The sequence below is a fragment of the Paenibacillus sp. CF095 genome (assembly GCF_900101225.1).
Classification (GTDB): Bacteria; Bacillota; Bacilli; order Paenibacillales; family Paenibacillaceae; genus Paenibacillus.
Genome location: NZ_FMZN01000001.1, coordinates 3921660 through 3979330, shown reverse-complemented (window position 1 = coordinate 3979330; position 57671 = coordinate 3921660). Strand labels below are relative to the sequence as shown.

Genomic DNA, 57671 nt, shown 5'->3' with positions numbered 1-57671 from the left:
TGAACTAATGTGGTCAAAAATGATAACAGCGTTATAACGAGGACATGATTGTGCAAGCCAGCTTCAACAGAGAGGGGACAGTGTGGTGCAAGGTTCCTGTAGCTGCTTCATAAATTCCTACCTCGCGAGCTGCGGAAGAGAATGCCCATACAGGGTTGCAACCTCCGCCGGCAGGGCCCGTTATGCCCCGTAGGACTGCATGTTACAGATCGCATAGGTTGCGAACGGATTAATTTGCAGTTAAATAAGGGTGGTACCACGACACATTCGTCCCTTGACGGATGTGTCTTTTTGCTGTTTATGCGCCGTATTTGATAACAAAAAGGAAGATTAGGAGTGTGTTATGATGCGTCAAAGTGAAATGCTTGTCCCAACATTACGTGAAGCGCCAGCGGAGGCAGATGCGGCGGGACATCGCTGGTTACTGCGTTCCGGTATGATTCGCCAACTTGCTGCGGGAATTTACAGTTACCTGCCCCTTGGACGGCGTATATTGTTAAATGTTGAACGAATCGTTCGTGAAGAGATGGATCGTGCGGGATGTCAGGAAGTGTTGCTGCCAATTATGCAGCCTGCGGAGTTGTGGGAAGAATCCGGAAGATACACACAGTATGGTCCCGAATTGATGCGTCTGAAGGATCGTCATGCACGGGAATTTGCTCTTGGACCAACACATGAGGAAGTCGTAACCGCTTTAGCGCGGGACGAGGTGAGTTCGTATCGTAAGCTGCCATTCACCCTGTACCAGATCGGAACCAAGTTCCGGGATGAACGCCGTCCTCGATTTGGATTGCTGCGTGGACGTGAGTTCATCATGAAGGATGCGTACTCTTTTGCTTCGGACTGGGAAGAGCTTGATCGGACTTATCAGGCGATGAACACAGCGTACAGTCGCATTCTGGAGCGTTGTGGTCTGGACTATATCCGTGTTGAGGCTGACGCAGGAACGATTGGCGGTCAAGGAGAAACACACGAGTTCATGGCTCTTGCTGATGTGGGTGAGGACACAATTGTAACCTGCAAACATTGTGGATATGCTGCAAATCTGGAGAAAGCGGATTATCAGACTTCAGGAGATATGGAGAAAAAAGAAGGAAGCTTGGAAGTTCCAGCCGACTTTGCGAGTTCAGACTCCATTCAAACGGATGAACATTCAGGAGCGGAAAATGTAGTACGCATCTCCACACCTGGCGTTCGTACGATCGCAGAGTTAAGTTCCTTTGTGGGCAAAGGTGCTGAACATATGATCAAAACGCTGCTTTATGTGGCGGATGGTCAGCTCGTCGCTGCGCTTGTGCGTGGAGATCATGAATTGAATGACATCGCATTAAAGCAGGTGTTGGGGGCAGAGGAACTGATCCTTGCAGACGATGCAGCCATTGCCGCACATCCAAATCTGAAGGTAGGATTCCTGGGTCCGATTGGACTAAATCTGCCGATGGTAGTGGACGCTGACGTGGCAGTGATGAAGAGTGCAATTACAGGAGCCAATGAAGTGGATGTGCATGTTTCCGGCGTACGCCCAGGCATTGATTTTGCATTGGAGCGAGTAGAACGAATTCGCTTTGCTGCGGAAGGGGATGCTTGTCCAACATGTGGATCACCGCTTGTGTTTACCAAAGGTATTGAGGTTGGACACATTTTCAAATTGGGAACAAAATATAGTGATGCCATGGGCGCTTCATTCCTGGATCGTAATGGTCGGCAGTGTGCGCCAGTCATGGGATGTTACGGCATTGGCGTATCCCGCCTGATGGCCGCAATAGCTGAGCAGTATGCAGGAGATGATGGCATAAGATGGCCTGCCGCTGTTGCGCCTTATGATGTGCATCTGATTACAGTAAGCTGGAAGGATGAGCAGCAGCGTCAGCTCACCCTCGAACTGGAAAAACAATTGATCGATGGCGGTTTCACTGTGTTGGTTGATGACCGGGATGAACGTCCGGGTGTGAAATTCAAGGATGCGGAGCTGATCGGATTGCCTGTGCAGATCGTTATTGGCCGAGGAGCAGCAGAAGGACAGGTCGAACTGGGATCACACGCACTTGCAGCATCAGGTGAATCGAAACGAATCGCTTTGACGGCACAGGAGGCTGTGCTTTATGTGAAGGAACAACTCACTTCCTAAATTCAGGGGATTTTCTAATTATATGAGTTTATATAATAGTACCGAATATGATGCGGTAGATGATTTTGATTGCTGAAATTCCAATGAGAGCATGAAAAAGAGGGCTATAGGCATGCAATTTGGTAGGATTTTATGAGTGATATCATACGAAATAACTATATTTGGAGATATGTATTTAGTATACAAATGATTTTATGATTAAGGATTTGAAGATGATTATACGCAGGTGGATTTATGTGCAAGTATGCAATGTTGAGAAGACAGAGATGTCGAAATTAAATGTACAATAAGCGCATGAATACGGTAATTCCGGAGAGTTTTTATATAGTTCGGTGTCGAAGGCACATGATAAAGTTGGTCCGTTATGGCCAAGCTGGGATTTATTTTTGCCTCAGATGATTGTCAGGATCAGCAGGATATGTCCACAGGAAATGTTCAAGTATCTGATGTGGATTGATGTTTAAGAACGGAGATACAAAAGGGTGTCCTCTTAACCAGTAATCTGGCCTGAGGGACACCCTTTTTGTTGTGACAAGATAGATTCGTAATGTTGTTGCACCATATAAGCAATCATGCCTATATGCACTTTGCTTTGCTGAGCTTAAGAAGCTGCAGGCAATTTCAATTGTTGACCTGGATAAATCCAGTGTGGATTTTTGATATTGTTCAGCTTTTGCAATGCCTGCCAAGTTGTGCCGTATTGTTTGGAGATAGAGTACAGGGAATCTCCGGATTTCACAACATGCAGTTTGGCTGGAGCTGGTTTGCTTGGTGTTGGTTTAGACGGTTTTTCCGGTTTTGGTGTTTCTGGTTTTGGCTTGGTTGGAGCTGGTGTTTCTGTTGCAGGAGTTTCCGGCTCTACTGCAGGTTTTACCGCTTCACTGATCCGACCATCTGTTTTGATGTCTACAGCGCCAAGCTTCTGCATGTAATTGATCAATGCTTCGTCCAGCGCGCCATACATACCGGTAGTTGGATATTTGGCAAACATGGTGTATTCGTCACCACCAACAGCTGTGAAATCATTGGTTGCCAGTGTATACGTTGCTTCCGGATCAAGGGCTTTATCACCCACGGTTACGGAATGTACACGGCTACCTTCTGCAGCGGAAGTGTCAATTTTGAACTTGATACCAGATACTTGCGGGAATCCACCGCTTGGTTCGGGGTAGGAACCTACACCGACTTCAAGGGCAGCCAGAATATCGGACCCTTTCACTTCAAGGGTTACCACTTGATTACCAAAAGGAAGCACTGTGATGATATCACCTTTGGTTACAATACCTTTTTCGATGGAAGCACGGATACCACCACCGTTAGTCAATGCGATATCGGCTTTGCTGACATCACGAATGGCATCTGCAAGCAGGTCACCCAGATTAGTTTCTCCTGCACGTACCTGTTCACGTTTACCATCCAGCAGAATAGCTGTATTGGCTACTTCTTCTTTCAAAATAGGTTCTTGTTCTTTTTGAATGGAGTTCACGAGAGTCGCGACTTTCTCATTCGGTTTGATGTCTTTTGCTTCAGTTTCATCAATTAATGTTGCTTGTTTTTTCGTTACTTTACCACCGTCTACCCACAGATCGATGACACCTACGTAGTTAGTGTATTCTCCTGCACTTGCAATCAATGTTCCATTATCGGATACAAGGCCATCTTGCAGTACAGTGTGGCTGTGACCATCGATGAATACATCGATGCCAGGAACTTCTTTAACAACTTTAAAGCTAGTATCCGTGCTGGACGCATCTTGACCAAGGTGTCCCAATACCACAACAACATCTACTTTGCTGCGGATTTCGTTCACCAGAACTTTGGCTTCCGCAGATGGATCTGTAATATCAAGACCTTCTACGTTTTTTGGATTCGTTTTGTACAACGTTTCCGGTGTAGTCAAAGCGATGATACCAATCTTCACGCCATCGACTTCTTTAATGAGATAAGGATCGAAGAGACGTGTTCCGTCTTTTTTCTTCACATTGGCACTCAGCATGGGGAAGTTCATCATGTCCGCCAGTTCGATCAGACGATCCGAACCGTAGTTGAATTCGTGGTTACCCGGTACGATGGCTTGGTATCCCATTTCATTCATGACTTTCACGATGCTCTCACCATTCACAAGAGTGGCAAATGTTGTACCATGCACAGCATCTCCAGCATCGAGCAAGAGTGTGTTAGGGTTTTCGCTACGATATTTGTCAGCGATTCCAGCTACTTTGGCAAAACCCATAGCAGGTGAAGATTCAACTGCACGGGCATGCGTATCATTCGTATGTAGAATGGTAATGTGTTTACCTGTGCCCGGAGTGGTATCCGTTGCAGCTGAGGCAATACCTACACTGCCAAACAGCAAACAGACCGTTAGCAGAAGTGAAACGTAATTCTTCCAGATTTTCATATGAATCCGAAACCTCCCCAAATAATAATCTACTTGAGCGTTTACATAGCTCACGTAGTATTTTAACAGACTATTATTAGGAAATCTCGCGAATTACGTAAAAATACGTAACCTGAAAGTGACATGTAAATCTGCTGTTGGAAAATATAATCTTCTGAAAGAACGTATGTTCTTAAAGTGTGTAAAAAAAATGCTGCGCTTCACGCGGCAGTCCGGTACGTAAACAAAATTTCTCCAAAGATTCATCCGGTTCAGGCATCACTCCTGAGGTTAGCAATTGAATGGCAAAACGATTGGCCTGTCTTTCCAGCTTGCCTGGAGCAAAATAGGAATGTTCCTCCAGAAAGAATCGATTAATCCCTTTATGAAGCCGGTCGTGTCCAAGCTCATGGGCGCACACGAACCGTTGCCATTCCGGCGGCAAATCATTGTGTATGACGATAAACCTGCGCCGGAGCTTGCGAAAGTAGAGTCCCTTGGTGGACTTCCCCAAATTGGTGAAACGAATCTGTATTCCAACCGCGCGGGCAATGCTGAAAGGGCAGTTGGTCCGGTGTTTTCGAATCAGCTTTGTTACGATGTCATCCATATGATCTCACCTGCTGCCTCATTAAATTCAGTGGGTCTTGTCTCATGGGCGATTGTCCGATTCGTCTGTCTTTTTGCGTTTGTTCATCTGTTTGGCTTCCCAGAACAGACCTGTCAGCACATCCTTGATTCGTTTCTTGTCCTCTTCATCGAGTGGAATGCCGTCAAACATCAGATCATCATCGTCCTCCAGCATCTTTTTGAAATCACGACGGTCTTTGTATGTAGCCCACTCCGGTACGTCCTGAAGTTCAGCAGCACTCCCTGGTTCAATATAACCTGCCTGTTTCATCATCTCTGTATAGGGCACCGAGAGTGCATCTGAAATCTTGCGGATGGTCGCTGGTTTTGGCACACCCCGGACCCCATTCTCAATACGTGAAATCTGTGAGTTGCTTATTCCGGCTGCTTCGGCGAGCTGATTGATGCTGTATCCCTGTTGCTCGCGCAGTTGTTTCATATAAGGACCAAAAGCGTGCTCCACAATTATGCCAACTCCTTCGATTCGTACAAGTGCTTGAGTTATAAATTAAGAGAGCTCGTGCTGCACAGATCACTCCGATGACAGAACAACCTTCCGATCGCTGTTATCCCCGAATTTCCTGAATGTATATCTTCATAGGTGGAATTTCGGTGATAAAGGCGAACGCTTCGCTTCTTCAGGTTCTTTCTGTCCTCTCCGTTAACGTGCATATCTAATCCACATCTTAACTTATAAAAATCAAATGACTTATACGGAAGTTCATTAATTAAACAGTACTATAACGTATATATACCATTAGGTAAAGAGATATGAAACAATTATGCCAAAAGGCATAGGAAATGAGAGCGAAGGTTTTATTTTATCGTCAAAACGAACCAAAATGAAGGTTTACTCCGATCTCCAGAAAGTGGTATCCTCAAATAGAAATACGAACACTATACGAACAAAATGTAACAATGACACAGGTTGGATTTTAGAAGTGACTCTTTAAAAAATTGAATTCCCCGGATTATAGCAGTTTGGAGTGATTCCAAAAGGCAACAGGGGGAAATTAAAAAAATGTCGTTACTTTTTTGGAAAACTGGACAACTCTATGAATAAGAGCGTTTTGCCATCGTGCAAAGAACGATTGCAAAACAACATGACGTGAACGATAGAGTGAGTGATATGAAGAATACTAAAGGAGGAAGATAAATATGGAATTGATGCTGCCCGAATTGGACCGACGCAAAACGCAAACAGCTGTTGAGGCTGCGCTGGAAAAATACCGAATCTATAAAACGATTGCATTTGAAGAACGAGAGGTTATGGTGACGGCAAGTTATGCCGAGCGTTTCCACGGTGCAACCAATGTGACGGGTGATTCCACGGCGAGAACGGCGATCTACAATGTGGACGTGCAGCGCGCACGTCAGGCATACTGCGATACGATTGATTTTGTTGTATCCCGGCTGAGTGAAAAGGAACGTGTACTCGTCTGTGAACGATATCTGAAAGACGATGATGTGTTTGACTATAAAGTGTATAACCATGTGTTTGATCCACCTGTCAGCAAGGATACGTATACGAAGATTCGTACACGTGCTTTCTACAAAATGGCGCTGGCTCTGTCCGATCGAGGTCTGATTAATATGGAGCCTTTGTCTGTGTCCCGCAAAGAGCGACAGAAGCTGGGCTGAGTGAGCGATTGAAGAAGTTGATCCTTTAATATCCAGGGTCGATTGGTTACAATAGTTGAACAAACCACAGTTGGCACAGCCAAAGGAGAGAAGTCTGCGATGTCGGAAGAAGTCGGAATGCAGGAAATGATCACGTTGAAGACAATCGCGGAAACGCTCAATACGTCCAATGATCTGAACTTAATGCTGGATACCGTGGTCGGCAAATTACTGGAGTTGACCGGATTAACGGCAGGCTGGATGTTTCTGATTAATGAACGTGGAGACTATACCTGTGTTTCGGATTACAATCTGCCCCCGGCATTACTGCGTGAAGATAAAGAGCCCATGCGAACGGGTACCTGCTGGTGTGTGAACCGCTTTAAGGATGGTCAACTCAATCATGCGGTCAACATCATTAACTGTAAACGGCTGGAGGATGCCGTTGAATTCCAATGGGGAGATACCCATGATATTACCCACCATGCAACCGTCCCGTTAAGGTCAGGTGAGAAGATGCTCGGCCTGCTCAACGTGGCTGCGCCAGCCAAGGAACATTTCAGCGACAGTGAACTGGCACTGTTACAGGGCGTGGCATACCAGATTGGTAGTGCGATAGAACGGATGAGATTGTATCGTGCGGAGCAGCGACGGGCTGATCTGTATGCCAAGCTGGGGGAGTTCAGCACGGCCTTGGGTCTTGCAGTGAACGAATGCAGCAATTCTGAGGCTTTTTCTTTAAAAGTTGTACAGCTGCTTGGGCAGCATTATGATTGGCCTTTTGCTATAATTATTCAGCAGAAAAACGGAATGTTCGTTTTGCAGGCAGCCTATGCAGATGATAAGGTTCGAACGTTATCAATTACTCCGTTATCTTCAGAAGTGACGAGCCACATTAACCATGTAATCAATAGTCATCGTGCTACATCTCTGTCTGGGACAGAGATCGCTGAGATATTTACCTTGTGCAAGTCTGAACAGGTTATGAATTCCATTGTCTCGGGAATTGCTGCTCCCCTTCCCTACCATACGCCAGGGGAAACGGGGATTCTGGTGATCGGAATAGGAACATCAGGTCCTGCGCAGGCGGACCGTGAAGTGCTGGAGGCAGTGGCTGAACATATTGCTGCCTCATGGGAGAGTCTGAAGCTGGCGGAGAATCGCCGCGAACTGGCACGACTCGAAGAGAGGAACCGGTTGGCTCGCGATCTGCATGATTCGGTTAATCAGATTTTATTTTCACTGTCGTTAACGGCTAAAGGCGCGGAAAGTATGTTATCCGGCTCCGAGCAGCTGCACCCGGCAGCGGAAGCGATGAAGGATATTCGGGCTTTGTCTCAGGAGGCTCTCAAGGAAATGCGCGCATTGATTATGCAGCTCCGTCCCGCGGGACTGGAAGCAGGGCTGCTCCATGCGCTACAGGAATACGGCACCAGCCAGGGGCTTCAAGTGGTGATGAATCGCACGGGAACGCGGTCTTTACCGCGTAATATAGAAGAAGCATTGTGGCGAATCGGACAGGAAGCGCTGAATAATGTACGGAAACACGCTGATGTTTCTTCTGCTGAGGTCACCCTCGAGTTAAGTGATCATGAAGTGGTGTTCACCGTCACAGATCAGGGAAAAGGTGGTGCGAACAGGCCAAAAGTGTCGTCTGGAAGCTCGCTTGGTCTGTCCATTATGAAGGAACGGGCCCAATCGCTCGGGGGCAGCTTAGAAATAGTGAGTTCTCCCCGCAAGGGAACAACAGTAACGGCAGTCATTCCACTTCCGTTCGAATCTGTATAAAGTCAGGGGGAAGAAGAGATGCCGATTACGATTTTGCTCGCAGATGATCATGCGATGGTGAGACGAGGGTTGCACGTTTTTTTGACCACACAGCAAGACATGGAAGTTGTTGGTGAAGCATCGAACGGGCAGGAAGCTCTGGCGCAGGCGGAATTGTTAAAACCTGACGTGGTATTAATGGATCTGCATATGCCGGTCATGGACGGAATCGAAACAGCCAGACGGCTGCGTGCATTAATGCCAGGAACGCGAATTATTGTGCTCACATCGTTTTCGGATCAGGATCATGTCGTTCCTGCTGTGCGCGCAGGGGTGAAAGGATATCTACTCAAGGATATTGAACCGGAGGATCTGGCTGTGGCCATTCGCAATGTGCATGCAGGTCAGGTAGAATTGCATCCCGCCGCAGCAGGTCAATTGATGCATGTGATGGCTTCATCCGAGTGGTCTATAAATGAACAGCAACCACAGCATATACCGACAGATCAGACAGCAGACAGTCAAATTCAAGAGCTGAAGCAGGTTGGAAAATCAAATGAAACATCCTTTGGTGGTCCGGATATGCTTACTCGCCGTGAACAAGAGGTATTGGGGCTGATTGCTCAAGGATTGAGCAACAAGGAAATTGCAGTTCAATTGGTCATCACCGAAAAAACGGTCAAAACACATGTCAGTCATCTGCTCGACAAACTGGGTCTGGCGGATCGGACACAAGCGGCTCTTCATGCCGTAAGAAATGGCTGGGTCGTGTGACCAATTCCGACATATGTTCATACTTAAGTCGTATAAACTCAACCTAAAGGTTGAGTTTTTTGGTATTTCAAGTTAAGTCTATCTGCTGACGATTTGGATGCAAAAGAAAGGTAAGATAAGAGTAGAAATAACAGGTCGGTTGAAACATGAGAGTTTGAATTATTAAAAAACCAAGGAGAGTGACATGAATGAATATTGTTATTTTGGCAGGCAGCAATCGGAACAATGCAACCAGTACACGTCTGGGAGAGTATGCTGTGGAGATTATTCGAGGTCAGGGACATCAGGCCAGCCTGTTTGATCTGTATCAGACGCCACTTCCATTCTACGCACCAGATGAAAAACAAGCGGACCATGAACATCTGGCAGACCTGAATACACGTATGCTCGCGGCTGATGCAATCATCCTGTCTACACCAGAGTATCACGGCAGTATTAGCGGTGTGCTCAAAAATGCACTGGATCACCTGAGTCAGGCTCATTTCAGCGGCAAGCCCGTCCTGTCCATCAGCTCCTCTGGCGGAGCGGTGGGGGTAAGTTCGCTTTTACAACTGCAAGCGATTGTCCGGAATCTGCATGGTATCAATGCCCAAGAGTGGATCTCCATTGGTGGTACGCAGCGCAGACGATTCGAAGCGACATTTGACGGATACGAAGAGTACGAAGGCAGTCAGGATATAGAGGAACGGGTTCAGCGGGTTATTGGATTGTTTTTAAATCTGGCCCAGACGTTAACGAATGCGCGGAATTCTACCATGAGTTGAGAACCAAGGAAGATGAAAATGGGAAAGGAAAAGAGGTTGAGCATTATGATTACAGGCATATTTGAAACACATCTAAACGTGACGGATCTGGAGAGATCCCATCATTTCTATGAAACGGTCCTGGGTTTACCTTATGCCTACGGGCAGAAAGAACGTGGAAACTCCTTCTACTGGATTGGTGGAAAAGGCAATGCCATGCTTGGATTGTGGCAAAAGGAACCTTCCGAGGTGAAACGTCAGCACTTTGCTTTTCATGTATCTCTGGAGGATATGAAACATGCAGTGGCTCACTTGGAGAACAAAGGAATCAAGACAAGCAACTTCCTGGATGATGATATCGGTGAACTGTACGTCTTTGGCTGGATGCCTGCGGTATCTGTGTATTTTAACGATCCGGATGGTCACTCGCTTGAATTCATCGCCATGCTCCCGGATGAAGCGAAGCCTGAGCTTGGCATGGTGCCATGGAGTCAGTGGGAGGAGTTGCAGGAGAAGGCCGTATGATGATCGAAGAATTGCAGTTATATACAACACGGCTGGAGGACCTCAAGCATTTTTATCGTGATACGTTGGGAATGGAGGTGTCCAATGCGACAGATCAGGCCTTCAACCTGGAGGTTGGAAGGACGAAGATCATTTTTAAACCGTGTGAAAATGATCATGAGCCCTTTTATCACGTTGCCTGGATGATTCCAACGAATCGGTTCAAGCAAGCGAAGCAGTGGGCTGCATCACATGTTGTTTTAAGCAGGGAAGGAGATCGGGATGAAACGTACTCTACTAATTGGGACTCTCATTCTCTCTATTTTGAAGATCCGGCAGGCAATATTATTGAGCTGATTGCTCATCATCGTATTCAAAACGAGAGTGACCATGACTTCTCGACTCAAGATATATTACAGGTGTGTGAAGTTGGACTGGTGACGGAGGATGTTCTGTCTACGGTGAATGAGCTTCAGCAGATTGGACTCACGCGCTGGGGTGAGGTCAGTGATACCTTTGCTCCTGTAGGAGATGTGCACGGTCTGTTTATTGTGGTGAGGAAGGATCGGACATGGTTTTTCTCCAAACAAAAAGCACAGATCTATCCGTTGGAAGTATCCATCCTTGGCGTGGGCAAGCTTCGAATTGGCTAAACTTTGCATTCCGGGGCAAAACGGGCATATGTGGAGCATTTCCATCATGTTATAGAAGTAAACGCTTTATGTATTCATTAGGATATATAAGTTGAACTAAATTTACACGATAACGGAGAGGACAGATCTTAGTTCAACTTATATAGTTTCTCTGATGGACTTACATATGATGAAGGGTGGTGGCAAGCTTGGATCGACGTTTGTTGGAAGAGGGACTATCGATTATCGTTTCCAGTCGGGAACGTACAGGAGATCTGTGGCACGCCCATTATGGGGCGGGTGCGATTGCGGCATATTTTTGGGTACGGGAAAATCGTCTCACTGCCCTTGCCGCCGGCAGTGTTACCGCCGAAGCAAAAGCCATGCTTCGCCAGCATGGAATCAGCCCTGGTCAGACCTCTCCGATTGGTGAGATGATGCCTAGGGAAGATGCCGAAGCGCGTATTACGGACGCATTGGATCGAACGATTGGAGAGCTGCACTGGGTTGGACACCAGGCCATCTACGGGGCAATCAGTCTGAAAGCTATTCGCGAACTGGATGGATGGGGCACTGCGGAGGACATTGGTCGGCTGGTTGAACTGATCGATTCATTCGATCGAACCATCCCGGGAAGATCTTGGATGAACACAACGCTGAAAGAAATTCGCAGTCTGAAGCCGGAAAACAGCGATGGTTTCCCCGAGATTGAAGATCCAGTTCAGTTGTCACGCCTGATTCTGGATGAGCTTGGGGCGTTCCAGACCATATATCACGCGGAAGCGCATCATGACCTGATTGGTCATATGCTCACCTACGGACATGCGCTTAATATATTATATGAATTGGGTTATCCGGCATTATTCCACAAAGGCATCCCGCCTTTCCTTACCATGGTGAAGGCACTACGCTTAAGCCGAGATGTGGATATTGAACAGGAGATGCCGACATTGCAATCACCCGTAGACCTGCTGCCACTGGAACAAGCGGAACGATCAGTGGCGCTCCCTCATGAACTGGAATACTGGCTCACCGACAGACGTTCCCGTGACTGGAACGGAGGTCATATATTCAAATTCCCGTTCAGCTTCTATCATCATGCCAAGAACGGGGAGCCCGTACCTGAAACATGGGAGAACTTTCGTTATATCATCGCGTGAGATAAAACATACATTTCAGAAAGGGGTGTCCGACATGACGGACACCCCTTCTAGGCATTATTCTGGTCTACCGAATTGTGGGCATCCGGTACCTTTTTAACGGGGCCAAATTTCAAAAATAAAAAGAATCAGCATGACTCTGGACACCAGCATGTATGGTGATTTTCGTACGGGCTGACGTGCTGCCCATATTCCCCAGGAACTCATAAGTGCAATACTCCCCCAGAACATCCATAAGGAGATGCCTTCGGGCGTAAATAAAAAGGACAGCTTGGGCAGTCCCCTGTTGCCAGCCCCAAGAAGAACAGTGGTCATATAGACGAGGGTAAGGAAAAGTAACTCGAAAAGCAGGGTTTGCAGCCAGAAATAATAGATGTTGAACACTTGTAGCATGATGACTGTGATCAGGATAAACAGGATACCAACGGATAAGAATGTTGCCGCGGTCCATCCAATGAGAGATGTTGTTATAACATCTGTTTCCTGATATAAGATGTACATTCCCAACGCATACATAGCGGGGCCCGCCATATAACTGGTGACAGCAATCCAAAGATAGAAGAAATACCTCTTTTTCATCGTCATATCCATCCTTTATTGTTCGTAGGATTTGAAAGCTACTTATGTCATATAAACATCATCAGGATGGGTTTGGTTGGATTGTCGATAGGATTTTCTCGCGAGAAACCGACATTTAACCGCCACGGAGACGACCACATTCATGCGTAATTCATCCCGATTACCATCAGCGTAAGTGGGTAAAGGCGGTAAAATGGTATTATCGGATCAGCAGCAAGGAAGACACACTGACAGCTCATACGCTAAAGTACAGACCGGCCATGGGGCCGGTTTTTTAATTCGGTGATTGCATCCTTGCCCTGATCGGGTATTAAAGACTAAACAGATAACAGGAGGCTACGTGATATGAAAACAGTATTGTATGTTCCACTGGATGATCGTCCAGCGAATCTGTATGATGTGATTGTGCAAGGGAAAGCAGCCGGTATCCATATCGTTACACCGAACCTGAGTGATATTAAGAATCGTCTGGACTCGGAGAAAACCGTAGATGGCACAACGCTGCTCGGCACCTCCACGCCGGTTTATGGCAAACCGTCCAAGATTCACGACTTTATTCTGAAACATGCTGCCAAGGTCGACGGATTCATTATCTCATCCGATATGCTCGCCTATGGCGGTCTGATTGGCAGTCGTCAGCTCCGCGGAGATGGTGGAGACGTCTATCCGGAATACGATGAAGAAACCACGCGTTTGCTGGATGTGATCCGCGTGATCAAGCAGAAATATCCACGCAAACCCGTATTTGTAATGGACACCATCATGCGTTTGGCTACGACCTCGTTTGCAGATGGCTTGGCGCTCGATGCATATAATGAGTCTCGTGCGTTAATGCAGCAGCCACGTCAGACATACACCGAGTTTGAGGATATTATCGAAGGTTATAACCTGTCCCCAGATGGGGTGGAATATGGGACAACGACCTATTTTGATAAAGAACAGTATTACAACACAAGACAACATAAATTCAAAACAAATCTGTACATTCTGGATCAGCTGGCTCGCACAGGTTATATCGATTTCCTCGCGGTTGGCGTCGATGATGCCAACACGCAGGGTGTTCAGATCAATGAAATCAAATATGTAGAAGCGCGGATCAATGAATGGCTGGGTGGAACCAATGGACAAAATCCGGATCGTGCTATCATCCTGCCGGATGCAGATGGTCTGGGGCACGCTTTGGTCGCTCGCATGGCTAACCAGTTGTTCCGAGGTGGGGCGAGGACACGTTACGCAGTGAAATATTTTGGTCCTCACGGCAATACCATCATCAACACGTATGAATACATGGATGTACAAGAAAATGTGGTTCGTCATGTGGATATTGTAGGTGGTGTGCTTGTAGCGGATTCGGCATATCCTGAACCTGAGGTGGTGACGGATGTGGGTGCTGGCTTGGAAAATGAACAGCTGGTGGCTGTATCAGCCGATCAAGTTGTCCCGTTTGACATGGCCTCCGAACTGGATCGTATGACGAAGGGTCACCCGGGTAATTCCGGGGAGAACACGGGCATCGACATTGAGATTATTGCCATTACGGCTCTGGATCAGGTGCAGGCTGCGTTGGAGCAATTGACGCTAAATAGTGAGCAAGGTCTGCCTTCGGTATTGATTGATTTTGTGGGTAAAGGACCAGCCAATGTTGATGTTGCTGAAGCGTTGCTAAACAGTCCATATACCGGGCGGGTTCTGGGATACAGTGCCTGGAATACACCAGGTAACAAGATCGGTATTGCCGTAGGCATGGGACAGTCGAGGTACGCATTGATCACAACAGAGAAGCATGAGCATAAGTTGCGAGATGCTATGAATGCGCATGGCTCGCTGTTGTTTAAGCGTTTCCTGAAGGATTATTACTACAAAGCGGTAGCGATTGCGGACATCCGTACGTATTCCCGAGCCCATGCGCTGTATACCAACGTGGCTACACTTTCGGATCAAAATATGTTGCTGTTCAACTCAGAGGAAGACTATGCCCATTTGCAAACATTACTCCGTGATTTGATGCAGACTTATACCACGGCGCTTGCGAATAAAACAGCGTTCCAGACAGGCAATGTGGCGATAAAGCAGATCTGTAATGACGAATTGTCCTACGCGACGTATGCTAGTGCGCTGCTGGAATATGCGAATCCCGATTTCATCTGGGGCCGTGCATTTGAGATTACGTTGAACCCGCAGGTTACGCTGAACTAAACTTTTATCTCACCATGGGCTCCTCATGTTTGGGATCATCACTGGTATGACTGTACTGCTTAATCTCGCCGTTGTTAAAAATGATATATTGGTACTTCGCTTCGAGTTCATCCGCGAATGTTACTGAGGCACCGTAAGGTGCTTCAGAACTTTTTGAGGAGTAAGTACCTTGTACATCGATAAGCTGTTCGGGTGAGTAACCTTTCTGTTTAATCAGGTAAGTGGTTACCTGTTGTTCAGCATCATTTTTCTTGAGCGGATTACCAAGCAGTCCGAAGTAAGCCCAGCAGGATATCCCGAGTATAAATGCTAAGACAGCAAGTGAAGTAATCTTGAATTTTTTACTCATAGTTATTTCTCCTTCTTTTACTTAAGCCACAATGAATTTGATAATGAAATATTAATATATTTGGATAAATTTATCAATTTATTGAACTTAATGCTTAATGATTTGTTCGTTAAAATGATGATTCCAGAATCGTCTTTTTTCCACCCGAACAACACCCTTAATCGCACCGAAGTCGTACGGAACACCATCCGCGCTAGGAATGAAAGAGTGTAAGATTGTATTATCGGATCAATAACAAGGGACGCACCGAAAGCACATACGCTAATGTACAGACCGGCCAGGTGGCCGGTCTTTTTGATGCGGTGAATATAGTCCCGGTATTGGTTCGATAGCAATACAGACTCTGAGTTAAAAGGGGGAGTCTACTGCAGCTGCTTCATTGTCGCTGCACGGTGTGGGCAGATCTCAAACTTGCAGCCAAAGGGGGCGAAATGAATGTGTCTATGAGAAATGAAATTAGCACTACCGTGAGTACCAGTAAAATGAGTACGCTCATTAAAAAAACGCTGAAACAGAAACTCTCGGTACTTGTTCCAGATTGGGACGGTCATGTACTGGATGTACCTGCGTCAGGCGCAGTGTTAACCGGGCCTTGTGCAGTGGTTGCGTTTGCCGAAGAAGTGCCGAAGTCTGCTTGGGCGGGATATCGACGGATCATCAAAATCTCACCATACGCTCGTCCGGAAGATGGAGGCGCTGAACAAGTGGAAGCATGGTCAGCCCTTCTAATCGAAGGGTTACACCAGGTAAGGCTGGTGGATGAAGCAGATGGGGCATTCACCTGTATCTATCTGGGTTCTTCAGATATTGACCGGGTGGATGCCGGGTCTGGTATGCTTACGCGCAGTCTGCGGTTCGGGGTGTATGTTCCCAAAGACTCGGGAGCTGTCCTCGCTGAAACAGGTGACGCGTGGCTAGCTGCGCTTCAAGACTGGACACAGCAAGAGCTTGGCTCGAACTGGTCGGTATATGGTGAGGTCTGGCCTGGAGGATATGAGATGCCATCTGTGTTATGGCGATTGGCCGGATGCAGCACGTCTGTGGCGGGCACTTCGGCATTGGAGGTTCGACAACAGTGGATTGGGCATGTGCTCACCGATCATTCGGTGTTAACACGCCAGACCGTTACTCGGTTGGTAGAGCAACTTGCGGTCCAAGCTCGTCTCGCCGTCAATGAAACGGGTGGCGAAGAGCAGGAAGGTAACACGCGATATATAACAGTGGATGAAGTCACGGCAGATTTACAGGCAGATGCCTATCTGAACGGTCAGATTCGCCTGACGTTGCAACAGCGGATTCGTCGTCCGGGTACGAATGTACCTTTGATTCGTGAGATTCACCATAGCAAAGGCATGGAGTAAACGTTAATTGAGAGGAACCTTCTATTAGAGGTTGTTCAAAAAGCCCGCTTTTGATTACAAAGGATGCCTAACGGCATCATCAGCATCGAATATGGAATTCAGCCGAAAAAGCATATGCTTACGATGATTGTTTCCTTCTGAAACATGTAGTTGCTCACGTAGTTTTGCCTACGCTCTGCTACTCCATTTCTAACTTCATCCCATCTTCTCGGTACTGAAAACCGATCTTTTTGAACGTGCACTTTTAAGAGTGGTTCCAGATTATAGCTTTGAGATGATAGATGTAGCTTCAATATTATAGCTTCATATTCATAGGATCAAAAATTAATAGATCAAGCTTAAAGATCATCGATTCACGAAATTAGTAGTCCAACAAATGAGGTGAGATGGCAATGGCAAACTCAGTGAAAAAAAGCAAACAGACAGCCCCGCGGTATACACGGGCAGAACTGATGAATCATGCAGAAGCCCTCTTTGCCGTTAAGGCAGAGGTGCTGTACGGTGCGCTGTACGAAGCGGCGCAAGAGACGTTTTCCATAGAAGAAACGCAGGAACGAATTAACCAATTTATGAAAGCGAAGGTGAAGGGATAATGGCAGGTGGAACTTGGGAGCAAACGAATCGTCCGGTCCTTCCGGGCTTATATATGAATTTTCAGGCGGCAGCATCCTCGGCCATTCAAGCGGGTACGCGGGGAACGGTCGTTGTGCCAATCAAGGCCAACTGGGGTCCGGTGGGGACTTTTATTGAAGTAGGTAGCGAAGCGGCGATTGAACGCATTTATGCAGCGAATGTGCTGGACAACGGTACGGCTTATACGTCCTTGAAGCTTGCCCTGTTGGGTGGGCCGAAGAAGCTGCTCGCTTATCGGGTAGCAAGTGCTGCGGCCAAAGCAGCTACGCTTACTTTGAAGGACAGCAGTGATGCCAATGTGCTGCAACTGGATGCGAAGTATCCGGGGGATCGTGCGAACGGATTTTACGTCACCATCCAGCCAGGTGTGATTGATAATACGAAACATGAAGTGCGACTTTTTGAAGGTAACCGGATGTTGTATGCCCTCCTGACAGCGGATATTACAGCAGCTTCTCTGGCAAAAGCGATTAACGCGGATGAACAAAATGTCTGGGTAACGGCTCAGGCGATTGGCGATGGTACTGGCGTGGTTGCTACCGTTGCGGGTGCGGCATTCAAAGGCGGCGTAAGTGGCAACGATGACCTGACCAATGCGGAGTACATTGCAGTACAGGGTGCGCTGGAAGGGGAGCAATTCGACGTCTTGGCTTTGGATCAGACGGCAGATGCACCTCTGCTTGCAAGCTTTGCAGCATGGGTGAAACGTGTACGTAGTGAAGGCAAACCGGTGGTGGCTGTATTCGGCGGTTCCGCAGCGGATGATACCTCTGCTACAGCAGCACAAAAAGCGGCAGCACGTTCGCTTGCGCTGAACCATGAAGGTGTGATTAATGTCGGTACAGGCGTGCGCCTTGGGGATGCATTCTACAGCTCGGCAGAAACGTCCGCTTATGTTGCAGGACTGATTGCCGGACAACGTCTGAACCAATCCACAACCTATGCAGCTACTCCGTTCGATGATGTGACACGTCGCTGGACGCGTGCAGAACAGGAACAGGCGGTACAGAATGGCGTATTTATTTTCTTCCATGATGGTCGTCAGGTGAAGGCACTTCGCGGTGTAAACACACTGGTAACGCCAGTCGCTGGACAGAATAATGCGTGGAAAAAAATCCGTTCCATTCGTGTGTTGGACGCCATTAACACGGATTTGCAACGTTCTGCGGAAGATACGTATATCGGTAAAGTGAACAATACCGAAGAGGGTCGTCAGGCACTGATTAGTGCCATGAAGGCCTATTTGGCGCTGCTAGCACAGAGCAATGTGATTGAAGCCGACGGTTATGATGTCATTCTTGACCCGGCGTATTACGGTGCTGCACCAGTTCTCAAACCGGAAGCGGATCAGGTATTCCTGCAATGGAATGTAAAGCTGACGGATGTGATGGAGCAGTTGTTTGGTACATTTTACGTGCAATAAGGTTGTGTGGAAGGGAAGAACTGTTTTTCTAAAATAATTACTATACGTTGAACTGATGGTTTATACGATAACGTAGAGGGCAGAAAAAATCTGAAGAAGCGAAGCGCTCGCCTTTATCCACGGATTTTCCCTTTATGAAAAGGAATCAAAAAAATCTGGGGATAACAGCGATCGGAAGATTGTTCTGACTGCGGAGTTATACCGTGTAATATTTATTAGTTCAACGAACCCAAGGAGGAAAATATATGTTGGATGCGTCAAGAGTAATTCTAGGTACCCATGGTCAGTTGCATATCGATGGTGTGTGGCAGACAAACATTAACAAGTTGGAAGCGAGTGTGGAGATTGAAAAGCGTGAGCTGAACCTGGTCGGTAACGACTGGAAGGTGCACAAAAATGGCGCGAAAAAAGGAACAGGCACGATGACCGGCTACAAAGTCACTTCGGATATGATCCAGCGTGGCTTCACCAAATTCGAGATTATTTCCAAGCTGAACGACCCTGAATCGTATGGACATGAGAGTGTATTGCTGAGAGGTTGCATGGTGGACAAAATTCAGCTTGCCAACTGGACAGCGGGTGAGGAAGTACCGGAAGAAACGGGCTTTACGTTTGAAGGATTTGAATTGCTGAATCCGATTGTGGCGAACTAAGCTTTGAAATAGGCACGTGATTGAGCTGGTTGCTCAATGTGATTGCATAGTTACCTCATAATAATATGGACACCAATGCAGGCCGAGATGATCTCGGTCTCTTTGTTGTCTCTACAGGCTTGGAAGATGGCATAGATGAACCCATTTGTGAAATAAGAAGGAGATAACGTCCAATGAGTATGAATGAAAATATGTCCGAAGAACAGATTTTGGATCAGTTGTTTGAAGCAGCAGAACGTTTGCCAGAGGAGAATGTGCGGATTCAGCGTCTGGATCTGTTGTTGACCTTGCGTGGACTGACGTCTTCCAAAGTGGATCACATTCGCGAACGCTGTACGATTCGTAAAACGACCAAAGGCCGCACCGAGGAAAAGGTGGACACCGAAACGTTTAACGCGCTGCTCATTTCCGAAGCAACGGTGAAATTGAAAGTCCGCAGCCTGGAATTGTCCGGCTGGGGTGACACACGCATTACCGGCCGCATGAAGTTGTCCGGTGGCGAACAGGCAGTACGTCGTATGTTGCTGGCTGGTGAATTGGATGCTGTAGGTGATAAAGTGCTGGAGCTGTCCGGCTTTGGTGTGGAGATTGAAGACCTAAAAAACTGATTCACTCCGGCGGGATGACCACGTTCCTGTATCACATGTGGGTGCGTCATCATCTCCGGCCCGGAGAGTTCTGGTCTTTACCACGCGGGGAGCGCTCGCTGTTAATTGCGTTCTCGGAAGAGGAGATGTCAGCGATAACCTCGCAAATGAATCGATAACGATGTAGGGTAGGAGGTGAAAAAATGGCAGAAATGATTGTAGGTCTATCTAAATCCAATGCGGAAATGCGGACAACCCTTCGATACCTGGATCAGATCCAGCGCTCAACGGAACGTTTGGGCAGAGTTCGTTATCAGAGTCTGATTAAGGTGAACAATGAGCTGAGAACGACCGGACGCAGGTTGGAGCATATTTATAGCATGGCTGTGCGAATCAGCAGGCTGCGAATTACACCGACGATTGGGTTGATTGATAAGCTCAGTCCTGCACTGGATCGCGCATGGGCGAAACTGAATAGTTTCAGGGACCAGATGGTTACGGCTTCCGGAACAGTATCCCTTGAGGTTCGGCAGAAGATCGAAGTGGCGATGGGCAAAGGAGGAGCTTCGGGTCCTACTATGGCTGTCGTGATTCAAAATAACAAAAATATCACTAATGCTACGAAGGAAGAAGATCCTAAGAGTTGGTGGGATAAATGGATTTTTGACCCTGCCGACAAGATTAATAGTTTGTTTGATGTATTTAATAACGTTAAGGGAATATTTGATAAATTCAAAAAGAAAAAAGAAGAAAATCCTGCATCAGATCCAACCAGAAGTCCAGCATCCAAATGCTGCTGTTGCACAGGTGGAAAGATGGGCAAAAACCGTAGAGTTCGTTCACCGAATGCGGATGGTGGTGGATCAGATCGTGGAAGACGAAATTACCGAAGTGGTAGAAGGTCTAGTAATCGTTCGAACCGGGGCCCATCACCAGTACCCAATCCTGTACCTGATACTCCAACTCCTCCGGCCAATCGCAACCGTAACAGGGGAGGCGGTAGAAGAATACGAGGAAGCGGTAGATTAGGATTTGCGGATGGTGGATTGGGATCTTTAACCGACATGCTGGCTGGTAATGGATTGATGGATAATTTAAGTAGTGGCTTTGCCAAAGGGGCAAAAAGGTTGCTTGGACCCATCAGCATGCTTGCTGATGTGGCGAATGTAGCGACAGCACCCCCGGAAGAGCGCGGCCGAGCGGTGGGTTCCATGATTGGCGGCACAGCAGGTACTGCGATTGGTAGCGCCATCGGTAGCGTTCTTTTGCCTGGCATCGGAACATGGGTTGGTGGTGCAGTAGGTGGTTGGGCCGGAAGTGCAGCAGGCGGCTGGATTGGAGACAAAGCGAAGGATATTGGAAACTTTATGTCTAGTGCTACCGAGGGTGTAGGGGATGCTTTGTCGGGTGCAGCCGATTATGTCTCTGAGAAAACAAAAAAAATCACCGATGGCATATCCGGCTTCTTTGGATTTGGTTCTAAAAAAGAAGAAAAGATGGTCTCGGCAGCAACGGTGGCTGCACCTTCTCCAGTTGCAACAGGCACGCAGATGGCACCTGCCTATATGCCACCGGCACTGACCATGACAGGCCCAACGGCTTATATGAACAGCAAAGTCGGTCAGCCTACATCTGCTGGATTCATGGGAACAAGCATGATGCAGAGCCAAGCGATGGCGCTTGGTAACGGTGCGCAGACGAATGGGAAATCGTCCACGATGACGGTACAGATATCTGAAGACCAGATGAGCAGTCTGTCCGGATACTTGAAGGATTTCAAAACCGAAACTACCAATCAGATTGCAGTGAATATCGCGCCAGGTACAGTACAGGTGACGGTGCGTGAGAACGCCATTGATTATGACGCAGTTTCTCACCAGGTGGGGCAACGGATCTCTAACGAGTTCCGCCGTGCGATGCAAAACCGCAAAACAATTATGGCCTAAGCAGAAAGGAGGCCGCAGATATGTCAGTACTTGAAGATAAAGTTGGTCCTAACAAAATGTCATTTACGTTGAAGGACGGCAACACTCCATTTCAATTCCCAGTGAACCCTGAAGAAGTTAATATTTCCAGGTCTAAGGGATATGAAACGGTCAATATGTTGGAGCATGGCGAGTTTGATTTTGCACAAGGGGAGAAGGTGAAGGAGATCACCTTCTCTTCTTTTTTTCCCAAAAGATTTGATCCGTCCTATTGCATGGATGAAAAATCTTTTCTAGATCCACGTGTGGCGATGAATGTGCTGAACACCTTTCTGATCTCCAAAAAGCCGCTGCGCCTCATCATTTCAGAGACGGGCGTGAACGTGCCTGTTTTTATTGTTTCGCTTAATTCGAGCTTTCGTGGGGGGGAGACAGGGGATATTTATTTCGACCTGACCCTACGCACATGGCGGGATTCCAAGGTGGAAAAGGTGGGCTCTGCGGCATCCGGGAGCAAGTCAGGTTCTCGTACCGATTTGAAAAAAACTAGCAAGACCTACACTGTCAAATCTGGTGACTCCCTGTCCAAAATAGCAAAGCTGGAGCTGGGCAGCAGTTCCAAATGGAACGAGATCTACAAGCTTAACGCAAAGATCATCGGGAGTGATCCGAACCGGATCAAGCCCGGACAAAAGCTGGTGATGCCATGACCTACAAGGTCATTGTCGACGACAAATATGACATCACCAAGCTGGTGGAGACGATTACACTGAAGGACTCGCTCGACCAGATTGCTTATCAGGCCAACATCCGGCTGGCAGTGTCTGCGTCTTCCGGACTGCCTTCGATCTCACCGGGTATGGCGGTGCGGATTAGCGGGGTTCCTTTTGGCGAAAAATCTATGGTTCACTTGCTGCATCCTGCGGTCATATGGGAGGTGGAAAGCTCGAACAGCGGCACCAAGCGGCTGTCTCTCACGGTATACGACCGGATGATCTATCTGGAAAAATCGGAGGACGAGTTCCTATTGCCGAAGGATCAGACGGCTACACAGCGGCTTAAAACCTACGCCAAAGAGTGGAAGATTCCATACGCTTCACTGCCGGATACCAAGACAAAGCTGGGCAAAGCCGTGTATCGGTCACAGACGATTTTTTCGATGATCTTTGCTGACCTGAAGGAAACGGCGAAGTCCGGTGGGGACATGTATCATCCACGGATGACACCCGGTGGGCTGCAGCTCTTCAAGGTCGGAAGTAATGCAAAGGTGTATGAACTTGATCGACTAATTGATCTGACCCAGATGCGTACGCTCGAAGGGGCGGTTACCAAAGTTAAAGTGATGGCAGCGTCGGAGTCTGGAAATGGCAAAGAAGTTCCTTCCAAAGTGCTCGCGATTGAGCAGGATAATGTGGAAGAACTGGGTACATTGCAAAAACTGGTCGAGGACGATCAGGTCAAAACAGCAACTGCCGCGAAGAAACTGGCGAAAAGTCATCTGACGGGTATTCAGGAGACCTTTACGATATCCGCACCGGATGTGAATACGATTCGCGCCGGGGATGCAGTGTTGTTGAAAGGACTGAAGCTAATCGTCATGTCGGTCAGCCGTGATCTGTCCGCTGGGCCTGGAACGATGACGTTGGAACTGGGTACAGCTGAGATGGTGAAAAGGAGGTATTACCTTGAATAAAGATGATCCGTATGGGCATTTTGCCGACGTCATGCGGGGCGCGATGAGTACACATTCTCGTCAGGCCGTGAGCGGGCTGGGCGCGGTACTGGGTACGATGACCTCATCCGGCGTGAAGTTGGATGATTTCAAGCACGAAGTGCAAGATTATCTCGTGGCCGAGCTGCCGGGCACGCTTGGACTGCCGGAGCGCGAGGCTGCTGGCGCGATTTCCGGTATCTCTGACGTGGCAAACGGCGGAACGACGGGCACGGGACGGTTTCTTTTGCAAGAAGAGGAAGTGGAAGAAGCGGTGTGGTCTCTTGGTAAAGGATTAAAAGCGGGAGATCGCGTACTGGCGATGCGGGTGAATGGCGGTAACGACATTGTGGTGCTGTGTAAGGTGGTGAGTGCGCATGCCTAGTTTGTTTCCGGAAACGGGTGTGGTCTGGGGAGATGAGGAGGATCTGTCGGGGGCGGCTTCGGATGAGGTACGCTTTGGACGGAGCTGGCGATTCGATTACGATGCAGGGGATTTTGTACTGACCCCAAGTGGTAAAGTCGCTGCGGCTGGTGGGCATGAAGCCTGGGTACAGTGGTGCATTAAGGCCGTGAAAACTCCACGTTACAGACATGTGATCTATTCCCGGAACTATGGTTCGGAGCTGGAGGATCTGGTGGGGCAGGGCGACAGTCGGGGTGTGATGGAAAGTGAGATTACCCGGATGGTAACGGAGACGTTGCTGACTGATCCACGCACGGATTCGGTAGACCAGTTCACGTTTGATTGGAATCGGGAGCAGTGCATGTTCTCGTGCCGGGTGGCGAGTGTACAGGAAGAGATGTTTATTCTGGAAAGTGAGGTGATCTGACGGGATGGCTGAAATTCCGCGTTATTTGGAGGACCAGACGGAGGAACAGATTATGCAGCGCATGCTGGATCGTCTGCCCGCGGATCTGGATAAGTCGGAAGGATCGTTTCTGTGGGATGCGGAGGCTCCGGTTGCGTTTATGCTGTCTGAAGCGGCTTTGTGGGCGCAGGAATTACTTCGGCGAGGGTTTGCGAGTACTGCTGCGAGTAGTGATCCGAATTTTCGTTCGGAAGAGCTGGATCTACGGGCAGGAGAGCACGGCATCACACGGCGGGCTGCGGTGGCGGCACAAGGTTCGGTGAGGTTCATGGGTACGCCGGGGAAAGTGGTGCCTGCTGGAACGGTCGTGGCTACGCTCGCGGATGAAGTATCTGCAGAAGCTTCGCTCGAATATGAGACGGTGGGCCGAGTGGAACTGGATGCAGAGGGCTTTGGGGTGGCAGGCGTGCGAGCGCTTGTTGCTGGAAAAGAGAGCAATGTGCCTGCGGGCACGGTAACTGTGTTGTCTACACCTGTAAGTGGCGTGACTTCTGTCACGAACGTTGAGGTGATTAAAGGCGGTGCAGATATTGAGGCCGATACGGCGCTGCTGGAACGCTTTTATGCCAAAGTGCGCAATCAGGGGACAAGCGGCAACAAATCGCAATATGTACAATGGGCCAGTGAAGTGCCGGGTGTTGGTGCAACGCGTGTGATTCCGTTATGGCAGGGGCCAGGCACGGTGGGATTGTATCTGCTGGATACGGACAAACGTGCTGCGGGTACCGATCTGGTGGCAGCTGTGCAGAAGTATGTCGATCCAACGCAGGATGGACAGGGCGAAGGTGTTGCGCCGGCGGGGCCAGTGGTGTCCGTGATGCCAGCTGAGGAAGTGCCGATGAATATTCAGGTAAAGCTGACGCTCGCAAGTGATGCAACGTTGGCTGATGTGCGAGCATTGATCGAACGCGGGGTGACCGCGTATCTGAAACAGTTGGCTTTTGCCGATCCGCTCGTGCGTTACACCCGTATTGCCGCGATCTTGTTGGATATTCCGCCCATTATCGACTATTCGGAGCTTACCGTGAATGGTGTGAGCGACCAGAATATTGAGATGACCGCGAGTCAGGTAGCCGTACTGGGGACGGTGGATGTGTATGAGTAGTGTTGGGCAGATGGTGGATGAGGAAGTAGTTAGGGAGTTCGGAGAGCAAGGAAGATTGGGAGAAATACGCCAATCTGGGTTGGATTTGGTGAGCGAGACGCTCCATGATGATGTGCAAGGAAGGGAGGGGACAGGGCATGAGTGCTCCTTCTACTGTAGATGTTGGACTGACGAGTGAGAAAGGGCGAGAGCTGTTCTCGTATTTGCCCAGGTATTATGAGACTTCTCGTGTAATGCAAGCCGATATGCAGGCCAAAGGCACTGAGATGGATCTGCTGTACCAGGCGTTGGATGAGACGTTAGAGCAGTTTTTTGTCCGTACAGCGACGTGGGGGCTAGACTTCTGGGAAGAAGAGCTTGGCATTGAGACGGATCGTCTCAAACCTGTGGAACAGAGGCGTGCCGTAGTGGAGTCGAAGCTGCGTGGTGCCGGAAAGTTTTCGGGGAGACTGGTTGCAAATGTGGCTGAGGCGTATGCAGGGGGCAAAGTGGATGTAACTTTTCAGCCGGAAGCATGGAGTTTTACGGTGAGCTTTGTGGATACGATGGGCATCCCGCCCAATATCGATGATCTCAAACGGGCGATTGAAGAACTGAAACCGGCTCATATGGCCGTGGAATATGAGTATCGCTATCTGATCTGGGACGATTTGGACAAGAAGCAGAAGACATGGGATGAACTCGACGCCGCGTCACTGACGTGGAATGAACTGGAGGTGTGGGCGTAATGCCACAGGAAACAGATCGACTAAAATTACCTCTTCCCTTGGGGAATGAGAATGTGACTCGGGAGAGTATTAACGGGATTTTTGAAAAGATTGACGCAGGTGTGGCGACACATGATGAAGTCGAAGTTTTACGCCAATTGATGAGTGAGATGGATATCCCGGATGCATCCCTTACGGTAAAAGGTAAGGTTCAACTATCCGATGCAATTAATGATACTTCGACAGATAAAGCCGCCACACCAAATGCAATTAAGCAAGCTTATGATTTGGCAAATGAGAAACAAAACGCTATTAAGCTTGTCAATAACTTTGCTACACCTGAGGCAGCAATTACATTATACCCTGAGGGGATATCTGTATTTTATGTTGGTGGAGGTGCAGGTGGGCAAGGGTTGGCTTGGAAGACAGCAACGGGGGCAAACGAATCTTTTGGGTATGTCGAAACTGTAAAGGTAGGCACAGGGGGCTATCAGACATATACAGAGATGTATTCTGGCACCGATCCGGCTAATCAGACTAACAACAAGCATTACAAGCGTAACAAACGTGACAGCAACATATCATGGCAACCGTTCGAACGAGTTCTTGATGTGGATGACTACAACGCAATAGTAGCTTATGTGGATGAATCTAACCTATGGGGGGCGTTATAGATGAAGGGAACACCAGTCGTAGCATTCGCCGGGGGACTAACCACTAGTTTAACCACCGTCTATACAGGCAAGGTAGGCAAGGTCTTCACTATCAAGTCAATCATTGTATCCAATAATAATAGCGGTCCGATGAAGTTCACCATTTACAGTGGAAATTACCCTATCACTTGGGCTGCTACTATCCCCGGTTCTGGTTCTTTAGTAATTCCGGTAGTTGACCAAGTTGTTTTGCCTGGAGAAACAATACAAGTGAGATGCGACAGCGGATTGGTGAATAATGTAACCATGCGTATAAGCGGAATCGAAACAGACGGATTATTGAGCGGTTTGGGGTTGAGGGTTTCGAGACAATTCACAAACAACACGTACAAAGTTTTTTCAAGTCCAGGAAAAAAGAGAATCCTTAAATCTATGGTCATTTGTAATTTGTCCGGGGAAACACCGGAAGTGCGGATTATGGTCGGAGATTATTCGAGCGGATACACCTTCAACAATGACCTGGCAACGTTCTATAAAATCTTGCCGTATCAAACAATCATTGTTCCGTTCATGGATGCAGTAATTGATAGTAACGAGACGTTAATCGTTACACAAGTAGCATCTAATCAACAACTTGTGGTCCATGTTGTAACAAAGGATGTGTAATAATGCCGACACTTGATAGTTACTCATTGAATAATTATAGGTTGGATGGTCCAGATAAGGGAAGGAAGTTTGCTTCAGGGTTTGGATATAACTTAGGTAATAAAAGATTTCTTTACTCAGATGGAACTGCATTTACCTGCGGATATATAAGTGTTACCAATCTGGATTTTTTACCATCGCAAATCATTATCACTTTTCATGATGATGAGGATTTTATATTGGGTTATAATTCCAAAAGAATAGATAACGGCTATCCTGTGTACAACGGGTATAGATGGACAAGCACAGGAACAATGTGGGTTGATTTCCGAGTAGAGGACAAAAGCGCTGGCAGAACTTATATCACAAACGGTGGATTTCAGGTACCGTTGCCATATTTTGAATTGACATCAAGTCCATTTTATTGGAGGGCATACGAATAATGAATATTGGGATTAGAATTATATACGATCAAGACGGTGAGATCATCTATCGAGCTGGTGAAATACAAGGTGATGTACTTCCGAGGAAGGAAATCACTGAACTACATTACATCGATTTGGAGTATGGGGCAATCGATTATCACACTCATCGAATTGTCAGTATCGATCCTGCTACGAAACAACCAGTTTTAGAGGAGCTTCCCATTGTCGAAACACCAGAACAGCAGAAAATAAAAGAATTGGAAGAACAGATTTTGTTGTTAGCCAATGAAAATACAGGAGGGATCTTGTGATGGTAAATGAAGTTGTGGTACGTATTGCAGCAGAAAGAATCTTGAATAAAGGACTTAATCCAAAGACCAGCCAAGTATACCTGCTTGATGACATCACCAATGACGACTACCGTCAAGCCGTTGAGAATTACATTTTGTCAAAAACCGAAGGAGTTTAACAAGCGTACCTACGTGGTGCGCTATTTTTATGCCCTGTGGAGCAGCTGGTATTTAAAAACCAAAGTGAGGTGAAACCATGGAACGATGGGACACCCTATGGAAATGGGGAATTGCACTCATGAGCAGCTCAGTAACCTACTTCTTCGGAGGTTGGTCAGGCGTACTCGGCGTATTGCTTGTGTTCGTCATCCTCGACTACCTAACCGGCATCGCGGCGGCGGGCATGAGTGGCAAGTTAGAGAGTAATGTTGGGATGTTTGGCATCGCACGAAAGGTATTTATATTTGCAATGGTATCGGTGGCTCATCTGGTGGACGGTGTTCTGGGAGACGGACATTTGTTCAGAGATGCGGTCGCCTTTTTTTATATCGCAAATGAGTTGTTGTCCATTATCGAAAACGGAGGGAAGTTGGGCGCACCCATTCCGCCAGTAATTCGGCAAGCCATTGAAGTGCTTAAGGGAAAAGGGGGATCCGGGGGGATCTCAGGTGACTATACTCCTGATTCCAGAGAATCTTTTGTACAGTCAGATCATGAGGGCGTTGATCAACAGATTAGAGATGAAACGAAGTAAAGGCTCAGCATTCATTCCAAATTGTCCTGTGGCAAGATATAGAGCACTACAGAGTCGGAAGTCTGCACCATTAGTCTACAAGTAGTGAAAGAGACGGAATCGATTCTGAAGAAGCGGAGCGGTCGCCTTTGTCTCTAAATTTTAACCATTAGAATAATAAATCATAAAAATTTGGAGACAACAGCGATCATAAGAACGATCCGTATCTGGAACGGTCGCGTACCGGTTTGATATTTTTTCCTAAGATGATAGATACTCATTGAACATAGCTATTACCATCAACAAGGGACACGCACACAAGCAACTCCTAGCTCAACCGCATTAACTATATACAAACGGCAATTTGCCGCATAAAGGGTGTGAGAAACATGCAAACGAGAAGTTCGGGCAACACACAGGGCATTGACGTCTCCCGATACCAGGGCAATATTGACTGGGCCAAAGTGAAGGCGAGTGGCATGACATTTGTGTTCATCAAGGCAACTGAGGGACAGACATATACCGATCCGAATTATCAGAAAAATGTAACCGGTGCACTTGCAGCGGGCATGCTGGTCGGAACATATCACTTCTTCCGCGCGACATCTACCGATGGTGCCAAGGCAGAAGCGGCGCATTATGCTAATACACTTAACAAAGTTGGAGGCGCCAAGGCACTACAGCTGCCACCCGTCATGGACTACGAGAACAATCCCGGCAACCTGAGCAAAGCACAGATGAATACAGTTGCCAAAGCTTTTTTGACCGAATTACAACGTCTGACAGGTGTAAAACCGATCATATACACGGGCAATTCATTTGCCGGGAATTTTGACACATCACTCAGCTCATACGATCTGTGGATCGCGCGTTACAGCAACACTCGTGTACCGGACGACCAGCCGGCATGGAAGCGTTGGACGTTCTGGCAGTATACGGATTCAGGCAAGGTGAATGGCATTAGTGGCAACGTGGATATGAATGAATTCGAGGGAACAGCGGCACAACTCAGAGCAAGATACGCAGCAGCCACTCCAAAACCACCGGAGCCATCCAATCCAACGAATCCAAGTCATCCGAATCCACCAACCGTACCACCGAAAGGGGGCGAACCGATGACAGCCGAAGAGAAAGCAGCGTTTGATGCGCTCAAATCCCAGGTCGATAAACTGCAGGCGCGTCAGCAAATGGAAGTTCCAGTATGGGCAAAGGCAGCTGTGGATGCAGCTCTGGCATATGACACCAAAAATCCATTGTTCAGCATCGATAATGGGGCGAGTTATGATTTTTACCGTTTTATTACCGTGATGCATCGCAGAGGTTTGTTTAAAAAGTGAGCTGATTCTTAGCAAAGTAGAATGTTGATTTTATATAAATGTGGATTGAGTGGAGAAGGAACACGAGACGCTTTTTGTCGAACTGTGTTCCTTTTTTGTGTTTTGTGTAAGTAATATTAACGCATATAATAAAGTTGAAGACTTATGTCTGTAAATCTCTTGTCTAATTGATTAATGTGATGTAAAGTAAGTTACACGAAATTGTTTTTCACCACAGTTTATTTACACAATCCTCCTCATCATGACAAAACCATAACATACGTAGTTATTGTAATGTCTCCCTGCTGTACAATCCAACATCTCAAGATGACTCGTTCATACGTTTTACACATCCAATCTACAAGATAAATCCACCATCATAAACAACTTACACATCTAAACAACCTAGCCTATGTTGAGTTTCTTTCGTCCTTATTGCAAACGATACCTAGTCCAGCTCCCACACTTCATGCTCCAAGTCGACACGCTCAAGGAACAGACGTTATTGGTACCCAGCAGCGTAGTATCCATATGCCTATTTATATATTGAATCCACTGACTTGAACTTGCTCTTACGAGTCCGTAACCATTCGCTGTTACTTATTGACCTTAGTTCAAATAAATCGCAACAATCTCATTCACTTGCATAGATTCATCTCACAAGATACTTCTTTCGTTGTACGATTTCTTTTTCTATAAAAGAAATCGTACATATCCGTAATCCATGTGCATGATGATCTGACTTTACTTATATCCATTATTCTGTCTCCATGCTGTTTTTAAATTTTATATTTTTGCCTTACTTTTCCCGGAACTTTAATTCAGGTATCACAGGCACCTAAAGCCTTTCATTGATACAAGCAAGCACCGAACCAATGGCTATCATTGAAGTTTTTTCATGCCAGCATCACACACATTATGAGACAGGGAAGGGTGTTGTACGTATGCGAATGAGAAAGAAATGGATGTCCGGTTTTTTGACTCTGGCTTTGAGCACCGTTTTGGTGTTGTCAGGCTGCTCTAGCAATGAGGGGGCTGGGAATTCGCCTGCTCCGGCGGAGGGCAGCGAGCCACCAGCCGAAGTGACGGAAGCACAGGATACGATGATTATGGGCCGTGGTGGGGATTCCGTAGCACTGGACCCGGCGATTGTAACCGATGGGGAGTCGCTGAAGATTGGGCATCAGGTGTTTGATTCATTGCTGGACTACAAGGAAGGTGGAACAGAGGTCGTTCCTGGACTAGCAGAGAGCTGGGAGATTTCGGCGGATGGACTCAAGTATGTGTTTAAGCTGAAGTCCGGTGTGAAATTCCATGATGGAACTGATTTCAACGCAGAGGCTGTTGTGTTCAATTTTAACCGCTGGGGTGATCCGGCTAGTGAATATAAATTCGAAGGAGATTCCTTCGATTATTACGACTCCATGTTTGGTCCAGAGGACGGACGTGTGATCAAGGAAGTGACGGCGACGGACGAGACTACGGTGGAGTTCACATTGAACCAACCACAAGCGCCTTTCCTGCAAAATATTGCGATGACGCCATTTGGCATTGCCAGCCCAACGGCGATTCAGGAGAAAAAAGAAAACTTCAAGAGCGAGCCTGTGGGCACCGGCCCATTTGTATTCAAAGAGTGGAAGCGTAACGACTCCATCACCCTGGAGAAAAACGCGGATTATTGGAAAGAAGGACTGCCAAAGCTGAACAAGGTGATCGTGCGTTCGATTCCGGATAACACGGCTCGTTTCAATGCCCTGCAAAACGGCGAGATTGATGTCATGGAAGATCTGAACCCGGACGATCTGTCCATCCTTGAAGGCAACAGCGAGTTGCAGAAGATCGAGCGTCCACCGTTCAATGTGGCGTATATCGGCTTTAACTTCAAGAAGAAACCATTTGATAATGTCAAAGTCAGACAAGCCCTCAACCATGCGGTGAACAAGCAGGCCCTCATTGATGCGTTCTTTGCTGGACAAGCTGAGCCTGCCGTGAACCCAATGCCGCCAACGCTGTGGGGATACAACGATACCATTGAGGATTACCCATATGATCTGGAAAAAGCAAAAGCTCTACTCGCCGAAGCTGGATTCCCTGACGGATTGCCTGATCCGGTAACCTTCTATGCAATGCCGGTATCCCGCCCGTATATGCCTGATGGCAAGAAGGTAGCGGAAGCGATCCAGGCTGATTTTGAGAAAATTGGTGTGACTACAAACATCGAATCCCCGGAATGGGCGACGTATCTGGATGATGCCAAGGCCGGGGAGAAAGATGATATCTACATGCTCGGCTGGACAGGTGACAACGGGGATCCGGATAACTTCCTGTACACTTTGCTGGACAAAGACGCCATTCCGGGCAATAACCGCAGCTTCTATGTCAACGAAGAGTTGCATGTGTTGCTGACCGATGCGCAGAAAGAAACAGATCAGGAGAAACGTGCCGAGCTTTACAAACAAGCGCAGGCAATTATCAAGGAAGACGCACCGTGGATTCCACTTGTGCATACCACCCCAATTCTGGCGGGTAAATCGAACCTGAAAGGTTTTGTACCATCTCCGCTGGGTAGTGAATCCTATGCCGGGGCCTACTTCGAATAGCGTAGAGGGAAGTTGAATCTGAATATGCATCTAACGCATTAACCATTCTTTCTATCAAAGCGCTGGTGAGACGAAATGCTTGGCAGAACCCACATCCGGACGTAACTATCCAAAGCATGCGTTTTTGCCGGCGCTTTTTATTTTGCACGATATGTCGAAGGCAGGTGAACAGGATTGAACAGCTATATTGTCAAACGTGTGCTTGTGTTGCTGCCCGTACTGCTGGGCATGACTCTGATTGTCTTTTCCATCATCCACGCCATTCCGGGTGACCCGGCCGAGACCATACTTGGGCAAAAGGCAACTGAACAATCCAAGCAGGCCCTTCGTGACCAGCTCGGTCTGGATAAACCCTGGTTCCAGCAATATTTCGCCTACTTGGGCGATTTGCTCAAAGGTGACCTGGGAACGTCTATCCGCACCAAGGTGCCTATTGCCCAGGAAATTGTGCCTTATCTGACAGCAACCCTTGAATTAACGATGGCGAGTATGTTATTTGCTGTCATTATTGGGGTGAATGCCGGTATTGTCAGTGCATGGAAGCACAACTCCTGGTTTGATTATTGCTGTATGGTCATTGCTTTGGTGGGTGTATCCATGCCGATCTTCTGGCTCGGTCTGATGGAACAATGGCTGTTTGCGAACAAGTTGCAGTGGCTGCCTTCCATTGGACGAATGAATGCACGTGATCCGGTGGAAGCCATTACGGGCTTGTATGTGCTGGATACGATGATTGCCGGACGCTGGGATCAGTTGTGGACCGTAATCAAACATTTGTTACTCCCGAGTATTGCGCTTGGTACGATCCCGATGGCCGTTATTGCTAGAATGACACGTTCCAGCATGTTGGAAGTGATGAGTTCCGATTACATTCGTACTGCAAAGGCGAAGGGACTGGGGCCGTTTTTTGTTGTATATGGACATGCACTTAAAAATGCTTTTATTCCAGTACTTACGGTTATCGGCATCCAGACCGGATCGTTGCTCGGGGGTGCGGTATTGACCGAGACGATCTTTGCTTGGCCTGGCGTGGGACGTTATATATATGAAGCGATTAGTTCGCGGGACTATCCGGTGATCCAGAGTGGCATTCTGATCGTGGCGTTTTTTTTCGTGGTGATCAACCTGATTGTAGATTTGCTCTACGCCGTGTTTGATCCTCGTATTAGTTATAAATAGGGACTCAATAAAGAACCAATCTGCAGAAGCGAAGCTAAAAGCTTTCTAAAAGAAAGCTATATCGGAAGCATAGGCTGCGCATTTATCACCGGATTTTCGCCTTTAAATGGGTGAATCAATATAATCTGGGTATAACAGCGATCAGAAGATGATACTGCAATCGTAGTGCTTGAGTGTAATAGAACTCGTTGATCTTTTGTTATATTCATATCCAAGAAAGGAGACGCCGCATGGCCAAATTATCGACCAATACCGGACCATCCATTGACGCTGCGTCGGCGAGCACATCCGGTCCATGGCGGGAAGCGTGGAGAACGTTTCGGAAAAATCGGCTTGCGCTTGCTGGTCTGATTATTATCGTATTTTTTATCCTGTTGGCCTTCCTCGCGCCATATACCGCACCTTACGATTACAAGGAACAGGTGCTGGTGGATCGGCTTCAGGCCCCTTCGGCAGAGCATTGGTTTGGTACGGACGATCTGGGGCGTGACGTATTTTCCAGAGTGCTGCACGGGGCGCGTATTTCCTTGTGGGTGGGCTTCTTCTCCGTCATTGGTTCCATTATCGCGGGTACGTTGCTTGGTCTGATTGCCGGATTTTATGGAAAATGGGCGGACATGCTTATCTCGCGTTTATTTGATATCTTGCTCGCATTTCCCGGGATTTTGCTAGCCATCGCCATTGTGGCAATATTGGGCCCGTCGTTGCAAAATGCACTGCTCGCCATCGCCATCGTGAACATCCCGACCTACGGAAGATTGGTGCGCTCACGGGTACTCAGCTTGAGACAGGAGGAATTCATTACGTCGGCACGGACACTCGGAGCGGGCAACGGGCGAATCTTGTTTCGCCATATCTTGCCTAACAGCCTTACTCCGTTGATCGTGCAGGGTACACTTGGAATTGGGACTGCGATCATCGAAGCTGCAGCACTCGGATTTCTGGGCATGGGCGCGCAACCACCCGACCCGGAATGGGGTAAAATGCTGTCGGACTCCCGTCAGTTTATACAAAAAGCCCCGTGGACGCTGATTTTCCCCGGCGTTTCCATTATGTTGACCGTTCTCGGCTTCAACCTCATGGGCGATGGACTACGCGATACCCTTGATCCGAAAATGGCGAAAAAGTAGAAGAGTCTAATTCTAATCGTAACGCTAACTTCTGCTTCAACTCTAACGAACCTACGAGGTTCTATTTTACGATTTCCAGACAATTTCCCAATCTAACGAACTTCACACACGCTATTAGGTGAAAAACTTTCGAATGTGCTCAATAGATTGGCTAGAGGCGAGCAATAGCGTGTCTACGATTCGTTAGCTTACGAAAACCTCCCAAAAAGGCCAATTAACGTCTTTGAAGTTCGTTAGCGCGTGACTACCTTGCTGCTCAGGACATTCAAGCAACCACAATACCAAGGTACCAACATACTAATATCCCAACGTACCCATACATCAGTCTCAACACAGTAAGGCCGAGGATACTCCAAGGTACATTGGATGGATATGTTTTAACGCTATCTACTATATCAACAGACACATCACAATCTTTCACCATGCCGGTTCGAACTTTGGTTCGAACCGGCTTTTGTTTTACCTGCGGGATTACGGTAAAATGATTGGTGATGTGCATAAGTTGAAGGGTTATTCGATCTTTTTGTTAAAATAACCGCCTGCGTATTGACACCCAATTTTCCCATATGTTATATAAAAGGAAGGGTTTAGCACTCCGATCATTAGAGTGCTAACAAATGATATTTTTACTATACGCCTACATATGGAATGATTCTGTTTTTGAAAATAGATATTGAATCTGAGTAGGACATGCGAAGCCAAGGTGCGCAACAGAACCGGAAGAAGCTAAATGTTTGCTTAATCAACAGAATCCATTTAAATAGAAGGATCTAATCCTCAAACAAGTTCCTGATCAAATGCAAAAGTAGTGCAGGGGACGAAATCGATTTGGAGGAAGCGAAGCGTTCGCCTTTATCACCGGATTTCTCCCTTTTTAAAAGGGAATCAAAGAAATCTGGGGATAACAGCGATCCGAAAAACGATTCGTAACCGGAACGGCTACATTGCAGAACATCATGCATTTTGAAGATTAGCCAATCTATTGGATCTGATGATCTAGCGTTTAAGCTTCAAATGATTTTCTGGCATCCGTAAGTTTTGTATGAAAAACTCAAGGATTTACTTTCTATTTTCAATCAAATCATTCGATATCCCAATTTGAAAGGAGTCAAACCACTCATGGCTAAAAAAGAATTCCAGGCTGAATCCAAACGTTTGCTGGATATGATGATCAACTCCATTTACACCCAAAGAGAAATCTTTTTGAGAGAATTGATCTCCAACTCCAGTGACGCCATTGATAAAATTTATTACAGAGCACTGACGGACGATTCGCTCGTTTTCAACAAAGAGGACTACTTCATCAAGCTCACGATCGACAAAGAAAACCGCACCCTCACACTGACAGATACCGGAATTGGGATGACGCAGGAAGAGCTGGAGAACAACCTGGGGGTTATCGCGAAGAGTGGTTCCTTGGCGTTCAAGAAGGAAAATGAGGCTAAAGACGGCCACAACATCATCGGACAATTCGGGGTTGGTTTCTACTCTGCATTCATGGTGGCGGACAAGCTGACCGTAACAAGTAAAACGCTGGGCAGTGACGAGGCTTGGAAATGGGAGTCCGAAGGCGCGGATGGCTACACGATCACACCAGCTGAGAAAGATTCCGTAGGTACAGAGATCGTCCTGACGATCAAAGAAAATACCGAAGAAGATTCATATGACGAATTTTTGGAAGAGTACCGCCTGAGATCCATCATCAAGAAATACTCCGACTTCATTCGCTACCCGATCAAGATGGATGTAACGGGTCAACGTCCGAAAGAGGGCACGGAGAATGAGTTTGAGGAATATCAAGAAGAACAAACCGTGAACAGCATGGTGCCGATCTGGCGTAAAAATAAAAGCGAACTGACCGAAGAAGATTACAATAACTTCTATATGGAAAAACGCTACGGTTTTGACAAACCGCTCAAACACTTGCATATCAGCGCAGATGGCGCAGTGGTATACAATGCAATCCTGTTTATTCCGGAGAATACGCCGTTTGACTACTACACGAAAGAGTATGAAAAAGGCCTTGAGCTATACTCCAACGGTGTATTGATCATGGATAAATGCGGGGATCTGTTGCCAGATTACTTCGGATTTGTTAAAGGTATGGTGGATTCGGAAGACTTGTCCCTGAACATCTCTCGTGAGATGTTGCAACATGACCGTCAGCTTAGCCTGATCGCGAAAAACATTAAGAACAAAATCAAGAGCCAACTGCAAAGCCTGTTGAAGGACGAGCGTGAGAACTACGAGAAGTTCTACCAAGCGTTTGGTCGTCAATTGAAATATGGAGTGTACAGTGACTATGGTGTGAACAAGGATACATTGCAGGATCTGCTGTTGTTCACGTCTTCCAAAGAGAGCAAACTCGTGAGCTTGGACGAATACGTCTCCAGAATGCCGGAAGATCAGAAGTACATCTACTATGCATCTGGTGAATCGATTAGCCGTATTGAGAAGCTGCCACAGATCGAGGGTGTTCTTGAGAAAGGGTACGAAGTATTGTACTTTACTGATGACATCGACGAGTTCGCAATCAAGATGATCACGAACTACAAGGAGAAAGAATTCAAATCCATCTCCAGTGGTGACCTGGGTATCGAAGATAGCGCGGACAAAGAAGAAACGGATGCTCAGGACAACGACAACAAAGAGTTGTTTGAAGCGATGCAAGCTCAATTGGCTGGTAAAGTCAAAGCGGTTAAAGCTTCCAAACGCCTCAGAAGCCACCCGGTATGTTTGTCCACTGAGGGTGAGCTGACGATTGAAATGGAGAAAATCCTGAAAGCTATGCCAAACAGCGAAAACGTACAAGCCGACAAAGTGCTGGAAATCAACGTGAATCACGATGTTTTCAAATCGTTGAAAGACGCTTTCGCGCAGGATCAGGAAAAGCTGAACCTTTACACAAGCCTGCTGTATCATCAAGCATTGCTGATCGAGGGACTGCCAATTCAGGACCCAGTAGAGTTCACCAACGATATCTGTAAGGTTATGGTTTAAACTTTCGCAATATCGCAGTGATATAATAACGGTGCACTGAATCAAAGTGATTGAATGTTCCATGCGGTTTCCGGGTGAAAGGCTCAGAGCTTATATAGCCTGGAAACTACAAAATACGGTTGCACCCACTATCTCCACCCCGACAGGGCGTTTCAGTCCTGTCGGTTTTTTTTGTTTTTTACCTACAACGGGGAGGGAGCGGGGAGGCAGACTATCATTGAAGCGATGGATGAACATCGTAATGAAATTCTTTAGCTTTTCAAAGTTTTGAAGAATTCCCCCTTATAGGGAATGTAATGTCATTTAGATTTGGTGTGAAAACAGCAAAAGTAGTGAAGGGGACGGAATCGATTCTGAAGAAGCGAAGCGTTCGCCTTTGTCTCCGGGTTTTTCCCTTAGTAAAGGGAATTCAGAAAACCTGGAGACAACAGCGATCATAAGAACGATCCGTAACCGGAACGGCTACGCAAACTGTATAAGTCACTTTTTTTCATCATTAGTCACGATAGTGTGAGTTCAATATGAATCATTGTCATTTAGATGCACGGATGATAGTCTGGCAGGGTATAATAAGAGAAGATGACTGTTCATTACAAGTTGATGTAAGAAGAGATGACAATCGCAGACAGGTTTTACTTTTCGAAACCACAGATGTTGTGTATAATCACTCAAAATAGAGACAGTCGGCTAGGAGTGATCCCCATGCAATGGAACGATCTGAGAGAACATAGACAATATCCTGAATTAACCAAATTGGATGGATCTCGTGCAGCGTATGAACGGGACTATTCCAGACTCATTCATTCACCGACCTTCCGTCGGTTACAGGGCAAATCGCAGGTGTTTGGCGCAGGAACGGGTGATTATTATCGTACTCGTTTGACCCATTCCCTGGAGGTGGCACAGATTGCACGAGAGGCTGCCCGAAGTCTGATTCGCCGTTTTCCCGAGGTAGACTGGGACCGCGCGGACAACCCTGGCCTTATTATTGATTCAGAAGTGGTGGAGTGCGCTGCAATCGCACATGACTTCGGTCACCCGCCGTTTGGACATAAAGGTGAAGAAGTATTGGATGGTATTCTGGATGACCTCATTAACACCGAGGCTAAGAAAATCATGAAAAAAAGCCGCAGTGCCAAAGTTCCCAAGGTGGAGTCTGAAGTCCGTGCCGAGTTAAAACGAAAATACGAGCATTTTGAAGGCAATGCACACAACTTCCGTCTCATTATGCACTTGGAGAAACGTGAAGATATCGACGGACTGAATCTGTCTGATGCGGTATTACTAGGGATAAACAAATATCCGTACCCTGGGACAGAGAGCAAAAAAGGCATGTATCATCATGAGTGGCAATATATTCGGGAGATCCGTGATCGCTGGAACGTGCCGGCAGGCAAGAAGACGCTGGAAGCACAGCTGATGGACCTTTGCGACGATATTGCGTACTCCTCACATGACCTCGAGGATGGCATCAAAGCAGGTAAAATTGAAGTACATGAGCATTTCCTGCAAGATCCGCATGTGAATCGACTGATTGTGGATAAAATTACAACGCTGGAGGATCTGTTCTGGAACGGATGGACCCGAGAAGCGATTGGGCAAAAGGTAGAAGAGGTCCTCGCTTCGTTCCTGCGCATCTGGAATGAGAAGATGCCGTTCTGCGAGCATGATTACTCGCGTACCCGTCGTGAAGTGAAAGCCTATTGGGTGAGCTTTTTTGTAGGCAGCCTGGGCGTTATTGACGACGGCGACTGGAAGAAGGTAACTTTTGTCCGTGAAGGGGCTGAAGACCTTGATATGCTGCGTACGGTGAGTGTGCTCAAGAGTTTTGCCTGGGTGACCATGATTCGTGACCTGCGTGTACAGCGGCTACAGAAGCGCAGTGAGTGGATGATTAAGCGATTATGGGATGCATTCCTCGATCCGGAAACGTCCAAATCGATTATTCCATCCGACTGGCTGCAGCGGTATGAGAAGGATCAAGCCAAAGCCCAGCCGATCTGGACTTGGGAACACATGGTGATCGATTATATCGCAGGAATGACGGATGCATTTGCCGAGAAAATATATAATGAACTCTACGGTCTGAAGGTGGGTTCGATCTACGATCTGGATTAAAATTAACCGATATAAAGGGAGATGAGACGCGTGGCTAAGCGAATGAGTGAGATGTTCAGTCTGGGCGTACTTGACCTTGTGCCAAGGTTAAACGATGCCACAGCGGAACAGGCACTTCAACAATCGCTGACACTTGCGCAACATGCCGAGGCTTGGGGATACGCCCGATACTGGACATCAGAGCATCATGATATGGCTGAACTGGCATCGGCCTCTCCCGAAGTACTGTTATCGCACATCGGAGCAAGGACAACAACGATCCAACTTGGCTCTGGTGCGGTCTTGTTGCCGCACTATAGCCCACTCAAGGTTGCGGAGTCGTTCCGCCTGCTGGCTGCGCTCTATCCGGGGCGTATTGAGCTTGGGCTCGGACGTGCTCCTGGCGGTGGACCTCATGCCACGATGGCACTCAGTGGCAATTACTTGCAGCATGTGTCCAAGCTGCCTGAATCGCTCGCAGCACTCACAGAACTGCTCGAAGACCGCTACATGTACGAGGATCATCCCGTGACAGCTCGTCCGATTCCCAAGCTTCCGTTATCACTCTGGATGTTGGGAACTAACGTGAAGAGTGCAGAATTTGCGGCACGGTTTGGCATGGGATATGTCTTTGGTCAATTCATGAGTGATGCCGATGGTACAGAGGCTGTAAGGCGATACCGAGAAGGATTTATTCCTAGTGCAACGATGAAGGAGCCTGAAGTTATGGTGGCAGTCAGCGTATTGTGTGCCGAGTCAGAGACGGATGCTATGGCCTGGAGTCGTGATATGGCGGAGAGACGTAAAGCAGATGGGGAAGGACGTTCAACCGAGCCGAATTCAAGTGGTATCGCGGTCTCTAAGACGAAGGATGCAGCCGTTAGTGATCATAATGAATCGGTGCGGCACTATGCAGGTACAGCTGAGCAGGTATGGGCACGATTGCAACAGGTGAGTAACAGGCTGGATACGGAGAGGTTGCTTCTGGTTACGGCAGGACCAGATTATGAGCGCAGGTTGGATTCATATCGATTGCTGGCTGAGCATAAGACGCAATACTGAACTAGGCTGATCACTTTATGATGTTAGCCGTTGAAATCCGAACAAACCGAAGAGCTGCAGATCGGGACTTTACCGTATGCTGCAGCTCTTCGGTTTGGACTTTGTCAAGATTCAACAATCTTTTACAAAACCAAGCATCTTAATGACAAAATAATGTTATAATACTTTACGTCTATTTTCCTATCGATATAATATAGATAAGTTCTTTTGACAAGAGGTCAAAAGAAGGGGAAAACAATGACAAAAGCACCTGAATTCGGGATGACCGAAGAGGTCAAGGGGGAAATCATATGTTCAGCAGATTCAAGATCAAGAGTATCGGTCTGCGTATCAGCATCGCGTTCTACTTGTTAATCCTCTGTTTAATTATTTTGAGTGTCACGATTGTCACCCGGATGAATTCAATTGAAACCAATACTAACGAAATTACGAACAATTGGATGCCATCAATCCAGCAAATTAATCGGTTAAATTATACCACAGAGCATGTCCTGTCACTGAGTTATCGTCACTTTGACGCGGATGAAACAGACAAGGCATTTTTGTCAGAAGAGCGTACCAAGTATATTCGTGAAACGACACAGGCGATTAAAATCTATGATCAGCAAGAGAAGTCTGCGGATGAGCTCGAACACTGGACTGCGTTCAAGAACAAATGGGAAGCATATCTCAAGATTAATACGCAATCGATCAAGCTGAGTGATGAGGGTCAGACACAGCTGGCGAAGGAAGTATCTGATAAAGGTGCTGATTCCTTTGACACCATGCAAGTCGATCTAGATTATCTCGTGGAATATAATCAGGAACAGTCCAATCTTGCGGCGGCCCAAACAATCAGATCGGTGCAGGATGGTAGATTAATCATCATTATTGGCGTTCTTGTCATGATTGTCATTACAGCGATCAGTATTCCGATTATCCGTTCACAGGTCGTGAAACCACTGCTACGTGTCATTAGTGCGGTGAAACTGATTGCAGAAGGCCAATTGAATGTTCAGGACATACATACCAAACATGAGGATGAAGTCGGTGTTCTGGCCAAAGCGGTGAATGACATGAAAGGTAACCTGACTTCCATGGTTCTGAGCGTCAGACGAATTGCGGAAGCTGTCAATCTGCAAAGTGGGGAACTGGCAATATCCTCAGAAGAGGTTAAGATTGGTAGTCGCCAAATTGCTGTGACCATGGAAGAGTCAGCCAAGGCCGCAGAGAGCCAGGCAGAGACAGCCGTGGAATCAGCCCGGACAGTTGAAGCGTTGAATGATCACATTCAAAATCATACGGAACAAGGCAGCCAGCTGCGCGTCATGTCGGATCTTGTACTGAAACAAGGGCTGAATGGTCGCAAGGCGATGGAACAGTCGGTGCAGCAGATGCAACAGATTTCCGGTTCGGTCTCGGCTTCCATGGACAAAATGGAACGGTTGAATCGTAAAAATGAAGATATTTCCAAACTGGTTCAAGTCATTCATGACATTGCACGCCAAACCAATCTGCTCGCATTGAATGCCTCCATTGAGGCAGCACGTGCGGGAGAGAGTGGACGCGGATTCGCTGTAGTTGCATCAGAAGTGCGGAAGTTATCTGAGGCTGTGCAGACTTCGGTCGAAGAGATCACGGCGATTACCGAGGATATTCAGCAAGAGTCACAAGGGGTGGTTTCGGAATTACGTACGGGCGTTCAGGAGACCGAACTGGGTCAGGAACATGTGCTTGCTTCAGGTCAACTCTTCCGTACAATTAACGAATCGGTGGAAGGCATGGTTGGTGTCATCAGCACGATGACAGATGGACTGGCAGGCATGCAGGAAGCAAGCGGACGAATGAATGATTTCAGTCAGCAGATTTCCGCTGTTTCGGAACAATCGGCAGCGAGTGTGGAAGAAGTTTCTGCATCGGCGGAAGAGCAGGTAAGTTCCATGGAAACGATTAGCGGCAACATTCAAAGTCTGAAAGAATTATCGGAAGATTTGCTTACATCCATTGAAAAATTAAAAATATAACCTTCTTCTTATAATAGAAGAAGCTGGAATCACGCAGGCGGCAATTGGTGAGATATCAGTATGATATATGATCTGTTGGCCTATAAAGTTTGCTGGCAAGAATGATTAGGATTCCAATGTTATAATCTCAAAATAAAATAAGGTGTTCCTAAACAATGGGAACACCTTATTTTTTTCTTTCCAATTAGATACGTGTAAGGAAATGGATAGTTGTCTAGGAGCCTAACATTGTATACAATGACTACCTGAAGCAAACGTATGAGTCGTATTTGTTATGTCTTCAATGAGCTTACTATTTATATAGAAGAAACATGATTAATGAAGGAAGGAGAGGGGGATTTTGCCTGATGAAACACTTGGTATTTACGATACTTCTGGGAAACACCTCTACACTTTTGCTTGCCACGAGAACGAGCATGAATTATGCATGATGGAACTGAATACGCTGCTTGAACCGAGTTTGGAGATCCGTATGGATATGGGGTCGTATGTGTGGTCTGAACGATGTATTCCACCTGGACGGAGTCCTTTTATCCATGGCAGACTGGACGTGATCGGCGAAGGGAGCAGCGTGACTGATCTGCTTCCTCTTGCCAAAGATATTCATCTTTTGCCAGAAGAGACATTTAAGGTAGTTTGTCTGAAAGAAGGCGATCATGCCCCTGATTATGAACAGTCTCGCCAACTGGAAAAAGAAGTTGGTATGTGCATTAAGGGCAAGGCACAGATGAAACAACCTAAGGTGACTTTCGGCCTAATCCGAACAGGAGAAAAATGGATCTTGGGCCAGTGGACAGAAGCTGATCGATCTTGGCAAATTCATAGGCAGAAGCCGCAAAACTACTCGACTGGATTTGGCATCACGCTTGCGAGAGCGCTGGTTAATATTGCTGTTCCGAGAGTAGAAAACCATCGCTTGCTTGATCCATGCTGCGGTATGGGAACGGTTGTGATTGAGGCTTTATCCATGGGAATTGACGCAAAAGGTAACGATCTCAATCCGCTGGCTGTCCGAGGTGCGCGAATCAATCTGCCGCATTATGGATATGATTCAGATCGAATCACACTGGGGGATATGAATGAGCTGCAAGATTTGTATGATGCAGCAATTCTGGACATGCCTTATAATCTCTGCTCTGTACTTCCGGATGCTGAGCAACGAGCCATGCTGGAAAGTTTGCGCATATTGGCAAAACGGGCAGTGATTGTTTCCACAGAGTGGGTAGAAGAGCACTTGTTGGAAGCGGGATGGACTGTAAAAGAGTACCGAACAGTACATAAAGGCACGTTTATACGTCATATTTGGCTATGTATGTAAGCGTGAAAAACAAAAAAATCTACCTCTAGGGAAATTTCCAGAGGTAGATTTTTTTATTGCTTACATATCCATTGAACTAACCGTTTACACTAGAACGTAGAGGACAGAAAAAACTGAAGAAGCGGAGCGTTCGCCTTTATTCACAGATTTTCACTTTTATAAAAGTGAATCAAAAAATCTGGGAATAACAGTGATCGGAAGGTTGTTCTGTCATCGGAGTTGTAAGTCTAAATCTTTTTAGTTCAATGTATATCGTTGATCTGATTTGCACAATATTGCATGGGAACGGGTGTTTGTGTTAATATTTATGACTATAATCCACAAGGTTCACCGGCAGGGTATCGCCAGCGACGTAAGCTTCCAGATTTTTGACGAAAATATCGACTGCTCGATCCGCGTATTGCTCTGTACTTCCTGCGATGTGAGGAGTAATTAACACGTTATCCATGCCCCACAGCGGGTGGTCTGCAGGAAGAGGTTCTTCTTCGAACACGTCCAGTGCAGCGAAGGCAACTTGGCCGTTTTGGAGTGCATTCAGCAACGCTTCCGTTTTCACACTGGGGCCACGGCCTACATTGACGAAGCAGGCACCGGATCGGAACTGCTCAAATGCAGTTTGATCATATATATGTTTGGTTTCATCGGTTAGCGGTAAAATGTTAATTACATAATCGCCCTGGCTCAAGGCTTCATGTAAACCGGTCATGTCGTACATTTGGTCCACATTGGGGACATCCTTACCTGAGCGACGAACTCCGATCGTGCGCATGCCGAGTGCTTTGAGAATACGGGCTGTTTCCGTACCGATCTCACCTACACCAACGATGACCGCTGTTTTGCCATGCAGTTCCGGCAGTGGTTTGGCAGGAGCTTTCCATTCGGCCTGCTGTTGATGCAGCATGGCTTGTCTCAGCCAGCGACTGTGGGACAACATCATGCCCAGAATAATTTCGGTGATTGGAATCGCGTGAACTCCATTTGCACTAGTGACCTGAACGTTCTTTTGTTGCAAATCTGCGAAGGGGAGATTGTCCACACCAGCAGACCAGACCTGAACCCATTTCAACAGGCTGTCCTGTTTCAATGCATGTTCTGTGACGAGTGGGGACCAGCCGAGAATAATCTCAGCTTCTTCCAACTCAGCGGGGTCCAATTCCTTGGCTTTTCCGAATTTCAGGGTGTATCCTGGTGCAGCATTCTGAATGCGTTGTTGCTGTTCTTCAGATAGAGATGGAAAACATACAATTTTACCCATAATGTGTGGTCCTCCTGAGATAAATAGTTTGATGAGTTTGATAATTAAAGTGTATCAGATTTGGTGTTGGATGTGCATTTAGGTGGGAAATGCAGGAATCTAGCCTTATTTGCAAATGGTTATATTTGTGTCACTCTATACTTACCCAACTTGAAACGATATGTATAGTTATGAAATAATAGAGCGAACTTTAGAGAGGTGTATGCAATGAATAACCAATCACATCAGGATCATTCATCCCGACGGGAAAGATTGTTTGTAGCAATTCGTCTTCCTGTTGCTGTTCAGCAGTCTCTTCAGATGGATGCAAGGCTTGTACAGAACAAGCTAGATTTTCGTAAATGGACAGATCATAGAGATTATCATATAACCTTGCAATTTCTGGGGGATACGTTAGTTAGTGACATCGGGCACCTGCGAAAAGCATTGCGCTCAGCAGCAAGCGGATTTCAGCCGTTTGAACTTCAGCTTTCCGACTGGGGCACATTTGGACTTGAAGAAGCACCTAAGGTGCTTTGGAAAGGTGTTAGCGGAGAGGTAGAACACTTGTTTTCATTGCAAAAACAAATCGTGCAGGCGACTTCGCCCCTTGGGTATGAAGCTGAATTAAGACCTTATGCTCCCCACATTACCATTGCCAGAAAATATCTGGGACAGCTTCCAGGTAATGAAAATAAAGGGGTATCTGGAGTGCTTCCGGAACATTCCGCAGGTGCTAATTCATGGATGGTGGAGGACATTGTACTTTATGTGACAAGGCTGGGCCAATCGCCAATGTATGAGGTCCTGGACACGTTCTCTTTTTCCTGATAATCATTTTTATGCCATAAAATCACATTGACATAACGTTTATCCCTATGTAATATTAGCCATCGTTATTCAAATTCTTTTTTTTGGGTTACTTAGTTAAGGGAATTGTTTCGACAGGAGGAATCTTCGAATGAACATTATAAGCAAAAATCGTTGGGTAGCACCGATGTTATCAGTGCTGCTTGTATGTATAGTGGGGGTAAATGTCGTTCAGGCGACGGGGAAGTGGAATGAAGCTAGTGATAGTAAACAGATGACCGAACTTGCGGCTTCTGTGCAAAATAACCAAACATCTACGCAAGAAGAGAGGCGTATGATGGAAGATGGGACAAGTCTGTCCTCTAATCTGTCTGCCCAAACCGTAGCGTGGACTGAATCTCTGCCAGCAAAGAACTGGCTTACGACTGCTCAAGAAGAGCAGGAACTGCAAGAAGCCAAGGCCAAGAACAAAGCTAGAGCGGTAGCTGCGGCCAAAGCCAAAAAAGAAGCTGCACTGAAATTGGCCAAAGTGAAACGTGCCAAAGAAGTCGCTGCTGTAACAACTCCCCCCCAAAAACTATACTTTACACGGACCAAACTTCTGAACCAGGAAGACTCGAAACTTGCAACCTGGTCATACAGTGTGTCCGATAAAGAACTGCATCTGCTGCAAAAAATCGTCATGGCAGAAGCGGAAGGTGAACCGTACGAAGGCAAAGTGGCAGTTGCCAATGTTGTCTTAAACCGGCTGCGGTCAGCCAATTTTCCCGATACCATTTACAAGGTCATCTATCAGAAATCCCAGTTTAGTCCTGTAGCGAACGGACGTATGAAACGTGTAGTTCCCAACGAGGACAGCATCAAAGCAGTGAATGCTGCGTTGAACGGGAAGAAGGAAGTTGCCGATGATACGTATTATTTCTTATCATTGACGCTTGCCGACGATCTGACAGTTGCTCGCTCGCAGAAAAAAGTAAAAACGATCGGTCATCATACTTTTTACAAGTAATCGACCCGTAAATTCTGCAAACAGGCAGGGTAGTTAACTGTGTGTGTATCACACGGCCCTTGAAAAAGCCTGAATCGTAGTTTTATTTCGTTATTTAAAATATCGTTATACTCTAAATTACCCTTTTTTCTGCCAAATCATACGGTGGAATTAGTGAAAATAAAAGAAGGTTCCCTTCCAAAAATTCGGAAGGGAACCTTCTTTGTATATCGTGAGCAATTGTCTTGTCCTCTATAACACATCGTGAGAGCTGTTCTATAGGCCCATAGAGGCGTCAGAATGGTATTCTGGTACCTGACAAGGACGTGGCAGCAATTCCGGCTGTGAAGCGCTCCACGGAGGTTGTTGTGACTTCGGCCGTAGTCGGGAACAATAAGTTATGAACAGCTTGAGCACAGCACTTCGGATCATAGACCGAATGGTTACCTGGAATATGCGCTACGTTCAGCGGGCTTTCAGTTTGAGTAGATGCCTGTTCCACTAGTTGTCTGAAACGATTGGTGATCACGTCGGCAGAGTGAATGACCTGGCCGTATCCGGCTTGTACAAAGTATTCACAGTTCTCTTCCTCTTGACCTGCAATCGGAGGAATGAACAACATCGGTAGACCCTTGGCCAGCGCTTCAGTGCATGTCATGCCACCTGGCTTCGTAATCAGCACATCGGATACATCCATCAGTTTGCTTACTTCCCGTGTATATCCCAAAATACGAATATTCGGATGTTGGAAGCAAGGCATTTCCTTCATTTTTGCAATCATTTTTTCATTGCTTCCTAGACAGAAGACCAATTGAACACGATCTGCCCAAGACGTGAGAGCTTTCATATGATCCTCATCAAACGAAAGTCCCCATCCGCCACCCATAAGCAGCGCCGTAGGCATGTTCTGAAGCCCCATCTCTTCCCGTAGCTTCACCTTATCTCCAGCTTCCCAGAAGTCTGGATGCACAGGGATTCCCGTGATCTGAATATGGGAGGGATCGACACCCCGGATCTCAAGCAATGCTTTGACCTGAGGGGTAGAGACCAGATATTTGTTCACTTCCGGATTAATCCATGTTCCGTGCACGTCATAATCCGTCACCACCGTATAGAGCGGGATATTCAGACCCTGGCGTTTGAGCCGGGAGATGACAGCATTCGGAAAAGGATGGGTACAGATCACTGCATCGGGTTTTAGTTGGGATACGACCTGTGCCGTCTGTGTATAGAAAATTCGGTGCAACGCCAGCTTGGTAAAACCATTTAATGATTTATTGTACTGTGTGCGGTACAACAGGCTGACCAGTTTGGGTTGAACCGATAGTGTCTTTCGATATGCAGAGAAAATTAGTGGAGCTACCGTTGGGTTCAAAAATTTGCCTAGTTCAATGACACGACTGTGAACATGTGGACTGACTTTTTTGATGCCATGTGCCAGCGCATGAGCGGCCTGAGTGTGACCGGTACCGAAACCTTCCGATAATAAGAGCACTCTTGGTTTTCGCATGAGTTCACCTTTATTCATAAGTTTTAATTCAAAATGAAGATATTCATTGTTTATTCTAGCTAGGGAATGCGTTACTACATGAATATACATTGAAGCGCAAAATCATGTTTCTTCTATGAATATTTACACCATATATCTTACAATGAGACAACCTAAACTTCATTATATATACGTATTATCTGAGTCATCTTACACTATAGACGACGACAGAAGGAGTTTCCACTGCATTTAGGTTAAAAAATATTAACACAATTTTTAAAATGTTAGGGTTGCAATCTGTTTTCTAAGGTGGTATTGTAGATTTTGACCGAATGACCGAATTGTATTTTTGGTCATTTATGTAGAGCGATTGATCAATGAATGCGATTAAAGGAGGGATTAGATGGCTCCGATTGACAGGAGACAGCAGGTTATTCATGCAGCAGCCCAGTCGTTTGCCATGTTTGGATACAAAGCAACGACGATGGATCAGGTCGCCAAGATTGCGAACGTTGGCAAAGGAACGATCTATACGTTTTTCACCAATAAGGAACAATTGTTTGATCAGATCCTGGTAGAAGTGATTCAGGAAATGAAGAACATCGCGCATCGTGAAGTACATCAGGAAAGTGCATTTTTCGATAATCTGTTTCGAGTACTGGATGCCTTGTTAGAGTTTCGTCGTGATCACGATCTGCTTGTTAAGTTATCTCAGGAGCTGAAGGACTTTGGAACGCTGCAGGCCAAGGAAGGGCTGGACAAAGTGGAGAAGGTTATTTCCGACTTTCTGGCTCGGGAGCTTGAGAAAGCAAGAGACAATGGAGAGATTCGGGATTGTGATCCACAAGTTGTCGCTTTTATGATGATCCGCCTGTATATTGCGCTCACCTCAGACTGGAACAAACAACATCAACCGCTGAGCAAAGAGGAAATTAAGACTTACTTTCGCCTTTTCTTAATGGAAGGAATTGCTGCTGTAACGTAATCCGAATTTTATCTACTATAATATAAGGATTTTCACGCGTATCAAGCAGTGAGGCTTGTCGGAAGACAGGTTGTTTTTTTGCCCTAAAGTGACTGTTTGAGGAAAGTGGTCAGTTCGTGTTTCAGTATATTTTCTGGAATGCGACATTGTATTTCATTATGGTTATTCCTGCTCATGGAGCAGAGAGATTAAGGGGAGAAAATGACATGAAATCTTTATCCGTGTTTTTCAAGGATGTGGGATCGGCCGTGAGAAACCCGAAGGTGTTGATCCCTGTTATTGCAATTATGTTTATACCGATCCTGTATAGTGGCATCTATCTGGCGGCCTATTGGGACCCGTATGGTCATGTGGATGAGATGCCGGTTGCCGTTGTCAATTTGGATAAAGGCGCAGAGCTGGAGGGCAAATCCCTCCATGTAGGTAGTGATCTGGTGGATGAGCTGAAGAAAAATGCCGATTTCAAATGGGATTTTGTCAGTGCGAGTCAAGCCAAAGAAGGCATGAGTAATGACAAATATTATATGCAAATTACGATTCCGGAGAACTTCTCATCCCAAGCAACAACGTTGCTCGATGACAAGCCGGAGCCGGCTGATCTGATCTATGAACCGAATGGCAATTACAGTTTTGTCGGTGCACAGATCGGTAAGACCGCTATTAAGGACCTGAAAGCAAAAGTCTCAGCCAAAGTAACGGAATCCTATGCAGAGACATTGCTCGACAAGTTCTCCGAAGTATCGGATGGCTTGGCTGAGGCAGGCGACGGGGCGGGTGAACTGAATACCGGCGCAGGCAAACTGGATGATGGTGCTGTTAAGCTCAAGGATAACCTGGCGAAGCTTGCATCAGGAACGCTTGAACTTCAGGAAGGACTTTCTCCATTAAGTGATGGTGTTAACGCGCTGCACACTGGGGCAACCAAGCTTGAAAGTGGAACATCGAATCTTGTATCCGGTCTGCAACAGCTTCAGGCAGCTGCTTCGAGCCAGCTTCAGAGCGGAGCAGATCAGTTGAAGGATGGCAGCGCCAAGTTGGAAACGGGACTCCAGTCTTCACTGGATGGCACAAGTAAGTTGCAGGCTGGCCTGAAATCGTCAGAACAGGGCAGTGCGAAGCTGTCGGATGGTCTGCAAAGTGCCGTTCAGGGCAGCGGTACACTGGCAACAGGCCTGCAATCGGCTGTAGATGGCAGCTCCAAGGTTGCTGATGGTGCACAGAGCGTAGCCGCCGGATTGAAGCAGCTTGCTGCCTCGAACCCGGAATTGGCTGAAAGTGCTGATGTACAGAAACTGCTTGCGGCGAGTGAAGCCGTTGCCGATGGCAGTGCACAATTGCATGAGAGCGAGCAGAAGCTTGCACAGGGTGCAGATCAGCTGCATCAGGGCAATCAGCAGCTGGCTGCGGGCGCATCCGAGCTTCATGGTGGCCAGGAGCAACTTCTTGCTGGTGCAAACCAGCTGGTAGATGGACAAAAGCAATTGCTGGCAGGAGCCGGACAGCTTAGTCAAGGAGGAGCGAAGCTCTCCGATGGTCTGAAGCAGTTCAGTGGCAAACTGGGTGATGCTGCAAGTGGCGGTACATTGCTCGCCAATGGTGCCAAGCAGCTGGGCTCAGGTACAACAGCTTTGCAAACGGGTGTAGGCAAACTCAGTGGTGGTGTTAATTCACTTACCGATGGTTCCAAACAACTGGGGGATGGCGCAGGCAAACTGGCTGACGGTCTTACCGAGCTAAAAGATGGCTCAAGTGAACTGGCTACCAAGCTGAATGATGCCGCGCAGAAAACATCCGAAGTTAAGAAAACGGATGATGTAGTGAACATGTTCGCTGAACCTGTAAACTCCTCGGAGAACACAGCAGAGAACGTAAGCAATTATGGTACAGGATTGACACCGTTCTTCCTGTCGATCGGTCTGTTTGTGGGATCGTTGATTTCCACGATTGTATTGAAAATGCGGGAAACGTCCGTACCTGGTGCAACAGGCTGGAATCGTTTTGTCAGCCGGACACTGGTATTTGGCTCCGTGAGTATTTTCCAATCGGTTATTGTGGCAAGTTTCATGTTATATGGTCTTGGACTGGAGACGCACAGCGTAGGGCTGTTCTATCTGTTTACCATTATTACGGGGCTGACCTTCATGTTGATCGTTCAGGCACTTGTAACCTGGCTGGATCTGCCTGGACGTTATGTCGTCATTCTGCTTCTGGTCTTCCAGCTTGCGGCTAGTGCAGGAACCTTCCCTGTAGAACTGATTCCATCATGGCTTCAGGCATTTAGCCCTTGGTTGCCAATGACACACAGCATTATGGGCTTCAAAGCCGTTGTATCGAGTGGTAATCTGGATGTGATGTGGCATCAGGCAGGTATTCTTAGCATCTATGCAGGTGTATCCATTCTGCTGACGCTTGCTTACTTCCTCTGGAATGGCAGACGTCCGAAAAAAGAAGTCGAACAGGCTGATTCCGGTCAAGTTGTGACGGCATAAGTCGAACCTGATCTTCAGCAGGGTCATATTTTTGAAAAAAAACTTTATTTTCTTGTAGTGAAATTATGCAATATAGTAGTCAAATAGTGCAAATAGCCTGTGGCCTCAAAAAGGGGTTGCAGGCTATTTTGTATACAAATGCATAGAGAAGTAAATTTTCGCTGGCTTAAGCAGTGAAAATTTGGTGGAATTATGGATAAACCTAGGCCGCACATGGAACGATTTTCTTCTGTCAGCAATTTAATTCAGTTGTACTCTGGCATAAAAAGTGTATAATTATTCGAAAAAGAGATGAATTTAAACGTCACTACTGTAAAGCTGTACTGCAAAACATTTCTTATCAGAGGTATTAAAAAGTTTAAATTGCGCTGATGTTAGGTCGGTGTTAAAATAATAGAACTATATCAAAAAAACGTCGCTCCATTTCAGTAGCCGTGCCAGCGGCTGCGTGTTGATTTATACAGGCTGTTTGCCGGATCGTCCGGATCAGCTCATCTCATTTAATGGCTTCTGCCCAATAGCAGGCATTATTTTTGACAGTCTCATGCTGTCACCTCTTCTATCTAGCAGGCTCTATCGCAAGCGAAAGGCCAGCTCCTCCCGTTTCATTGTTGCCTGTTGCCTATGTTCTTGATCTTTCCGAAATACTTCATTATAGAAAGGTTGCGTTCCATGAGACACATCGGATTACCTCCAAAACAGGGTCTGTATGACCCGCAGTTCGAAAAAGACGCATGCGGAATGGGTTTTGTTGCCAACATCAAAGGAGTACCTTCACACGATATCGTTAGTCAGGCACTGACCATGCTCAGTAACATGGAGCACCGTGGAGGACAGGGAAGTGAACCGAATTCCGGCGACGGAGCAGGTATCCTGATTCAGATTCCACATCGCTATTTTGCACAGGAAGCAGAACGTCTTGGTTTTGCATTGCCAGAACAGGGTTTCTATGGCGTAGGGATGTTGTTCCTTTCCCAAGACCCTGCCATTCGTAGTGCACATGAAGAGAGCCTTAAGAAGATTATTGAAGAAGAAGGACAGACGTTCCTGGGTTTCCGGGATGTTCCTACTTTTGATGAAATGCTTGGCCGTTCTGCGCTTGCAGCGAAACCTTATGTACGTCAGGTGTTCATTGGAAGATCCGCAGATGTGAAGGATGAACTTGGATTCGAGCGTAAGCTGTATGTTATTCGCAGACGTGCTGAGCTGGCTATTCGTTATTCGGCAGATGAAGCAGAAGGCGGTTCATTCTACCTTCCAAGCTTGTCTTGTCGCAAAATTGTATATAAAGGCATGCTGACAACGGAACAGGTGGGAGAGTTCTATCTGGATCTGCAGCAAGACCTTGTTGAATCGGCTATTGCACTCGTGCATTCCCGTTTCAGTACAAACACCTTCCCAAGCTGGGAACGTGCCCACCCGTATCGCTTCATGATCCACAACGGTGAGATCAATACGATGCGTGGTAACGTGAACTGGATGCATGCTAGACAGTCCTTGTTCGAGAGCGAGTTGTTCGGTGACGACATCGCGAAAGTAAAACCGGTCATCAATCCAGACGGTTCGGATACAGCGATGTTCGATAACACGCTGGAGTTCCTGTATCTGAGCGGCCGTTCCCTGCCACACGTGGCCATGATGATGGTTCCTGAACCTTGGAGCACAGATGAGGGCATGGATCCTGCCAAAAAAGCATTTTATGAATATCACAGCACAATGATGGAGCCTTGGGATGGACCAGCAGCAATGGCCTTTACAGATGGTTTGCAAATTGGTGCAACACTTGACCGTAACGGTTTGCGTCCAGCTCGTTATTATGTAACCAAGGATGACCGTATTATCCTGTCCTCCGAAGTTGGGGTACTTGATATCGCGCCGGAAGAGATCCTGTACAAAGATCGTCTGCGCCCAGGTCGGATGTTGCTTGTGGATACACAAGAAGGCCGCATCATCGCGGATGAGGAAGTAAAAGCAATCATCGCAGCCGAGAATCCGTATCAGGATTGGCTTGATGAGCATTTGATGGATCTGAGCGAGTTGCCGGAAGCACCGGAACTTCCTGATCCAAAACATGATAACGTGACCCAGCTTCAGCTGGCATATGGTTATACATTTGAAGAACTGCGTAAAATCCTGGAGCCCATGGCAACAACAGGTATGGAAGCTACGGGTTCGATGGGTTATGATGCACCGCTGGCTGTGCTGTCGGATCGTCCGCAGCGTCTGTACAACTACTTTAAACAGATGTTCGCCCAGGTAACCAACCCGCCGATCGATGCAATCCGTGAAGAGATTGTAACGTCTACGGCAACAACCATTGGTCCTGAGCGCAACTTGTTGAATCCTGAACCGGAGAGTTGTCGCCAGATCCGTCTGGATACACCGGTATTGTCCAATGAAGACTTTGCGAAGATTCGCCATGTGCGTCGCCCAGGCTTCCGCTCCATGACGATTCCAATCTTCTTCACCGCTGCGGAAGGAGCAGAAGGACTTCGCAAAGCGATGGATTTGCTCTTCGAAGCTGCGGATCGTGTCATCGACAAAGGTCATAACATTCTGATCCTGTCTGACCGCGGTGTGGACGCAGAGAATGCTGCCATTCCTGCATTGCTTGCTGTAGCAGGTCTGCATCACCATCTGATTCGCCAGGGAACCAGAACCAAAGTCAGCATTATGCTCGAATCGGCAGAACCGCGTGATATTCACCACTACGCGTTGCTGCTGGGTTACGGTGTAAGTGCGGTGAACCCTTACCTGGCCTTTGAAACGCTGGATGACATGATTCAGCAAGGGTTGCTGCGTGGTATCTCGCATGAGAAAGCAGTGAAAAACTACATTAAAGCAGCTACCAAAGGCGTTACTAAAGTGTTGTCCAAAATGGGGATTTCTACGATTCAATCGTATCGTGGAGCTCAAATATTCGAAGCGGTAGGTCTGAAATCAGACTTCGTTGACCGTTACTTTACTTGGACACCTTCCCGTATCGGTGGAATTGGGTTGGAAGAAGTGGCAGCCGAAGCGTTGACACATCATAACCGTGCCTTTACGGAAAAAGACGGTAACGATAAAGTATTGGATTCCGGTGGGGATTATCAATGGCGTAACGACGGAGAAGAGCATCTGTTCAATCCGCAAACCATTCATACCCTGCAACATGCGGTACGCACTGGGGATTACAAGCTGTATAAAAAATATTCCAAACTTGTACAAGGTGAGAATGATCAACTGTTGACCATTCGCTCCATGCTGAAACTGAAACCGGTGGGAGCTTCCATTCCACTCGAAGAAGTTGAATCCGTAGAAGATATCATGCGTCGTTTCAAAACAGGTGCAATGTCCTTCGGTTCGATCAGTAAAGAGGCGCATGAAGATCTTGCCATCGCTATGAACCGTGTTGGAGGTAAATCCAATACCGGTGAAGGTGGAGAAGACCCGGCTCGCTTCATTAAAGATAGCAACGGGGATTCCCGTCGCAGTGCGATTAAACAGGTAGCATCCGGACGTTTTGGTGTTACATCCAACTACTTGGTTAATGCTGACGAGATTCAGATTAAAATGGCTCAGGGAGCAAAACCGGGTGAAGGCGGACAACTGCCAGGACGTAAAGTGTATCCTTGGGTTGCTGAAGTCCGTGGTTCAACACCGGGTGTAGGTCTGATCTCGCCACCACCGCATCACGATATCTACTCGATCGAAGATCTGGCAGAGCTGATCTATGACTTGAAAAATGCCAATCCGCGTGCTGAGATCAACGTGAAGCTTGTATCTGAAGTGGGTGTGGGTACAATTGCGGCAGGTGTAGCCAAAGGCCGTGCCGATATCATCCTCGTCAGCGGTTATGATGGTGGTACAGGTGCATCACCGCAAGGTTCGATTCGCCACGCAGGTATGCCTTGGGAACTAGGTCTTGCAGAGACACATCAAACGTTGATGCTGAACAATCTGCGTGACCGTGTCGTCCTCGAAACAGACGGCAAAATGCTTAACGGCCGTGACCTAGCGATTGCAGCCTTGCTTGGAGCAGAAGAGTATGGTTTCTCTACAGCACCGCTCGTTGCACTTGGCTGTATCATGATGCGTGTCTGTCAAATGGATACTTGTCCGGTTGGTGTAGCGACACAGAATCCGGAATTGCGCAAAAATTATATGGGTGATCCAGCTCATGTGGTTAACTTCATGCGATTTGTTGCTGAAGATGTGCGTGAGATCATGGCTGATCTTGGTTTCCGTACCATTCAGGAGATGGTCGGACGTACAGATTGCCTTGAAACGGTAGAAGCCGTAGATCACTGGAAGAAAAAAGGTGTGGATCTGTCTGTATTGCTGCACGTGCCTGAAATGCCGGAAGGCTCTGCACGTTACCGCACACAGCATCAGAATCACCAATTGGAAGAAACGCTGGATATGCAACAATTGCTGCCACTGGCACAGTCTGCTATTGAATCCGGTCAACCGGTTGAAGCGGTGCTTCCAATTACAAACGTTAACCGTGCAGTAGGTACCATTTTGGGTAGTGAGATCACACGCAAATATGGACTCGCAGGATTGCCCGAAGATACGGTTAAATTCAAATTTGTCGGCTCTGCCGGACAAAGCTTTGGGGCCTTTGTACCTAAAGGTATGACCTTGACCGTTGAAGGGGATTCCAATGACTACGTAGGTAAAGGATTGTCCGGAGGTAAACTGATCGTGATGCCTTCTCCGAAAGCAACGTTTGAGGCGGAAGATAACATCATTATCGGTAACACGGCTCTCTACGGAGCAACAAGCGGCGAAGCGTATATCC

48 protein-coding genes (1 of these 48 only partly in view) are annotated in these 57671 nt (G+C 47.1%); 41 read left to right on the top strand and 7 right to left on the bottom strand.

Features of this window, described 5'->3' with window-relative positions:
- Positions 1–346: 346 nt before the first annotated feature.
- Positions 347–2128: a proline--tRNA ligase gene (locus BLS69_RS17660; protein WP_091033952.1), complete on the top strand. Its 1782-nt coding sequence runs from the start codon at positions 347–349 to the stop codon at positions 2126–2128.
- A gap of 601 nt (positions 2129–2729) precedes the next feature.
- Here the strand turns inward: BLS69_RS17660 and BLS69_RS17655 are convergent.
- From BLS69_RS17655 to BLS69_RS17645, 3 genes are all read right to left on the bottom strand, one after another.
- A complete protein-coding gene (locus BLS69_RS17655; protein WP_091033949.1) occupies positions 2730–4529 on the bottom strand; it encodes a 5'-nucleotidase C-terminal domain-containing protein in 1800 nt (599 codons plus the stop codon).
- Between the two features lie 172 nt (positions 4530–4701).
- Positions 4702–5118 carry an ImmA/IrrE family metallo-endopeptidase gene (locus tag BLS69_RS17650; RefSeq protein ID WP_017690190.1) on the bottom strand — a complete coding sequence of 139 codons (417 nt, stop codon included), beginning with the start codon at positions 5116–5118 and terminating at the stop codon, positions 4702–4704.
- 42 nt (positions 5119–5160) lie between these two features.
- Positions 5161–5604, bottom strand: coding sequence for a helix-turn-helix domain-containing protein (locus BLS69_RS17645; protein ID WP_082219000.1), 444 nt, complete (start codon positions 5602–5604; stop codon positions 5161–5163).
- A gap of 692 nt (positions 5605–6296) precedes the next feature.
- Between BLS69_RS17645 and BLS69_RS17640 the strand changes: the two genes are divergently transcribed.
- The 7 genes from BLS69_RS17640 to BLS69_RS17610 all read left to right on the top strand — a co-directional run bounded on the left by BLS69_RS17640 (position 6297) and on the right by BLS69_RS17610 (position 12338).
- The gene (locus tag BLS69_RS17640; RefSeq protein WP_017690187.1) at positions 6297–6779 is read left to right on the top strand and encodes an ArpU family phage packaging/lysis transcriptional regulator; all 483 of its coding nucleotides are present in this window, start codon (positions 6297–6299) and stop codon (positions 6777–6779) included.
- Positions 6780–6878: 99 nt separating this feature from the next.
- Positions 6879–8546 carry a GAF domain-containing sensor histidine kinase gene (locus BLS69_RS17635; RefSeq protein WP_091033947.1) on the top strand — a complete coding sequence of 556 codons (1668 nt, stop codon included), beginning with the start codon at positions 6879–6881 and terminating at the stop codon, positions 8544–8546.
- A gap of 18 nt (positions 8547–8564) precedes the next feature.
- The gene (locus BLS69_RS17630; RefSeq protein ID WP_091033944.1) at positions 8565–9299 is read left to right on the top strand and encodes a response regulator; all 735 of its coding nucleotides are present in this window, start codon (positions 8565–8567) and stop codon (positions 9297–9299) included.
- A gap of 188 nt (positions 9300–9487) precedes the next feature.
- Positions 9488–10063, top strand: a complete 576-nt coding sequence (locus BLS69_RS17625; protein ID WP_091033942.1) for an NADPH-dependent FMN reductase — start codon at positions 9488–9490, stop codon at positions 10061–10063.
- Between the two features lie 45 nt (positions 10064–10108).
- Positions 10109–10567, top strand: coding sequence for a VOC family protein (locus tag BLS69_RS17620; RefSeq protein ID WP_091035119.1), 459 nt, complete (start codon positions 10109–10111; stop codon positions 10565–10567).
- Positions 10564–11199, top strand: a complete 636-nt coding sequence (locus tag BLS69_RS17615; protein ID WP_176872758.1) for a VOC family protein — start codon at positions 10564–10566, stop codon at positions 11197–11199. Before BLS69_RS17620 ends, BLS69_RS17615 begins: the two co-directional genes overlap by 4 nt.
- A 179-nt stretch (positions 11200–11378) precedes the next feature.
- Positions 11379–12338, top strand: a complete 960-nt coding sequence (locus BLS69_RS17610) for a hypothetical protein (protein WP_091033938.1) — start codon at positions 11379–11381, stop codon at positions 12336–12338.
- A 96-nt stretch (positions 12339–12434) separates the two neighbouring features.
- Here BLS69_RS17610 and BLS69_RS17605 read toward each other — a convergent pair whose 3' ends face one another.
- Positions 12435–12917 (bottom strand): hypothetical protein, encoded by a 483-nt coding sequence (locus BLS69_RS17605; RefSeq protein WP_091033934.1) that lies wholly within the window; start codon positions 12915–12917, stop codon positions 12435–12437.
- Positions 12918–13262: 345 nt separating this feature from the next.
- Here BLS69_RS17605 and BLS69_RS17600 point away from each other — a divergent pair, with 345 nt between their 5' ends.
- Positions 13263–15113 (top strand): DUF4127 family protein, encoded by a 1851-nt coding sequence (locus BLS69_RS17600; RefSeq protein WP_091033932.1) that lies wholly within the window; start codon positions 13263–13265, stop codon positions 15111–15113.
- Positions 15114–15117: 4 nt separating this feature from the next.
- Here BLS69_RS17600 and BLS69_RS17595 read toward each other — a convergent pair whose 3' ends face one another.
- The gene (locus tag BLS69_RS17595) at positions 15118–15462 is read right to left on the bottom strand and encodes a YfjL-like protein (protein WP_091033929.1); all 345 of its coding nucleotides are present in this window, start codon (positions 15460–15462) and stop codon (positions 15118–15120) included.
- Positions 15463–15899: 437 nt separating this feature from the next.
- Between BLS69_RS17595 and BLS69_RS17590 the strand changes: the two genes are divergently transcribed.
- The 27 genes from BLS69_RS17590 (at position 15900) to BLS69_RS17460 (ending at position 44890) form a co-directional block, all read left to right on the top strand.
- Positions 15900–16823, top strand: a complete 924-nt coding sequence (locus BLS69_RS17590) for a hypothetical protein (protein WP_143023590.1) — start codon at positions 15900–15902, stop codon at positions 16821–16823.
- Between the two features lie 392 nt (positions 16824–17215).
- Entirely contained in the window at positions 17216–17416 is a 201-nt protein-coding gene (locus BLS69_RS17585; RefSeq protein WP_091033924.1) for a YqzN/YkzM domain-containing protein, read from the top strand.
- Complete coding sequence (locus tag BLS69_RS17580) at positions 17416–18879, top strand: phage tail sheath subtilisin-like domain-containing protein (RefSeq protein WP_091033922.1); 1464 nt, start codon at positions 17416–17418, stop codon at positions 18877–18879. The genes BLS69_RS17585 and BLS69_RS17580 overlap by 1 nt, the downstream gene beginning before the upstream one ends.
- Positions 18880–19124: 245 nt before the next feature.
- Positions 19125–19532 (top strand): phage tail tube protein, encoded by a 408-nt coding sequence (locus BLS69_RS17575; protein ID WP_036611426.1) that lies wholly within the window; start codon positions 19125–19127, stop codon positions 19530–19532.
- Positions 19533–19705: 173 nt separating this feature from the next.
- Positions 19706–20140, top strand: a complete 435-nt coding sequence (locus BLS69_RS17570; protein WP_017690174.1) for a phage tail assembly chaperone — start codon at positions 19706–19708, stop codon at positions 20138–20140.
- Positions 20141–20322: 182 nt separating this feature from the next.
- Entirely contained in the window at positions 20323–22065 is a 1743-nt protein-coding gene (locus BLS69_RS17565) for a hypothetical protein (protein WP_091033919.1), read from the top strand.
- A gap of 56 nt (positions 22066–22121) precedes the next feature.
- Positions 22122–22754, top strand: coding sequence for a LysM peptidoglycan-binding domain-containing protein (locus BLS69_RS17560; protein ID WP_091035116.1), 633 nt, complete (start codon positions 22122–22124; stop codon positions 22752–22754).
- Positions 22751–23737, top strand: coding sequence for an XkdQ/YqbQ family protein (locus tag BLS69_RS17555; RefSeq protein ID WP_091033917.1), 987 nt, complete (start codon positions 22751–22753; stop codon positions 23735–23737). Before BLS69_RS17560 ends, BLS69_RS17555 begins: the two co-directional genes overlap by 4 nt.
- Entirely contained in the window at positions 23730–24140 is a 411-nt protein-coding gene (locus tag BLS69_RS17550) for a hypothetical protein (protein WP_076331924.1), read from the top strand. The genes BLS69_RS17555 and BLS69_RS17550 overlap by 8 nt, the downstream gene beginning before the upstream one ends.
- On the top strand, positions 24133–24588 hold the full coding sequence (locus tag BLS69_RS17545) for a DUF2634 domain-containing protein (protein WP_091033914.1): 456 nt from the start codon (positions 24133–24135) through the stop codon (positions 24586–24588). Before BLS69_RS17550 ends, BLS69_RS17545 begins: the two co-directional genes overlap by 8 nt.
- Before the next feature lie 4 nt (positions 24589–24592).
- Positions 24593–25732, top strand: coding sequence for a baseplate J/gp47 family protein (locus tag BLS69_RS17540; RefSeq protein ID WP_091033911.1), 1140 nt, complete (start codon positions 24593–24595; stop codon positions 25730–25732).
- A gap of 137 nt (positions 25733–25869) precedes the next feature.
- The gene (locus tag BLS69_RS17535) at positions 25870–26460 is read left to right on the top strand and encodes a YmfQ family protein (RefSeq protein WP_091033908.1); all 591 of its coding nucleotides are present in this window, start codon (positions 25870–25872) and stop codon (positions 26458–26460) included.
- The gene (locus BLS69_RS17530; protein ID WP_091033906.1) at positions 26460–27113 is read left to right on the top strand and encodes a phage tail protein; all 654 of its coding nucleotides are present in this window, start codon (positions 26460–26462) and stop codon (positions 27111–27113) included. The genes BLS69_RS17535 and BLS69_RS17530 overlap by 1 nt, the downstream gene beginning before the upstream one ends.
- Positions 27114–27758: a hypothetical protein gene (locus BLS69_RS17525; RefSeq protein WP_091033903.1), complete on the top strand. Its 645-nt coding sequence runs from the start codon at positions 27114–27116 to the stop codon at positions 27756–27758. It abuts the gene before it with no gap.
- Between the two features lie 2 nt (positions 27759–27760).
- The gene (locus tag BLS69_RS17520; RefSeq protein WP_091033901.1) at positions 27761–28180 is read left to right on the top strand and encodes a hypothetical protein; all 420 of its coding nucleotides are present in this window, start codon (positions 27761–27763) and stop codon (positions 28178–28180) included.
- Positions 28180–28473 carry a hypothetical protein gene (locus BLS69_RS17515; RefSeq protein ID WP_091033898.1) on the top strand — a complete coding sequence of 98 codons (294 nt, stop codon included), beginning with the start codon at positions 28180–28182 and terminating at the stop codon, positions 28471–28473. The genes BLS69_RS17520 and BLS69_RS17515 overlap by 1 nt, the downstream gene beginning before the upstream one ends.
- Complete coding sequence (locus BLS69_RS32180) at positions 28473–28631, top strand: hypothetical protein (RefSeq protein WP_091033896.1); 159 nt, start codon at positions 28473–28475, stop codon at positions 28629–28631. The genes BLS69_RS17515 and BLS69_RS32180 overlap by 1 nt, the downstream gene beginning before the upstream one ends.
- A 77-nt stretch (positions 28632–28708) precedes the next feature.
- Positions 28709–29206, top strand: coding sequence for a phage holin family protein (locus tag BLS69_RS17505; RefSeq protein WP_091033894.1), 498 nt, complete (start codon positions 28709–28711; stop codon positions 29204–29206).
- A gap of 368 nt (positions 29207–29574) precedes the next feature.
- Complete coding sequence (locus tag BLS69_RS17500; protein WP_091033892.1) at positions 29575–30522, top strand: glycoside hydrolase family 25 protein; 948 nt, start codon at positions 29575–29577, stop codon at positions 30520–30522.
- Between the two features lie 929 nt (positions 30523–31451).
- On the top strand, positions 31452–33101 hold the full coding sequence (locus tag BLS69_RS17495; RefSeq protein ID WP_091035113.1) for an ABC transporter substrate-binding protein: 1650 nt from the start codon (positions 31452–31454) through the stop codon (positions 33099–33101).
- Positions 33102–33275: 174 nt separating this feature from the next.
- Positions 33276–34280, top strand: coding sequence for an ABC transporter permease (locus BLS69_RS17490; protein WP_091033889.1), 1005 nt, complete (start codon positions 33276–33278; stop codon positions 34278–34280).
- Positions 34281–34510: 230 nt separating this feature from the next.
- Positions 34511–35410: a nickel transporter permease gene (gene nikC / locus BLS69_RS17485; protein WP_091033886.1), complete on the top strand. Its 900-nt coding sequence runs from the start codon at positions 34511–34513 to the stop codon at positions 35408–35410.
- A gap of 1119 nt (positions 35411–36529) precedes the next feature.
- Positions 36530–38410 (top strand): molecular chaperone HtpG, encoded by a 1881-nt coding sequence (gene htpG, locus BLS69_RS17480; RefSeq protein WP_074093900.1) that lies wholly within the window; start codon positions 36530–36532, stop codon positions 38408–38410.
- Positions 38411–39112: 702 nt separating this feature from the next.
- Positions 39113–40528: a deoxyguanosinetriphosphate triphosphohydrolase family protein gene (locus tag BLS69_RS17475; protein ID WP_076209597.1), complete on the top strand. Its 1416-nt coding sequence runs from the start codon at positions 39113–39115 to the stop codon at positions 40526–40528.
- 21 nt (positions 40529–40549) lie between these two features.
- Entirely contained in the window at positions 40550–41569 is a 1020-nt protein-coding gene (locus tag BLS69_RS17470) for an MsnO8 family LLM class oxidoreductase (RefSeq protein WP_176872756.1), read from the top strand.
- A gap of 290 nt (positions 41570–41859) precedes the next feature.
- Entirely contained in the window at positions 41860–43572 is a 1713-nt protein-coding gene (locus BLS69_RS17465) for a methyl-accepting chemotaxis protein (protein WP_091033882.1), read from the top strand.
- Between the two features lie 340 nt (positions 43573–43912).
- On the top strand, positions 43913–44890 hold the full coding sequence (locus BLS69_RS17460) for a TRM11 family SAM-dependent methyltransferase (RefSeq protein ID WP_091033879.1): 978 nt from the start codon (positions 43913–43915) through the stop codon (positions 44888–44890).
- A gap of 298 nt (positions 44891–45188) precedes the next feature.
- Here BLS69_RS17460 and BLS69_RS17455 read toward each other — a convergent pair whose 3' ends face one another.
- Complete coding sequence (locus tag BLS69_RS17455; protein ID WP_091033876.1) at positions 45189–46145, bottom strand: D-2-hydroxyacid dehydrogenase; 957 nt, start codon at positions 46143–46145, stop codon at positions 45189–45191.
- Between the two features lie 207 nt (positions 46146–46352).
- On the opposite strand from BLS69_RS17455, the gene thpR reads away from it, so the two are divergent.
- Complete coding sequence (thpR, locus tag BLS69_RS17450) at positions 46353–46955, top strand: RNA 2',3'-cyclic phosphodiesterase (RefSeq protein ID WP_091033872.1); 603 nt, start codon at positions 46353–46355, stop codon at positions 46953–46955.
- 130 nt (positions 46956–47085) lie between these two features.
- Entirely contained in the window at positions 47086–47943 is an 858-nt protein-coding gene (locus BLS69_RS17445) for a cell wall hydrolase (protein WP_091033869.1), read from the top strand.
- 274 nt (positions 47944–48217) lie between these two features.
- On the opposite strand, the gene BLS69_RS17440 is transcribed toward BLS69_RS17445, so the two are convergent.
- The gene (locus tag BLS69_RS17440) at positions 48218–49432 is read right to left on the bottom strand and encodes an MGDG synthase family glycosyltransferase (protein ID WP_091033866.1); all 1215 of its coding nucleotides are present in this window, start codon (positions 49430–49432) and stop codon (positions 48218–48220) included.
- Between the two features lie 382 nt (positions 49433–49814).
- Here BLS69_RS17440 and BLS69_RS17435 point away from each other — a divergent pair, with 382 nt between their 5' ends.
- The 3 genes from BLS69_RS17435 to gltB form a co-directional block, all read left to right on the top strand.
- Positions 49815–50396, top strand: a complete 582-nt coding sequence (locus tag BLS69_RS17435) for a TetR/AcrR family transcriptional regulator (protein WP_091033863.1) — start codon at positions 49815–49817, stop codon at positions 50394–50396.
- A 206-nt stretch (positions 50397–50602) separates the two neighbouring features.
- Positions 50603–52885, top strand: coding sequence for a YhgE/Pip family protein (locus BLS69_RS17430; RefSeq protein ID WP_091035107.1), 2283 nt, complete (start codon positions 50603–50605; stop codon positions 52883–52885).
- A gap of 672 nt (positions 52886–53557) precedes the next feature.
- Positions 53558–57671: the 5' portion of a glutamate synthase large subunit gene (gene gltB, locus BLS69_RS17425; RefSeq protein WP_091033861.1), read on the top strand. Its footprint extends 485 nt past the window's final position; the window shows 4114 of its 4599 coding nt (coding positions 1–4114); it begins with the start codon at positions 53558–53560; the stop codon falls past the right edge of the window.

What these genes read in the sequence shown, in the direction of transcription:
- BLS69_RS17555 (WP_091033917.1), top strand. Translation starts at nt 22,751, where the DNA reads ATGACCTACAAGGTCATTGTCGACGACAAATATGACATCACCAAGCTG.
- BLS69_RS17625 (WP_091033942.1), top strand. Translation starts at nt 9,488, where the DNA reads ATGAATATTGTTATTTTGGCAGGCAGCAATCGGAACAATGCAACCAGT.
- BLS69_RS17465 (WP_091033882.1), top strand. Translation starts at nt 41,860, where the DNA reads ATGTTCAGCAGATTCAAGATCAAGAGTATCGGTCTGCGTATCAGCATC.
- BLS69_RS17535 (WP_091033908.1), top strand. Translation starts at nt 25,870, where the DNA reads ATGAGTGCTCCTTCTACTGTAGATGTTGGACTGACGAGTGAGAAAGGG.
- BLS69_RS17660 (WP_091033952.1), top strand. Translation starts at nt 347, where the DNA reads ATGCGTCAAAGTGAAATGCTTGTCCCAACATTACGTGAAGCGCCAGCG.
- BLS69_RS17525 (WP_091033903.1), top strand. Translation starts at nt 27,114, where the DNA reads ATGAAGGGAACACCAGTCGTAGCATTCGCCGGGGGACTAACCACTAGT.
- BLS69_RS17515 (WP_091033898.1), top strand. Translation starts at nt 28,180, where the DNA reads ATGAATATTGGGATTAGAATTATATACGATCAAGACGGTGAGATCATC.
- BLS69_RS17475 (WP_076209597.1), top strand. Translation starts at nt 39,113, where the DNA reads ATGCAATGGAACGATCTGAGAGAACATAGACAATATCCTGAATTAACC.
- BLS69_RS17640 (WP_017690187.1), top strand. Translation starts at nt 6,297, where the DNA reads ATGGAATTGATGCTGCCCGAATTGGACCGACGCAAAACGCAAACAGCT.
- BLS69_RS17545 (WP_091033914.1), top strand. Translation starts at nt 24,133, where the DNA reads ATGCCTAGTTTGTTTCCGGAAACGGGTGTGGTCTGGGGAGATGAGGAG.
- htpG (WP_074093900.1), top strand. Translation starts at nt 36,530, where the DNA reads ATGGCTAAAAAAGAATTCCAGGCTGAATCCAAACGTTTGCTGGATATG.
- BLS69_RS17620 (WP_091035119.1), top strand. Translation starts at nt 10,109, where the DNA reads ATGATTACAGGCATATTTGAAACACATCTAAACGTGACGGATCTGGAG.
- BLS69_RS17520 (WP_091033901.1), top strand. Translation starts at nt 27,761, where the DNA reads ATGCCGACACTTGATAGTTACTCATTGAATAATTATAGGTTGGATGGT.
- BLS69_RS17500 (WP_091033892.1), top strand. Translation starts at nt 29,575, where the DNA reads ATGCAAACGAGAAGTTCGGGCAACACACAGGGCATTGACGTCTCCCGA.
- BLS69_RS17575 (WP_036611426.1), top strand. Translation starts at nt 19,125, where the DNA reads ATGTTGGATGCGTCAAGAGTAATTCTAGGTACCCATGGTCAGTTGCAT.
- BLS69_RS17600 (WP_091033932.1), top strand. Translation starts at nt 13,263, where the DNA reads ATGAAAACAGTATTGTATGTTCCACTGGATGATCGTCCAGCGAATCTG.
- BLS69_RS17650 (WP_017690190.1), bottom strand. Translation starts at nt 5,118, where the DNA reads ATGGATGACATCGTAACAAAGCTGATTCGAAAACACCGGACCAACTGC.
- BLS69_RS17445 (WP_091033869.1), top strand. Translation starts at nt 47,086, where the DNA reads ATGAACATTATAAGCAAAAATCGTTGGGTAGCACCGATGTTATCAGTG.
- nikC (WP_091033886.1), top strand. Translation starts at nt 34,511, where the DNA reads ATGGCCAAATTATCGACCAATACCGGACCATCCATTGACGCTGCGTCG.
- BLS69_RS17540 (WP_091033911.1), top strand. Translation starts at nt 24,593, where the DNA reads ATGGCTGAAATTCCGCGTTATTTGGAGGACCAGACGGAGGAACAGATT.
- BLS69_RS17585 (WP_091033924.1), top strand. Translation starts at nt 17,216, where the DNA reads ATGGCAAACTCAGTGAAAAAAAGCAAACAGACAGCCCCGCGGTATACA.
- BLS69_RS32180 (WP_091033896.1), top strand. Translation starts at nt 28,473, where the DNA reads ATGGTAAATGAAGTTGTGGTACGTATTGCAGCAGAAAGAATCTTGAAT.
- BLS69_RS17565 (WP_091033919.1), top strand. Translation starts at nt 20,323, where the DNA reads ATGGCAGAAATGATTGTAGGTCTATCTAAATCCAATGCGGAAATGCGG.
- BLS69_RS17615 (WP_176872758.1), top strand. Translation starts at nt 10,564, where the DNA reads ATGATGATCGAAGAATTGCAGTTATATACAACACGGCTGGAGGACCTC.
- BLS69_RS17580 (WP_091033922.1), top strand. Translation starts at nt 17,416, where the DNA reads ATGGCAGGTGGAACTTGGGAGCAAACGAATCGTCCGGTCCTTCCGGGC.
- BLS69_RS17435 (WP_091033863.1), top strand. Translation starts at nt 49,815, where the DNA reads ATGGCTCCGATTGACAGGAGACAGCAGGTTATTCATGCAGCAGCCCAG.
- BLS69_RS17505 (WP_091033894.1), top strand. Translation starts at nt 28,709, where the DNA reads ATGGAACGATGGGACACCCTATGGAAATGGGGAATTGCACTCATGAGC.
- BLS69_RS17605 (WP_091033934.1), bottom strand. Translation starts at nt 12,917, where the DNA reads ATGAAAAAGAGGTATTTCTTCTATCTTTGGATTGCTGTCACCAGTTAT.
- BLS69_RS17470 (WP_176872756.1), top strand. Translation starts at nt 40,550, where the DNA reads ATGAGACGCGTGGCTAAGCGAATGAGTGAGATGTTCAGTCTGGGCGTA.
- BLS69_RS17440 (WP_091033866.1), bottom strand. Translation starts at nt 49,432, where the DNA reads ATGCGAAAACCAAGAGTGCTCTTATTATCGGAAGGTTTCGGTACCGGT.
- BLS69_RS17455 (WP_091033876.1), bottom strand. Translation starts at nt 46,145, where the DNA reads ATGGGTAAAATTGTATGTTTTCCATCTCTATCTGAAGAACAGCAACAA.
- BLS69_RS17560 (WP_091035116.1), top strand. Translation starts at nt 22,122, where the DNA reads ATGTCATTTACGTTGAAGGACGGCAACACTCCATTTCAATTCCCAGTG.
- BLS69_RS17495 (WP_091035113.1), top strand. Translation starts at nt 31,452, where the DNA reads ATGAGAAAGAAATGGATGTCCGGTTTTTTGACTCTGGCTTTGAGCACC.
- BLS69_RS17430 (WP_091035107.1), top strand. Translation starts at nt 50,603, where the DNA reads ATGAAATCTTTATCCGTGTTTTTCAAGGATGTGGGATCGGCCGTGAGA.
- BLS69_RS17595 (WP_091033929.1), bottom strand. Translation starts at nt 15,462, where the DNA reads ATGAGTAAAAAATTCAAGATTACTTCACTTGCTGTCTTAGCATTTATA.
- BLS69_RS17635 (WP_091033947.1), top strand. Translation starts at nt 6,879, where the DNA reads ATGTCGGAAGAAGTCGGAATGCAGGAAATGATCACGTTGAAGACAATC.
- thpR (WP_091033872.1), top strand. Translation starts at nt 46,353, where the DNA reads ATGAATAACCAATCACATCAGGATCATTCATCCCGACGGGAAAGATTG.
- BLS69_RS17630 (WP_091033944.1), top strand. Translation starts at nt 8,565, where the DNA reads ATGCCGATTACGATTTTGCTCGCAGATGATCATGCGATGGTGAGACGA.
- BLS69_RS17530 (WP_091033906.1), top strand. Translation starts at nt 26,460, where the DNA reads ATGCCACAGGAAACAGATCGACTAAAATTACCTCTTCCCTTGGGGAAT.
- BLS69_RS17655 (WP_091033949.1), bottom strand. Translation starts at nt 4,529, where the DNA reads ATGAAAATCTGGAAGAATTACGTTTCACTTCTGCTAACGGTCTGTTTG.
- BLS69_RS17570 (WP_017690174.1), top strand. Translation starts at nt 19,706, where the DNA reads ATGAGTATGAATGAAAATATGTCCGAAGAACAGATTTTGGATCAGTTG.